At 47.8% G+C, this 57671-nt stretch carries 53 protein-coding genes, 13 tRNA genes and 1 rRNA gene (2 of these 67 cut by a window edge); 59 read left to right on the forward strand and 8 right to left on the reverse strand.

Going from position 1 to position 57671, the window contains the following annotated elements; translation table 11 throughout:
* The 14 genes from RGB73_RS03155 to RGB73_RS03220 all read left to right on the forward strand — a co-directional run.
* Positions 1-793 (forward strand): 23S ribosomal RNA (locus RGB73_RS03155); it begins 2177 nt to the left of the window's first position.
* Positions 794-849: 56 nt separating this feature from the next.
* Positions 850-925: transfer RNA gene (locus RGB73_RS03160), tRNA-Asn, on the forward strand.
* A 7-nt stretch (positions 926-932) separates the two neighbouring features.
* A tRNA-Ser gene (locus RGB73_RS03165) sits at positions 933-1023 on the forward strand.
* Positions 1024-1043: 20 nt separating this feature from the next.
* Positions 1044-1120: transfer RNA gene (locus tag RGB73_RS03170), tRNA-Met, on the forward strand.
* Positions 1121-1129: 9 nt separating this feature from the next.
* Positions 1130-1214: transfer RNA gene (locus tag RGB73_RS03175), tRNA-Leu, on the forward strand.
* Positions 1215-1224: 10 nt separating this feature from the next.
* Positions 1225-1298 (forward strand) — tRNA-Glu (locus RGB73_RS03180).
* 71 nt (positions 1299-1369) lie between these two features.
* A tRNA-Val gene (locus tag RGB73_RS03185) sits at positions 1370-1445 on the forward strand.
* A 50-nt stretch (positions 1446-1495) separates the two neighbouring features.
* A tRNA-Met gene (locus RGB73_RS03190) sits at positions 1496-1572 on the forward strand.
* Between the two features lie 99 nt (positions 1573-1671).
* Positions 1672-1748 (forward strand) — tRNA-Asp (locus tag RGB73_RS03195).
* A gap of 36 nt (positions 1749-1784) precedes the next feature.
* Positions 1785-1857: transfer RNA gene (locus RGB73_RS03200), tRNA-Phe, on the forward strand.
* A gap of 18 nt (positions 1858-1875) precedes the next feature.
* Positions 1876-1951 (forward strand) — tRNA-Thr (locus RGB73_RS03205).
* A gap of 4 nt (positions 1952-1955) precedes the next feature.
* Positions 1956-2030 (forward strand) — tRNA-Gln (locus RGB73_RS03210).
* Positions 2031-2034: 4 nt separating this feature from the next.
* Positions 2035-2110, forward strand: a tRNA-Lys gene (locus tag RGB73_RS03215).
* Positions 2111-2182: 72 nt separating this feature from the next.
* Positions 2183-2264, forward strand: a tRNA-Leu gene (locus tag RGB73_RS03220).
* 109 nt (positions 2265-2373) lie between these two features.
* Here the strand turns inward: RGB73_RS03220 and RGB73_RS03225 are convergent.
* The 4 genes from RGB73_RS03225 to RGB73_RS03240 all read right to left on the reverse strand — a co-directional run bounded on the left by RGB73_RS03225 (position 2374) and on the right by RGB73_RS03240 (position 5025).
* On the reverse strand, positions 2374-3573 hold the full coding sequence (locus RGB73_RS03225; protein ID WP_310769114.1) for a tyrosine-type recombinase/integrase: 1200 nt from the start codon (positions 3571-3573) through the stop codon (positions 2374-2376).
* A gap of 7 nt (positions 3574-3580) precedes the next feature.
* Complete coding sequence (locus RGB73_RS03230; protein WP_024983301.1) at positions 3581-3931, reverse strand: hypothetical protein; 351 nt, start codon at positions 3929-3931, stop codon at positions 3581-3583.
* The gene (locus RGB73_RS03235; RefSeq protein ID WP_310769118.1) at positions 3928-4560 is read right to left on the reverse strand and encodes an ImmA/IrrE family metallo-endopeptidase; all 633 of its coding nucleotides are present in this window, start codon (positions 4558-4560) and stop codon (positions 3928-3930) included. Before RGB73_RS03235 ends, RGB73_RS03230 begins: the two co-directional genes overlap by 4 nt.
* A gap of 84 nt (positions 4561-4644) precedes the next feature.
* Entirely contained in the window at positions 4645-5025 is a 381-nt protein-coding gene (locus RGB73_RS03240) for a helix-turn-helix domain-containing protein (RefSeq protein ID WP_051567337.1), read from the reverse strand.
* 142 nt (positions 5026-5167) lie between these two features.
* On the opposite strand from RGB73_RS03240, the gene RGB73_RS03245 reads away from it, so the two are divergent.
* The 6 genes from RGB73_RS03245 to recD2 all read left to right on the forward strand — a co-directional run bounded on the left by RGB73_RS03245 (position 5168) and on the right by recD2 (position 9600).
* A complete protein-coding gene (locus RGB73_RS03245; protein WP_024983298.1) occupies positions 5168-5407 on the forward strand; it encodes a helix-turn-helix transcriptional regulator in 240 nt (79 codons plus the stop codon).
* A gap of 29 nt (positions 5408-5436) precedes the next feature.
* Entirely contained in the window at positions 5437-5628 is a 192-nt protein-coding gene (locus tag RGB73_RS03250) for a helix-turn-helix domain-containing protein (protein ID WP_024983297.1), read from the forward strand.
* Positions 5629-5810: 182 nt separating this feature from the next.
* Positions 5811-5957 carry a hypothetical protein gene (locus RGB73_RS03255; RefSeq protein WP_310769124.1) on the forward strand — a complete coding sequence of 49 codons (147 nt, stop codon included), beginning with the start codon at positions 5811-5813 and terminating at the stop codon, positions 5955-5957.
* 138 nt (positions 5958-6095) lie between these two features.
* Positions 6096-6842 (forward strand): hypothetical protein, encoded by a 747-nt coding sequence (locus RGB73_RS03260; RefSeq protein ID WP_310769128.1) that lies wholly within the window; start codon positions 6096-6098, stop codon positions 6840-6842.
* 33 nt (positions 6843-6875) lie between these two features.
* Positions 6876-7049 carry a DUF6906 family protein gene (locus RGB73_RS30555; RefSeq protein WP_396136167.1) on the forward strand — a complete coding sequence of 58 codons (174 nt, stop codon included), beginning with the start codon at positions 6876-6878 and terminating at the stop codon, positions 7047-7049.
* A 292-nt stretch (positions 7050-7341) separates the two neighbouring features.
* A complete protein-coding gene (recD2, locus tag RGB73_RS03265; RefSeq protein ID WP_310769130.1) occupies positions 7342-9600 on the forward strand; it encodes an SF1B family DNA helicase RecD2 in 2259 nt (752 codons plus the stop codon).
* Positions 9601-9638: 38 nt separating this feature from the next.
* Here the strand turns inward: recD2 and RGB73_RS03270 are convergent, their stop codons facing one another.
* Together RGB73_RS03270 and RGB73_RS03275 are read right to left on the reverse strand one after the other, a co-directional pair.
* On the reverse strand, positions 9639-9854 hold the full coding sequence (locus RGB73_RS03270; RefSeq protein WP_310769132.1) for a hypothetical protein: 216 nt from the start codon (positions 9852-9854) through the stop codon (positions 9639-9641).
* Positions 9855-10425: 571 nt separating this feature from the next.
* Positions 10426-10626: a hypothetical protein gene (locus tag RGB73_RS03275; protein WP_310769134.1), complete on the reverse strand. Its 201-nt coding sequence runs from the start codon at positions 10624-10626 to the stop codon at positions 10426-10428.
* Between the two features lie 399 nt (positions 10627-11025).
* Here RGB73_RS03275 and RGB73_RS03280 point away from each other — a divergent pair, with 399 nt between their 5' ends.
* The 4 genes from RGB73_RS03280 to RGB73_RS03295 all read left to right on the forward strand — a co-directional run bounded on the left by RGB73_RS03280 (position 11026) and on the right by RGB73_RS03295 (position 16423).
* Positions 11026-13125, forward strand: a complete 2100-nt coding sequence (locus RGB73_RS03280) for a DUF5348 domain-containing protein (protein WP_310769136.1) — start codon at positions 11026-11028, stop codon at positions 13123-13125.
* 21 nt (positions 13126-13146) lie between these two features.
* Positions 13147-13581, forward strand: a complete 435-nt coding sequence (locus RGB73_RS03285) for a reverse transcriptase-like protein (protein ID WP_310769139.1) — start codon at positions 13147-13149, stop codon at positions 13579-13581.
* A 648-nt stretch (positions 13582-14229) separates the two neighbouring features.
* Entirely contained in the window at positions 14230-14817 is a 588-nt protein-coding gene (locus RGB73_RS03290; RefSeq protein ID WP_310769141.1) for a metal-dependent hydrolase, read from the forward strand.
* Between the two features lie 157 nt (positions 14818-14974).
* Positions 14975-16423 carry a transposase gene (locus tag RGB73_RS03295; protein ID WP_310764996.1) on the forward strand — a complete coding sequence of 483 codons (1449 nt, stop codon included), beginning with the start codon at positions 14975-14977 and terminating at the stop codon, positions 16421-16423.
* Positions 16424-16628: 205 nt separating this feature from the next.
* Here RGB73_RS03295 and RGB73_RS03300 read toward each other — a convergent pair whose 3' ends face one another.
* The gene (locus RGB73_RS03300) at positions 16629-17864 is read right to left on the reverse strand and encodes an IS110 family RNA-guided transposase (RefSeq protein WP_310769143.1); all 1236 of its coding nucleotides are present in this window, start codon (positions 17862-17864) and stop codon (positions 16629-16631) included.
* A 469-nt stretch (positions 17865-18333) separates the two neighbouring features.
* Here RGB73_RS03300 and RGB73_RS03305 point away from each other — a divergent pair, with 469 nt between their 5' ends.
* From RGB73_RS03305 to RGB73_RS03360, 12 genes are all read left to right on the forward strand, one after another.
* On the forward strand, positions 18334-18537 hold the full coding sequence (locus RGB73_RS03305; protein WP_310769145.1) for a hypothetical protein: 204 nt from the start codon (positions 18334-18336) through the stop codon (positions 18535-18537).
* Positions 18538-18674: 137 nt separating this feature from the next.
* Positions 18675-19061, forward strand: a complete 387-nt coding sequence (locus RGB73_RS03310; RefSeq protein ID WP_310769148.1) for a hypothetical protein — start codon at positions 18675-18677, stop codon at positions 19059-19061.
* Between the two features lie 288 nt (positions 19062-19349).
* The gene (locus tag RGB73_RS03315; RefSeq protein WP_310769150.1) at positions 19350-19988 is read left to right on the forward strand and encodes a hypothetical protein; all 639 of its coding nucleotides are present in this window, start codon (positions 19350-19352) and stop codon (positions 19986-19988) included.
* Complete coding sequence (locus tag RGB73_RS03320) at positions 19981-21849, forward strand: VirB4 family type IV secretion system protein (protein WP_310769152.1); 1869 nt, start codon at positions 19981-19983, stop codon at positions 21847-21849. Before RGB73_RS03315 ends, RGB73_RS03320 begins: the two co-directional genes overlap by 8 nt.
* A gap of 34 nt (positions 21850-21883) precedes the next feature.
* A complete protein-coding gene (locus RGB73_RS03325; RefSeq protein ID WP_310769154.1) occupies positions 21884-24382 on the forward strand; it encodes a GumC domain-containing protein in 2499 nt (832 codons plus the stop codon).
* Positions 24379-26487: a peptidoglycan DD-metalloendopeptidase family protein gene (locus RGB73_RS03330; protein WP_310769156.1), complete on the forward strand. Its 2109-nt coding sequence runs from the start codon at positions 24379-24381 to the stop codon at positions 26485-26487. Before RGB73_RS03325 ends, RGB73_RS03330 begins: the two co-directional genes overlap by 4 nt.
* Before the next feature lie 9 nt (positions 26488-26496).
* The gene (locus tag RGB73_RS03335; protein WP_310769158.1) at positions 26497-26925 is read left to right on the forward strand and encodes a hypothetical protein; all 429 of its coding nucleotides are present in this window, start codon (positions 26497-26499) and stop codon (positions 26923-26925) included.
* 10 nt (positions 26926-26935) lie between these two features.
* On the forward strand, positions 26936-28183 hold the full coding sequence (locus tag RGB73_RS03340; protein ID WP_310769160.1) for a hypothetical protein: 1248 nt from the start codon (positions 26936-26938) through the stop codon (positions 28181-28183).
* Between the two features lie 11 nt (positions 28184-28194).
* Positions 28195-28809, forward strand: a complete 615-nt coding sequence (locus tag RGB73_RS03345) for a hypothetical protein (RefSeq protein WP_310769162.1) — start codon at positions 28195-28197, stop codon at positions 28807-28809.
* Positions 28810-28834: 25 nt separating this feature from the next.
* Positions 28835-30172, forward strand: coding sequence for a CpaE/TadZ family protein (locus RGB73_RS03350; RefSeq protein WP_310769164.1), 1338 nt, complete (start codon positions 28835-28837; stop codon positions 30170-30172).
* Positions 30169-31074 (forward strand): S-layer homology domain-containing protein, encoded by a 906-nt coding sequence (locus RGB73_RS03355; protein WP_310769165.1) that lies wholly within the window; start codon positions 30169-30171, stop codon positions 31072-31074. Before RGB73_RS03350 ends, RGB73_RS03355 begins: the two co-directional genes overlap by 4 nt.
* Positions 31067-36118 carry a fibronectin type III domain-containing protein gene (locus tag RGB73_RS03360; protein WP_310769167.1) on the forward strand — a complete coding sequence of 1684 codons (5052 nt, stop codon included), beginning with the start codon at positions 31067-31069 and terminating at the stop codon, positions 36116-36118. The genes RGB73_RS03355 and RGB73_RS03360 overlap by 8 nt, the downstream gene beginning before the upstream one ends.
* Positions 36119-36532: 414 nt before the next feature.
* On the opposite strand, the gene RGB73_RS03365 is transcribed toward RGB73_RS03360, so the two are convergent.
* The gene (locus RGB73_RS03365; RefSeq protein ID WP_016738816.1) at positions 36533-36616 is read right to left on the reverse strand and encodes a putative holin-like toxin; all 84 of its coding nucleotides are present in this window, start codon (positions 36614-36616) and stop codon (positions 36533-36535) included.
* 236 nt (positions 36617-36852) lie between these two features.
* Here RGB73_RS03365 and RGB73_RS03370 point away from each other — a divergent pair, with 236 nt between their 5' ends.
* The 23 genes from RGB73_RS03370 to RGB73_RS03475 form a co-directional block, all read left to right on the forward strand.
* The gene (locus RGB73_RS03370) at positions 36853-37734 is read left to right on the forward strand and encodes a stalk domain-containing protein (RefSeq protein WP_310769169.1); all 882 of its coding nucleotides are present in this window, start codon (positions 36853-36855) and stop codon (positions 37732-37734) included.
* Positions 37735-37743: 9 nt separating this feature from the next.
* Entirely contained in the window at positions 37744-39321 is a 1578-nt protein-coding gene (locus tag RGB73_RS03375; RefSeq protein WP_310769171.1) for a hypothetical protein, read from the forward strand.
* 13 nt (positions 39322-39334) lie between these two features.
* Entirely contained in the window at positions 39335-41578 is a 2244-nt protein-coding gene (locus tag RGB73_RS03380; RefSeq protein ID WP_310769173.1) for a hypothetical protein, read from the forward strand.
* Complete coding sequence (locus RGB73_RS03385) at positions 41575-42015, forward strand: hypothetical protein (protein ID WP_310769175.1); 441 nt, start codon at positions 41575-41577, stop codon at positions 42013-42015. Before RGB73_RS03380 ends, RGB73_RS03385 begins: the two co-directional genes overlap by 4 nt.
* A gap of 71 nt (positions 42016-42086) precedes the next feature.
* Positions 42087-42899, forward strand: a complete 813-nt coding sequence (locus tag RGB73_RS03390; RefSeq protein ID WP_310769177.1) for an RcpC/CpaB family pilus assembly protein — start codon at positions 42087-42089, stop codon at positions 42897-42899.
* Between the two features lie 311 nt (positions 42900-43210).
* Positions 43211-44095 carry a CpaE/TadZ family protein gene (locus RGB73_RS03395; protein ID WP_310769179.1) on the forward strand — a complete coding sequence of 295 codons (885 nt, stop codon included), beginning with the start codon at positions 43211-43213 and terminating at the stop codon, positions 44093-44095.
* 12 nt (positions 44096-44107) lie between these two features.
* Positions 44108-45499 (forward strand): TadA family conjugal transfer-associated ATPase, encoded by a 1392-nt coding sequence (locus RGB73_RS03400; protein WP_310769181.1) that lies wholly within the window; start codon positions 44108-44110, stop codon positions 45497-45499.
* A 10-nt stretch (positions 45500-45509) separates the two neighbouring features.
* The gene (locus RGB73_RS03405) at positions 45510-46367 is read left to right on the forward strand and encodes a type II secretion system F family protein (RefSeq protein ID WP_310769183.1); all 858 of its coding nucleotides are present in this window, start codon (positions 45510-45512) and stop codon (positions 46365-46367) included.
* A gap of 3 nt (positions 46368-46370) precedes the next feature.
* Positions 46371-47243: a type II secretion system F family protein gene (locus tag RGB73_RS03410; protein WP_310769185.1), complete on the forward strand. Its 873-nt coding sequence runs from the start codon at positions 46371-46373 to the stop codon at positions 47241-47243.
* 88 nt (positions 47244-47331) lie between these two features.
* Positions 47332-47550 (forward strand): hypothetical protein, encoded by a 219-nt coding sequence (locus RGB73_RS03415; RefSeq protein WP_024984543.1) that lies wholly within the window; start codon positions 47332-47334, stop codon positions 47548-47550.
* 270 nt (positions 47551-47820) lie between these two features.
* A complete protein-coding gene (locus RGB73_RS03420; protein WP_310769189.1) occupies positions 47821-48222 on the forward strand; it encodes a hypothetical protein in 402 nt (133 codons plus the stop codon).
* A 13-nt stretch (positions 48223-48235) separates the two neighbouring features.
* Entirely contained in the window at positions 48236-48631 is a 396-nt protein-coding gene (locus tag RGB73_RS03425; protein ID WP_024984540.1) for a prepilin peptidase, read from the forward strand.
* Positions 48632-48647: 16 nt separating this feature from the next.
* Positions 48648-49466: a putative bifunctional diguanylate cyclase/phosphodiesterase gene (locus RGB73_RS03430; RefSeq protein WP_310769191.1), complete on the forward strand. Its 819-nt coding sequence runs from the start codon at positions 48648-48650 to the stop codon at positions 49464-49466.
* Positions 49467-49468: 2 nt separating this feature from the next.
* Positions 49469-49732 (forward strand): helix-turn-helix transcriptional regulator, encoded by a 264-nt coding sequence (locus tag RGB73_RS03435; RefSeq protein WP_310769193.1) that lies wholly within the window; start codon positions 49469-49471, stop codon positions 49730-49732.
* 56 nt (positions 49733-49788) lie between these two features.
* Entirely contained in the window at positions 49789-50037 is a 249-nt protein-coding gene (locus tag RGB73_RS30560) for a winged helix DNA-binding protein (RefSeq protein ID WP_396136194.1), read from the forward strand.
* Positions 50018-51481 carry a cell division protein FtsZ gene (locus tag RGB73_RS03440; protein ID WP_310769195.1) on the forward strand — a complete coding sequence of 488 codons (1464 nt, stop codon included), beginning with the start codon at positions 50018-50020 and terminating at the stop codon, positions 51479-51481. Before RGB73_RS30560 ends, RGB73_RS03440 begins: the two co-directional genes overlap by 20 nt.
* A 159-nt stretch (positions 51482-51640) precedes the next feature.
* Entirely contained in the window at positions 51641-52210 is a 570-nt protein-coding gene (locus tag RGB73_RS03445; RefSeq protein ID WP_310769197.1) for a hypothetical protein, read from the forward strand.
* Positions 52211-52818: 608 nt separating this feature from the next.
* Positions 52819-53553 carry a hypothetical protein gene (locus RGB73_RS03450; RefSeq protein WP_310769199.1) on the forward strand — a complete coding sequence of 245 codons (735 nt, stop codon included), beginning with the start codon at positions 52819-52821 and terminating at the stop codon, positions 53551-53553.
* Positions 53553-54053 (forward strand): hypothetical protein, encoded by a 501-nt coding sequence (locus tag RGB73_RS03455; RefSeq protein ID WP_310769201.1) that lies wholly within the window; start codon positions 53553-53555, stop codon positions 54051-54053. Before RGB73_RS03450 ends, RGB73_RS03455 begins: the two co-directional genes overlap by 1 nt.
* 13 nt (positions 54054-54066) lie before the next feature.
* Entirely contained in the window at positions 54067-54219 is a 153-nt protein-coding gene (locus tag RGB73_RS03460; RefSeq protein WP_310769203.1) for a hypothetical protein, read from the forward strand.
* 59 nt (positions 54220-54278) lie between these two features.
* On the forward strand, positions 54279-55145 hold the full coding sequence (locus tag RGB73_RS03465) for a hypothetical protein (RefSeq protein ID WP_310769205.1): 867 nt from the start codon (positions 54279-54281) through the stop codon (positions 55143-55145).
* On the forward strand, positions 55142-56257 hold the full coding sequence (locus RGB73_RS03470) for a DUF1173 family protein (protein ID WP_310769207.1): 1116 nt from the start codon (positions 55142-55144) through the stop codon (positions 56255-56257). Before RGB73_RS03465 ends, RGB73_RS03470 begins: the two co-directional genes overlap by 4 nt.
* 19 nt (positions 56258-56276) lie before the next feature.
* A protein-coding gene (locus RGB73_RS03475) for a type IV secretory system conjugative DNA transfer family protein (RefSeq protein WP_310769209.1) crosses the window boundary here: on the forward strand, positions 56277-57671 show its 5' portion. Its footprint extends 99 nt past the window's final position; only the first 1395 of its 1494 coding nucleotides appear in the window; its start codon is at positions 56277-56279; the stop codon falls past the right edge of the window.

The following is a 57671-nucleotide window of genomic DNA, read 5'->3' on the forward strand; positions in this document are numbered from 1 at the left end:
ATGTACAGGATAGGTGGGAAGCTGAGAAGCAGGGGCGCCAGCCTCTGTGGAGCTGTCGGTGGGATACCACCCTTGATGTACGGAGTTTCTAACTCGTCGCCCTGATCGGGCGAGAGGACCATGCCAGGTGGGCAGTTTGACTGGGGCGGTCGCCTCCCAAAAGGTAACGGAGGCGCCCAAAGGTTCCCTCAGAATGGTCGGAAATCATTCGTAGAGTGTAAAGGCAGAAGGGAGCTTGACTGCGAGACCTACAAGTCGAGCAGGGACGAAAGTCGGGCTTAGTGATCCGGTGGTTCCGCATGGAAGGGCCATCGCTCAACGGATAAAAGCTACCCTGGGGATAACAGGCTTATCTCCCCCAAGAGTCCACATCGACGGGGAGGTTTGGCACCTCGATGTCGGCTCATCGCATCCTGGGGCTGAAGTAGGTCCCAAGGGTTGGGCTGTTCGCCCATTAAAGCGGTACGCGAGCTGGGTTCAGAACGTCGTGAGACAGTTCGGTCCCTATCTGTCGCGGGCGCAGGAAGTTTGAGGAGAGCTGTCCTTAGTACGAGAGGACCGGGATGGACGCACCGCTGGTGCACCAGTTGTCACGCCAGTGGCACAGCTGGGTAGCTATGTGCGGACGGGATAAGCGCTGAAAGCATCTAAGCGTGAAGCCCCCTCCAAGATGAGACTTCCCACAGCGTTAAGCTGGTAAGACCCCTCATAGACGATGAGGTTGATAGGTTCGGTGTGGAAGCGCGGCAACGCGTGGAGCTGACGAATACTAATCGGTCGAGGGCTTATCCACACAATCCTTGCATACATGCGTATTCAGTTTTGAAGGAATAAATGATCCTTCAACGTTCCTCGGTAGCTCAGTTGGTAGAGCAATCGGCTGTTAACCGATCGGTCGGCGGTTCGAGTCCGTCCCGAGGAGCCATATATGCGGAGAGTTACCCAAGAGGCCGAAGGGGACGGTTTGCTAAACCGTTAGTATGCGCAAGCGTAGCGAGGGTTCGAATCCCTCACTCTCCGCCATATTTTTTCTATAGGAATTTGGCGGTGTAGCTCAGCTGGTTAGAGCGTTCGGTTCATACCCGAAAGGTCGGGGGTTCGATTCCCTCCGCCGCTACCATCCTAAGCTGCGGTCGTGGTGGAATTGGCAGACACACCATCTTGAGGGGGTGGCGGGGCGACCCGTGCGAGTTCGAGTCTCGCCGACCGCACCATACATAACAAGGCCCGTTGGTGAAGCGGTTTAACACAGCAGCCTTTCACGCTGTCATACAGGGGTTCGAATCCCCTACGGGTCACCTAATGTGAGGGTCCCCGCAAAGTATTCGGAATGTGCTTCAGAGCATAAACCTCACTTTGTGGGGGATATGGAGGCTTAGCTCAGCTGGGAGAGCATCTGCCTTACAAGCAGAGGGTCGGCGGTTCGATCCCGTCAGCCTCCACCACCAATTTAATTAGACATCAGGGTCAAATAGTTGACTATGATCGTCATCGTCGCGGGATGGAGCAGCTCGGTAGCTCGTCGGGCTCATAACCCGAAGGTCGCAGGTTCAAATCCTGCTCCCGCAACCAAATTTCTTCTTGCACTTATCTAGGCGAGGGAAAATAGCGTACCAGTACGGTGCAGTCAATTGTTCCTTGCAGAGACGTGCAAACTGAATATATGATCTTGGAGCTGTGGTGAAGTTGGAGTTCACGCTGGTCTGTCACACCGGAGGTCGCGGGTTCGAGTCCCGTCAGCTCCGCCATTTTTTTCTCAATGGCGTTTGAAATGAAATACGTAAGGCTCGGTAGCTCAGTCGGTAGAGCAGAGGACTGAAAATCCTCGTGTCGGCGGTTCGATTCCGTCCCGAGCCACCTTGCTTCAACTTTCGTGCCGGTATAGCTCAATTGGTAGAGCACCTGACTTGTAATCAGGGGGTTGTGGGTTCAAGTCCTATTGCCGGCACCATTGATGGGGTATAGCCAAGCGGTAAGGCAACGGACTTTGACTCCGTCATTCCTAGGTTCAAATCCTAGTACCCCAGCCATTGCGAGCCATTAGCTCAGTTGGTAGAGCATCTGACTTTTAATCAGAGGGTCGAAGGTTCGAGTCCTTCATGGCTCACCAGTTTTTACAACAGAAGATAGGAAATTTGCAGCACGGTAGAAATATCGTTGCCTTTTCTGTTTTATTGGCAGTGCGGGTGTGGCGGAATGGCAGACGCACCAGATTTAGGTTCTGGCGGGCAACCGTGGGGGTTCAAGTCCCTTCACCCGCACCATAGGCGTCAAACCCTTGAGAAATCAAGGTTTTTTTATTTTCGCCAGAAGTTGGTGTGGGAGAAAATAGTCCCCGAAAGTGTCGTTGGGGACGAAATGGGGACGAACACCTCAAATCGACTGTTTTTTGGGGTCGAACTGGTCGAATTTGTCCGCGAGGTCCCGACTCACTTGTTTGGTAACGTGTGCGTAGATATCTGCCGTCGTTTGGTGTTGCTTATGCCCCAGACGCTCCTGGATCGCTTTCAAAGATGCACCCTGATGGATGAGCAATGTAGCTGAGCTGTGTCGTAGATCGTGGAACCTGATGTATCGCAGCCCGTGACGCTTTACGAATTTACTCCACCACTCGGAAGGGTAGGTAAAGTATAGCGGCTTTCCGTAGCCGGCGTGAAATACATATTCACGGTCACCCCCCTCCCATCTGTCCCGGATTTTCATCTTTTCTTCTCGCCATTGTAAATGGTATCGGCGCATTTCCTCCATATACCAACCTGGCATCTGTACGATGCGATCCTCACCGTTTTTCGGCTCTTTTTCATATACCTTACCATCTGCTGTAAGTGGAATACTCTTTTTGATATGGATCGCATTTTCAGCGAAAAGTACCTGCGGCCACTCTAGTGCAATCAATTCACCGCGTCTAAATCCACCGATTATTGCCCCGAGGATGAGTAGTCGCCACATCAATGGCTCTTCATTCAGCGCTTTGATCACCTCTTGTGCCTCATCAGCTTCGTAGAATTGAGCTTTTTTCTTTTCTGCCTTTGGTTTCTTAATTTCCTTTATCGGATTAGATTTAATGAGTTTCCAACTTTCCGCTTGGGCGAATATATTCCGCATGACCGAGTAGATGTATTGAATGGTACGTCCAGATAGCATTTGGCCGCGGTCGTCTTTCCTTGATCCAGGATTGGAGAGACGATCCATAAGGGTGATGATGTGCATCGGTTTGATTTCATCAAGTCTTTTGTGCCCGAGTGCTGGCAGGATGTGATTCCGAATATGACCCAAGTACTCTTTTAAGGTTTTTGGGGCAAGCTGCTTTTCAGCGTACTTGGTTCTCCACTCTTCAATAAAGGCGGCGAAGGTCATCTTCTCAGGAGTGATGTACTCACCGGCCTCAACCTCAAGCTTGAATTTAAGCCACTCACTTTCCAGATACTCTCTAAGTTTCTTTTTTGTTTTCAATAACGCTGGATCTTCAACCTTAATGACTTTTCTTTCACGCAACCGTTCTCCATTAGGTCCATACCCCAATTCAACGGTTAAACGCCAAGAATTAGCGCCGCGCTTTTCAATACTTGCCATGTTTGGTTCACCTCCATGGATTCATCTGCAGGATTTCTTCGAGGTCTGCCACCTGCAACATCAGAAATTCGGCATCCCAATAATCTAGCATGTTTTCCGTCGCACGCCTACGGAGAGGGTCAAGCCGAATCCCGAACTTCCCTGGTTTATCTTCGCTCACGGTCAGATCTGCAAGCGTCACCGTTATCCCCATGCTGTCCGACGAGAAATCTTCCGCTCCCTGTCGTTGGAAGGGAGCAGCTATGGGAATATAGGCTATATCTTTGTTCCAATCAAGTTCCCCCTTCCGAAAATTGATGACGTACCAGAGCGGGGCCAGCTCCCCCTCGAAATAATCGTAAAAAACTGCAATTTTCATCGGATAACAACTCCTTTTCCTTTTTTCAGTTTTCGATCAATTGCAAGTCGGAACATTTCCTTTGCTTCATCACACCAGTTTGCCGGATCAGCTTTACGGTACATACTTAGGTTATAGGAAACGAGACGCTGGCTGTATTCTTCCTGGCTGATTCGATTTTTGATCTGTTTGAATCGACGTGTTGCGAGGTCAAGCGGAACCCGAAATTCGTGAGCCCAGTACATGGGGACATCTTTCTCGTATGTTGGAAAATCCAGTTCCAGCACCATAAAGAAGGGAATAGCGGCGTATAACTGGAACTGCGATGCTTGCGTTTCCTGCAAGTCCCGGAACGCCTTGGGGAGCATTTGTTGATCACCGACGTGGCGGAGCGGGTGACAAAGTTCATGAAAAAATTCGCTCTGAGCAGATGGCTCGTCCAAACGAGAGTCGAGAATGATCATAAAATCATTAGAGCCATCGTCAATCCAACGGGCATGAGATTTTGTCGGGAGATAGGATATTTCACCCCCATAAATGTTTGCAATCCGGTGAATATCAAGGTCTTCTGGCGTGAAGATGGAATGTGCGAGGTATTTTTCAGCAATCCATTCCTCAAGTGGAGTCATTTTGTAGAGCGACAAATCCACACAAACCCCTCCTAAACAAACATTTGTTCGTATTTATGGGTGAAAATAATAGCCCAAAGGGCTATGAAGCACTAGAATAAAGGATTATTTTTCCCGTTCCTTCGCTCGTCTTTCTTTCATCCTACGGAACAGTTCCAAACTCTCTTTCAAATACTCGGCTTCCTCTTCGGTAAGATCTTCCCCGCCAGTAATAAAGGCAAGGCCCATGCGTGCGTTTTTATCGTCCTTTTTGTCGGAAGGGGCAGGATCGTCAGTACGACCGAGGAGATAATCGACGGAAACCCCGAAGTAGTCGGCAATCTTTTCTAAGCGCTCACGTCTCGGAGTGTTATCATCAGACGATTCATAACGGCGGATCGTCGATTCCGGAATTTCTAAGGCTGCTGCAAGGGCCTCTTGTGTTAACCTTTTTTTTGACCGAAGTTCCTTAAGTCTATCTTTAAACCCCATTATTATCACGCTCATTTCTTGCCTCCATTCTACAAAATAACGTTCATAAAATAAACGCTCAATATTTGAACAAAAACCATTGACATGCTCATTTATCGAGCGTATATTATAATTGCAAGGTTCAAAAAATGAGCTTAACAAAGTGAGGTGAAAGGAAATGAAAAAACTCGCCCCTCGCCAGAATTTAATTAAGTCACGTAAAGATTGTGGGATGACCCAAGACGATCTGGCAGCTATGGCAAATCTTTCTCGTGCAATGCTTTCAAATATCGAGCGAGGGTATACATTACCGTCATTGCCAACTGCATATCGGATTGCAAAGGTTTTGAAACGTTCAATTGAGTATCTTTTTTTTGAAGATAACGCTCAAAAAATGAGCGAAGATAAATCCGCCTGATAGGTCAATCCATAAAGTAGGTGATACTCATGAATCAAGGAATACTGACCCCCGCTGAATGTGCGAAATACATCGGCGTCCACCGTGACACGATTTACGCGATGGTTCGCAAAAAGGAAATCCCGCATTTTCGGGTTCGCTCCCGCATTTTCTTCCGAGTTGAGAGCATCGACGCCTGGATGCGTGAACAGGAACAGAAAAACACCAAGTCTTCGGCCTAGTAACTCAACATCTTTTTGAATATTCTAGCTGTTTCTCTCTCTTAGTTCTATTCCTGCTTTTTCCTACTGCTGTTTTCATTAACTCCACTTTACGCGATTGTCATGCTGCACGGAGGAGTATGATGCCCGGTATTTGATCCAGATCTGTCACCCAACAACGGAATCTGAGGAGGGGGATCCATATGGAACGTTCCTTGGTAGAGGAGGCATTCATCGAGCTGCAAGATGCTCAGTCCAATTTGAAGGAAACAGGTACCTCGTCACCCTTTTTGCTTACGGAACCTGGATTAAAAAAAGCAGAATCCATATGCACAGATACCAAAAAGTAGTGGTTACTCAGGGGAAGTTAGTCTTCCCTATCGTTTTTCTTACAAGTTGAAACTGAGTAGTAACAAAAGGACACGATCATAAAGGCGCTTGTCCATTTGTTAGTGGTCAGATTCGGAAAAAAGTGAGGAGGGGTCGTTATGCAATACGTTGAGCTGATGGTTTTGAGCGGTCGGGAACACAACGTTTTGAATCTTCTCAAGAAGAAAATTGAAATGCTGGCTGAGTCCGATGATTCATACGCGTTCCTGAAGGATGTGGTTGTATGCCACTTCCGGAAGGGGGTCTCTCAGGTTTCTCACCGCGTCAAATATAGCTATGAGAAGGGGGTGAAAAGCTACCTGTTTATCGGTGCCGATCTGATGAATTGGACCACCGATCAACTGGAGAAGTTGTATTGCGTTTTAACAAGCGGCATCCCATTTGTGATCGGGTTGGTTCGGAAGTGGCAGCAGATTCAACAGCGGCTGTTTACTTCTCAGGAAGAGATGGAACGCATGGCTCGTAATCTCGGTACAGAATTGGAGCCGGAGATTCGCCTGGTGTTACCTGAAAAAGAGACTGACATTGTTCAGGCAGTTGAGATCCAGGCTGCAGTTGAAGAAGCCAAAGCTGAAAACGTGGTTCGTAAGCGCGTGTCTTTCAAGGAGATGGTGGAGCGCTTCAAACAAAAAGTGAGTTCCATTGGGCAGAGGATAGAGGAAAGGGAGATCGGTCGGAAATCCAAGCGGGTTCTTTCTCTTTCTTACGACTTTGTTCTTGATTTGATTAAGCGACACTTGCCCCAGGCGATCCAACCCAACGTGTTCATCCCGACAGAATGGCTAATCAAGTGGCTGCCGGTACTCATTGAAGAAGAGATGAAACATCAAGGCTCAGTGGCTTAACGGCGGAAGTGAGAAGAAGAAGGAGTTGAGACAGTGAAAAACGGTAAAAACCTGAAGCGAACGCAAAAACTCGTACTTCTTAGCCGCAACCTCAATCCGAAGGAATGGCTAATAAGCAAAAAGTTGCCCGATATGTGGCTGCTCGTTCATCGACGGACAAAACAAACATTAGCATTATCACTCAATAGTAGTTCAGATGCGAGTTAAATTGCCATGTAGACAACATTTCATCAGCTTGTTGGATATTCTCCTGACATTGTTTAATCTGTACAGCTTTTCGAGGTAAAAACAGTGGAGGGAAATAACAATGGATTCCTTTAAACCAGCGAAAATAATTGTTAGCATCCTTTGGCTTGTTACTGTGATCATTATGTTTTATTGGGGGGAGAGATGAGGACATGTTGTTTGATCCATAGTGTAAGCCTGTAACCCGAGTTGATTTCGTTACCAAACTTAAAACTACTATATCAAAAAAGTGACACAACGAGGAGGTGTAACATTGAGTGGGAAAACCGGAACATTAGTCCGTTATAAGTTTCGGCAACCGAACAACGACTTCATTGTTGCCATTCTTAAACAAGACGATGGCGAAGAAATTACCATCATCGGGACTATTTATGGGGTTGAGCCAAACGAGAAAATCACAGTATACGGCGATTGGTTCAAACATCCCCAGTTTGGCGATCAGTACCGTGTCGAGCGTTGGGAACGTCCGATTCCGAAAAGCAAGGAACAGGTAATTGCTTTCCTTTCATCGTCCTTGGTGAAAGGCTGCGGGGAGAAAAGAGCCAAGCAGATTGTTGATGTCCTGGGTGAGAACACATTAGATATTATCATGAAAGAAGGAGAAGCTTGCTTGCTGCCGATCCGTGGAATTGGTCAGCAAAAGGCATCTTCTATTGTCTCCAGTGTCCGGGCATCGTTTGAGGTTCAACAGATCATGATGGAGCTGTCACAGTACGGGATAAGTATAAGTATTGTCGTGAAAGCCTACAAAGAGTTTGGTTCCAACACACTGAACATTATCAAGCGGAATCCGTACGAGCTCACCAAACTGGATCTCATCGGTTTTCTTAAGGCGGACGAAATCGCAAAAAGAATAGGCATTATGCCCAACTCAATGTTCCGGATTGAATCCTGTGTGGATTATGTTCTGAAAAAGATGTGCTTCGATTTTGGCCATTGCTTCATTCCAGAAGCAGAGTTGATCGATGAGGTTCTGAAGGTTCTCAACCACAACACGGACGTATACATTACACGGGATGAGGTAGAACAGGGGATTTTTCAGCTGGAGGAAAACGGCCGCCTCATCATTGAGGAAGAGGGAGTCTATCCTCCTTTTTTGTATCGCTCCGAAAAGAGACTGGCCCAACTCCTGCTCAAATTTATGCGAAGCGGCAGTAACAACGTAAACATGGCTGCTATCGATACTGCCATCAAAGACTACCAGGTTCGTTCCAAAATCGTATTGGCGGAAGGACAACGTGAGGCGATCCGGAAGTTGTTCACGGAAAACCTGTTGATCTTAACCGGTGGTCCAGGATGCGGGAAAACCGCAAGCGTAAAAGCCGTCATTGATGTGTATCAACGGCTTAACCCAGTGGCAAGTATTGCTTTGGCTGCACCGACAGGACGGGCCAGCCGCAAACTGACGGAGGTAACCGGACTGGATGCGGCCACCATTCACAGACTCATTAACTTCCGACCAGGCGAAGAGCCAGAATTCAACGAGAGCAATCCGCTTGAAGCAGATTTACTTATCGTCGATGAAATATCCATGATGGACATACAGCTGGCCGATCTGTTGTTTAGAGCGATCAACCCGAACAAAACGAAAGTACTACTGGTAGGGGATCAGGATCAGCTCCCTTCCGTGAACCCAGGAAATGTACTAAAAGATATGTTGGACGCTGGCGTTCCGCACGTGCGGCTCACAGAAGTCTTTCGCCAGGCGCAAAACAGCCAGATTGTTACCAATGCTCACCGGATCAATAAAGGCGAGTCAATTGTCATTGATCCAGCGAAACAAGACTTTTACTTCATCCAGCGGGAAAAGCCGGAAGAGATCGCTGCTACGATTCGGAACAGCGTCGTGAGGTTTACGCAGCTTGGATACACCGCTGCAGATATTCTTGTCCTCAGTCCGATGAAAAAGGGGCCGATCGGAACAGAAGAGCTGAATCGTGTGCTTCAAGAAACCCTCAATCCCTCTGCCCCCCATAAAGAAGAAATAGCGGTCGGGAAAACAGTCTTTCGAGTCGGGGACAAAATCATTCAGACCAAAAACAACTACGCGAAAGAGGTTTTCAACGGCGATATCGGCACGATTGATCGGATTGATTACTTACTGGACAAAGAAGGACAAGTAACGGAAGAGAAAGGTCTGTACTGCACGATCAACGGCCAAGTGGTGACTTACACAAAGGAAGAATTACATGAGCTTCAACTGGCCTATAGTATCACCATACACAAGTCGCAGGGAGGGCAGGCTCCCATCGTCATCATACCGGTATCGACCAGTCATTACATCATGCTTGCGAGAAATCTCATTTACACCGGAATCACCCGAGCCGAATCCAAAGTAGTCTTGGTGGGAACCAAAAAAGCCTTGCAGATTGCGATTAAGAACAACAAGATTGTGGCACGTAATACGAGACTAACCAAACGAATCGTTGAGGACATTCAGCTATATGGACTGAACAAGGCAGCCCCGACTCTTCCTAATTGGGAGGAGAGAAGGGCTGTTGTTTTTTCCTAGTTTATAAAGCTTGGGATGCCATTCATTACAAGAGGGGGTTAACTTGGATACCGCCGGCCAGCATTGCCGAGCAACTCGAAGACGTGGCGGTACTGCCTGATGGGGAGGTCAGGGAATACAAAGGCTATTTCCCCAGCGGCCAGTTCAAGACGATCATCCTGTTCGAGGACAAACGGAATCTCCAGAGCGGCCAGGGCCTCACGAAGGTAGCTGACCTCCGACCAGGGTACCGGATAGTAAAACGACTTTTCCATATGATCACGCTCCTTGTGGTGAGCGTAGCATACCGGGTTGGGACAAAAAAAGGTTTTACACAATCAATTATGTTAAGAGGGGGACAAATGATGAACATGCAATTGTCTGTCACCAAAGGGGAAACCAGCGACTAGGGGAACTTCTGGACAAAGCACAGAGACGTGAGGAACAGTGGATAGGCGCTTACAACAAAGCCATAGCACGTGAGAAAAAGCTGGTCGAGGCGTTGCAGATCATAAAGGAGAGAAGCACTGATTACTGTGCTGTTGGTGTCGCCAACGACACGCTGAAAGAGTTGGAGTTGATTTAACAAAAGAGAAAAAGAGGACAGGAATATTAAAACAGAGTGTTATAAGTCTCTCCAAATTTTTGCCAAGCCTTCACAAAAGCATAGGCGAGTACACATAGACCAAGGAAAATGATACCCAAACAGCCGTACCTCATGTAACAACCTCTTTCGGAGAAAAATTTTAGAGACCAACTAGTTACTATACTACAACAGATGGACAAGTTGTTTAAGTTGAAAATACGGAGCTGGTGCCCCCTTTATCGGGAACACCAGCCGATGGGTTAGTCTTGTTTTGACTCGCCATCTGTACCAAACAAATGCCTCAAGACGATCTGGGTCACGTCAGATACCCGCTCGAAGACGAATGCGACCCCTGTCTCATGAGGCTGAACATGGTAACGAGTCACACCGAACTGCGACAGTTCCTGACTGATCCGCAGAGCGTCAGAGAGACTTACAAAAAAGTACAGACGCTTGGTCATAGTATCACCCCCTTCCGGGCTAAAAGTAGCAGAAGGGGGTTGGGACAAAAAAGATAAAGCCCCTGTACAGGGAGCCGAATATAGGTTCGCTACTAAATAATATCATGTCTATCCGCAAGGGGGAACGGAAGATCAGCATACAACTGATTTTCCTGCAAAAATAAATCACAAAGAGACACAATAAAGGTTGGGGATAGATTTGAAACGGCCCCCCGTTCTGCCGACCGCAAAAATTCACGACGATCAAAACCACTCAAGTCCGAATGGTGGCTCAATAGACTGCCGTTAGTCAAGGCTTTGTCTTAGTTGAAGGTGTTTGGGGACAAAACCTTTATGAAGTAAAAGAAAGGAGGAAAGAAAGAAGGGACTAGATAGCGCTAGTCCCTTTTGAATCCCGATATGAACACAAATAAATTATACCAATTTTACGTGTATTTGGTCAACCATTCCCCTGTTCGTATTCATGATGTTGCAGATGTGTTTGCAGTTCACAGAGCTACCGTTTGGAGGAATATACGGAAACTTGAAATTGCCAATCTGATCCAGACACAACGGACATGTGAAGGGGTCAAAATCGAAAAGGTGGGTGAGTGGCGGCAGGATGCTACCCAGGTTAAAGTCGTCCCAAGAAAAGCGCGGGACAGTAATGTTGCATTAAAGACGGTTCGTAAAGAAAAAAATAGGGTTCAGGAGGTGGGGGGCAGAGGAGACGCCAGAACGGAACAGGTCGTTCCCAATGTTGCAATGGGAATGGAAAGCGATGTTGCATTTGTCCCCAGCTGCAATTGCATGGATAAAGCAGGTAATGTTGCATTCCAAGAACCGGCAGCCGCTAATGGAGTATATATAAAAAAGTATATATTACCCCAGTTGGTTACGCGCGCGTGTGTGAATCCTGCAACATTGGTCAATCAGCAGTCGGGGACCACGGCTCTAAAACCAATTGATTGTGACAAGGGGGAAATCACTGCGATCTCTCTCGCGAGTGTATTGATTTTGCCTACGAGAGTTTCCACTGATCAAGTACGAGCTGCTGCAACATGGATACGAGAATGGATAGACCTCCCGGTATATCTCCGTCATCTTGGGATTACGGTTCAAAGAGAAAACCGATCGGGTGAACATCCTTGCTTGTGCCCGCTCCATGGGGATACCGAACCAAGTATGTATGCCAACAGGGAAAAAGGCATCTGGTACTGCCATGCCTGCTCCATTTCTGGCGATGCTGCGGAAATGGTTCGACACATGTACGGAATGCGCTTTGGAGACTCGGTACGGAAGGTGCTAAAGGACGTCCGTCAGCTATTGCTGAAAGGTGATACCCGAGTGCTTTTAGCAAAACCAGGGGAGGCTTATCGCGCTTGGCTTGATTGGGGGAAATCCAGACGAGTCCGTGGTCAAACTTCGCGCAAGCAGGAGAAGGCCACTGTTTCAAACAGGCTCCTTAAGATGCAACGACGGGAACAGGCCCATCAGTACGCTTTCGATCTTTGTCTTTCTCAGGTTGCCCAGGACTATTTACGAGACCGGGGATTGGATACCGATAGCATCCGAACGTATGGCATTGGATGGGATCAGAAGACCAACAGTATCGTATTCTCCAACCGAGACGCAGTAACAGGGGACGTGCTTGGGTTTACGTACCGATCCATTGTCCCCGCTTCCAAAAAACGATACCGCAATACGCCTGACGACAGCCTCTTTCAAAAAGGGGCTGTTTTGTTTGGCCTTTATGAAGTGCTGAAAGAGGCAAAACGCAGCAAGACACTCTATTTAGTAGAGGGGGGATTTGATGCAATCTTAATGCGCCAAGAGCTTCGGGTACCAGCTGCGGCCATGCAAGCTTCACATCTATCAATAGAACAAGCGTGCCTGATAGAACGGGTTGTTGGGAAAGATGTGAAGATTTACGTTGTCCGAGATAATGACGAGGCGGGCGGAAAAGGGATTGAACTGACCAAAAAAACGTTACAGAGTAAGGGTTTCGATTATGAGGTGTTGAGACCGAAGAATGTTTTTAAGGATATTGCCGAGCAACTTCAAACTGAAAAACAAGAGAGGATGAGGAAAATGGGCAAAATCAATACCATGAAAGAATTGCTGGGGAAACTCCCATTATCGGTAACTGTTCAGAAGGTGAATCAAATCCTCGAAAATATAGAGCCGAGCGTTTTATCTGCTGATGAGCGATTGGAATATCATCTGCTGAACAGAGTAACAGAACACTTGGAAGCAGCTTTGTATGATCTTAGCTATTTGAACAAGAAGGTTACCGCTCAGGGACGTTTGTACAAAAACAGCAGCGGCAGATATGCCATCAATGAGGATCATTACTTCACTTGCGGAGAGACCATCGAAATATTGGTGAACGAAGAAGAGGACGGCGGATACTGGGTACGAACCAGGATTGAACATAATGGGGAAGACTATTACGCGGTAGATCGGCCAAAGATCAGTCTCCAAGACACGATGGCGAGAGTTCGATATCTGCAAGGATGAAAAAAGGATGGTGCAGACAAGATGTATACAGGTTGCTTTGACATTACCCGAAACAAGAAGAATTTGTATGCTATTGCGTGGTTAATTTCTCCAGAAGGAGAAAGGGTGTGGCAATTTCAAGAGCGTGTTGAAGGGCTTGATCGGAACGAGGCGTACTATCATGCGCTCCAGGTGTTGCTTGAAGAAATACTCGCCCGTGGCATTACAGCGGTAAAGTTACTCGGTACAAATTCCCTTGTTATGAAACAGGCAAGTGGCCAATGGCAGGCCAAAAAAGCACGTCTGTTCAACTATTGTGTAAAGGTAAGAAGCATGCTTGCAAATCTTCAACATTTTCGGTTTGAGCGGTTGGATCGAGAGCAGCAGGAAGAGGAACAGGGGATGTCATTCGATTCTGTTACCCGTGTAGGAGGGGGAAATGAGGCGGAACAATTTGTCATGGTGAGTTTCTGGTAAATTGGTACTTGAAAACATTCCCATGATGATTTATGCTATGTATTGACAATATGAAAGTGCTTGAATTATACGCACATTCCGAATCGCTTGGAAAAGCGATATTTTTATTCCTTTCGTCGCTTAAAATACCCATTTTTGTATGATGATTGGGGGTTTTGTGGTTGAAATTAATACCCGTTACCTTACGTGACTTTCCGTATCTACAGCCGGTGGAGTGGACGTTCAAGAAAAAGGGGTATCGAGGAAAGGTTACATTTCGCCGTGATACCCAAGCTTACGTTTTTGAGATTGAATCTCCAAAAAAGTATCGTTCATTGGATGACGGAAAGGAATTCACATCACTTGAGGAAGCAAGAAAAGCGGCAGAATCCAAAATTGACATGTTCGATACCGTATTTGGTCGGTTACTAGCATTGAAGTAAGAGGCCCTGTTGCAAAGGGCTTTTTGTTTTGGGCACGTTTTGTGAAAGGAGGATTAAATTGGTTGGGAGTTCTGTTTGAAATCAACAACCATGTGCAACGATTGCTTTCGGAGCGAGCCAAGTTGAAACGAGAGTTGCGTACATGTCCTCCCGAACGAGTGGCGATTCTACGAGAAAAGTTAGATGACATCAATAAACAGTTACTCAACCTGAAGGAGAGCCTTCCATGCTAGGACGCACACATATGACTGTTGCGGTTGCTGCGTACTGTACGTACAATCTACCGCGTCAATGGGATGAATTGCCGCTGTGGGCCATGGGACTGGGAACAGCGATTTTTTCGTCGTTACTACCTGATATAACGGAGCCAAGAAGTCGAATGGGTGGGATGTTGATGCCCTTCATTCCTTCCTGGCTCCGTCCGATTGTGTTTTTGGTTTTAGGAGGGATGCTGGTCTATTACGGATGGGTGAATCGAGAACCGTTATTCATGGCTATTGGGGTTGTTCTGCTTTTGCTGGTGCTTGTAAAAAACCGGGAAAGCCCTACACATGGCTTTGTGGGGATCGGAGTTGTCGTAGCATGTGCATGGTTGTATCAACCGAACTTGTGGATGCCGGCCCTCATTGGGTACGGTTCCCATCTTGCCTTGGATTTTATATCTGAGAAGATCGCGTTGTTTTCTCCGTTGAGCTCAAGGCGCTTCGGAGTAACGCTTTTTCAAACAGGTTCAACCGCTGAACGGCTGCTTGTCCAATGGGGGGCCACTGTCTACACAGCGTGGATTATTATTCAGTCATATCTCCCTGGTTAGGAGCGCTACATTTTGAATGCCTGGTATCCAAACGGTACCGGGCTTTTTCTATTAGTGAGAGGCTTAGAAGTCCGGTGAAAAAGTCCGCGTAAGCAGGCCTTTATCACGGGTTTGTCGAATTTATATCGTAACACGATGATCGAAAGAGTGATTGAACATGAAAGCCTATAAGTCATCGGCTATCCAGCCTCAGATGTTCCAATTTGTGGATATGGATGAACTCGTACCGAAAAAGCACATCTTGCGCCAACTGAACGAAGCGCTTGATTTTTCCATCGTCCATGATTGGGTGGCGCCGCTGTATACGGAACGTACCGGACGCCCGGCGGCTGACCCGGAGCGGATGGTTCGACTCATGCTGCTTTCGTATTTGTTCAACCATTCCGAACGGGAATTGTATCAACTGTTGCCCATGCATGGGGGCTACTTGTGGTTTTGCGGACTGGATTTCGAATCCGTCTTGCGCCCGGATCCATCCAGGCCGTCCCTGCCGGATCGGACGACCTTGGTGAAGACCCGGAAATTGTGGCGAAAACACGGTATTTTCGACACGCTCATGAAACATGTCGTCGATCAGTGCATCGCCGCCGGACTGGTCCAACCCGATGTAGATGCGGGAGTCGACGGTTCCCAAGTACGCGCCAACGCTTCTATCCACAGCTTGAAAGAAATCACTCTGGCACCTGTGGAGTCGATTGAAGACTACCTGGCTCGCATGGCCCGGCAAGACGAGCAACCCGAAGGTGACGCCGCTGATTCCGATGATGACAGACGGCCGCCCGCACCGCCCACGCGAACAGAACGGCGTCTGGAAGACGAAGCGACACATGAAGATTTTCATGGCAAAAGGTTCTCGAACAAGACCTACCGCAGCGTGACGGACCCGGATGCTCGCTTGTACAAAAAGAGCAACGGTCAGGAAGCGCATTTGCGGTATTTGGTGCATCATGTGACGGATGTCAAATCCGGCGTCATTCTGTCTACGCAAGCGAGCATCGCGTCCGGAACGGCTGAACGCGAGACGAGCTTGCAACAGCTGGCCGCGATCCGTTTTGCCCATCCGCAAATCCGGATTCGCACGCTTTCTGCCGATAAAGCCTACGGTACGACAGATTATCTGCAAGCGCTGTTCGAGCAAGGGATTATTCCTCTGGTTTCGCTTCGCAACCTGGCACTGGAAGATGTACCGACTTGGAAACGCCAAACGAACGATCCGAAGAAACAACGCAAGCGTCTGGCCAAAATCCGAGAAATCCAAATCCGCAACAAAGCCAAACAAATTCAGCTCAAGGGTTCTTACCGTCATCTGCAAAAGTTACGGACGCGGTGCGAGCATGTGTTTGCCGAAAGCAAAGTCGCGCATGGCCTGGGTCGCGCGCGGAGCCGCGGCCTGGATTGCATGCAGGAGCAGGCACTGCTCACGGCAATCGTTCAAAATCTGAAAAAACTATGCCGGTTTAAGAAGAAACGACCCCAAACCGGTATTTCGGCATGTCCAAAACCGAAATCCGTGATGATGGAGGCGGTGTCGGACCTGCTCATTTCGGCGTTGGTTGGGTTGTTTTCCTCTTTTTTCATGCCGAAGAGACGGATACAACTGACTTAAATCACCGGACTTTTAGCAATACATGCTTGAAGCCTAGCGGTGGAATGTCAAGGGGTTGATCAATGAAAATTGGAAGGAAACTTAAGAAAAATCTGTTTTGAGCCTAAAAAAGGCAATACGAAACCTGACCCAGCCAATAGACGGAATTTTCAGACGACTGTTTGGGCGGGTCTAATGGAAGTGGAGTAAAAATCAGGAATCTGGTTTAATTCCTCCTCTCCGGTGGTGTGTACAGTTTCTTGGTCTTCAGTAGCATGAAGACCAACCGTACCAATTTGCGTGCGGTAAGGACGAGTGCTCGTTTGTGCTGGTGTTTCGTAACTTCGTTAAATTTCTTGTGGTAGAACGCTTCGTATTCCGAATCGTATTTGCGAACTTTATCTGCTGCTTCAACTAAGTAGTAGCGCAGATACTTGTTGCCGGTCATCACGCGCTCGGTATCTTCAGCTTCAAAATCTCCGGACTGGTACTTGTTCCAGACCAGACCGGCGAATTTGGCCAATGCGTTGTGATCGTCAAATCGGCTAATATCACCGATCTCGGCCAGGATTCCGGCTGCATACACGGCTCCGATGCCTTTGACGGATGTCAGTGTCTGCTGAAAGCCTTTCATGATCTTGTCGATCTGTTTATCCAGTTTCTTGACCTCAGCCTCCATGTTCTTAATGACGCTGAGGGTGACGGACAGCGAGATATTGACCGGATCACTCATGGCTTTATCCAACCGATACGAAGAGCGGGCCAGCTTTTTCAACAGTTCCGCGATTTCTTGCGGATTGGCGAAACGTTTTTTGCCCTTCTCCTGAAGAAATTCAATCAGCTCTTCCATGGGCATCTCCGCGATGCGTTCGGGATCCAGCTCTTGGATCACAGCCAGACTGGTGGCGCCGAAAGTGTCCGAGAACGGATTGTCGATCCGCATCCCGCTGAACTTCAGAAACACCTGATTCAGGAAATACGCTTTTTCACGCTTGATACTGTGGATGAGGTGAAAGCGCGTGCGAGTCAGACGCTGCAAGGCTTGGTATTGGACTACTTCATTCATATCGTGAGGCAGTCGTCCGAAACGCAGATGGTCTGCAATCACCCAGGCATCGATGCGGTCGGTTTTGGGAAGGGTATCATAGCCCTTCTTGAACCGAGCCACTTTACGAGCATTCAAGACGTAAACCTGAGCCTGAACGTTGGGTTCATAGGGAGCGAGTTGGTCTTTTAAGTAGTGGGCCAGGTGCCATCCAAGATTGGATGTCGCCTCCATCCCGATGCGAAGCGTTTGGCACTTGACTTCCGCCGCCGTATCCAGCATCCGACGAATGAGGGTATCGGCCCCGTGTCGGTCGTTGGTGACGGAGAAAGAGGCCAGCTTCCGGCCGTCCCCCGCCATGAATTGTACATGGTGGGAACGCAAGCTTACGTCTATACCGATCAGCATTTGGGACATGGGATTCACCTCCTCAGGGTGCTTGTACACAAAATCAAGCCGGACTCGGACCTGGGTGCCCGTGGAAACCACCTGCTGCAGCCTCGTCATCAGCACTCACCCATGGGGAAGACAATTGCGGGGTGCTACTCCCCCATCCCGCATGAGGGCGCAACTAGCGGTCAGAATCTGAGCGGTGGATCCGGGTAGCAGGCTTTTGAAGCAGTACCTTGCGGTCTGCACGGAGGGAAAGAAGTCTCCCGAGATCAAGCTTGTCGATCCCATTGTTCCACGGACAGTTCCGAGTTGTAAAGCGGCGTTCGCTTGCCATGCGACCTCTCGCATTCGAACGCTGCATGTATTCAGTTGTGGAAAAGCGCATGACAAAGAAACAGCAATGGCAAATCCATTCTGCGATTAGAGCACAAATTGTGAATCAGTTTTTTGAGATTTCCCCGACTTCCCCATCCAAAGAAGGGGGATAAAACGGGTGAAGCAAAAACAAGCGGATGAGGAAGCCAGGGGCTTCTCAAACGGTGGGCTCTTCGAATCGTCCGGATCGATCCGAAGAGATGGAGGACAGAGGCTTCGCCTCCCGACTTCCGTTCCTCGCCCTTCGGGCTGCGGTACGGGTTCGGCTACATCATCCACCACCGCCGCTGAGTTGATGATCATCATCTGGAAATTCATCTAAGCTGTTTCCGGTTGTCCGGATCAACTGGAAATTCGCTTGAGATGAGCTTCTAAACTGATTATACGAGGGAGGGAGGAGATTTTGCGCAGCTGGCCTCGACGTTTTCCCAATTGCTGAAAAAGGAAAGGAGATTTAGGATGAGCCGAACTATCCGAGCAGTTAAGATCCTGATGCTCGTTGCCATTTTGTTCTCGTCACTGTTTGTCCCGATTACACAGTCTCAAGTAGCGTACGCAAATGTAAACAGCAAGCCAAATTTTGACCCATTTGGACTTGCCGAAGGAAATCCCGAAAATGATTTTAGCCAGTTGATCAACAAAATCTTCAACTGGGTGATTGGGATATCATTGTCTGCATCCGTCATTTCCGGTGCATTGCTGGGGTTTTTTCTAAATTTCATTGCCTTCGGGCAAAACGCCAGACAGACGGCCAAAACATGGGGGTTTGGCATTATCATTGGACTGCTGTTGATTGCAAGCCTGGTTACGTTAGCCAAGGTGATCTACAACATGCTTTTGACATAATAAGGACGGTGTGAGTCATGCGTGCCCGAGTACCGAAAGGGATAAAGAATGACATCCCCCTCTTTGTTTTGTCTAACACACAATGGATCATTTGCATTGTGTCGTTTACCGGATTGCTTGCCTCCGTTTCCATTGGATTCTACGAAATTGCCCCCTTGTTTCCCATCGCGGGGGGATATCTCATGTTTCGGAAAATCAAAGGGGAATCTCCATGGACGGTGTGGTGGCGGCGCTTCTTGTTCAGGTTGAGACCGAAAAAGGTGTTTCGAAGGGAAAGGAGAGGATACATTGGACTCCAGAAAGAGCATTAGTTGGCCGGAGTATCTGGAACTAGAAGATGTCCAGGATGGCCTTGCGGTTCTTACAAACGGCCGTTACCGAAAGTATTTGGAGATTTTCCCGATACCCTTAACGCATTGCTCGGAAAAAGAACTGCGGAATGTCTACTTGGGTTGGCAGGATTTCTTACGGACATTGGAGATTGAGATTGCTTTGTATATCCAAAGTCGCCAGGTTGATCTGGAAGAAGTGATGAAAAGACAAAGGGAAAATCGAATCAATTTTGTCCGTGCTTATAACGCTTCCGGTACAACAACAGAGGCGTTTTTGATGGAGCAAGAACAATTCAATCGGGAGTTACTTGCATCGAGGAACCTACCGGTTCGCCGTAATTTTCTTGTGTTTCCGTTAGATGACCCAACTCGCTCTCCGGAAAAAGCCAATGACTTTCTCAGTGATCGCATCGAGGAGTCTTTGGGGCGTATCCAACGATTTGTTCGACGGTACAAACGTCTGGAGACTCCGGATGTATACGACATTCTCCATGCCTGGTGCAATAAGAAACAGTCCAAGTACATCTCGGGTGTTGATCTCTACGAAAAGGGATTTCACAGCTTGTTTGTGAGAGGGGTGCCCGCGTTTGCTTAACTTTAAAACAAAAGTCAAGTTCACTTGGTCGGCCAAGAAGGAGAAGGATGATGAATATCGTCCGATCCATGATTTTATTGAAGTGTTGGCTCCAAACTTTGCTGATCTCTCACCTGCTACGTACATTCAGGTAGGAGAGAGGTATATCCAATCGTTTTTTGTAGACGGGTGGCCGTCTGAAATTGACTTTGGATATCTGCACCCACTTGTGAGTTTCCCTGGGGATATTGATTTCATCCAATATATCGCCCCTGTTGACAAAGACAGGATTTTGTCCTGGCTAACGACCCGTATTGAAGGAATTGAATCTAAACTCATTGATCGTGCCAAGCAAGCGTCCAGCCGTGGTGTACTCTCCAAGCAGGAGGAGTTGGCCATGCTCCAGCAATTACGGTCTGATATTGATAACAATCGAGATCGCATTATCTACTTCGATAACTTTATTATTCTGGCGGCCAACAACCAGGAGGACCTCGAAAAAAAGGCAGACCGCCTCATGTCAAAGTTTGGCGGGACCAAGGATTGCCTGAAGCCAGCAGACCATGAGCATGACCTGATGTTCAAAGCAGTCAGTCCTCTGGCCATCAAGCGAAAAGAAGCGTGGAAGGAGATGAATTTGGCTGCGGGAACCAACCTGTATCCCTTTACCGTATCGGATTGGCCGCATGAGGATGGCCCGATCCTGGGACTAAATTACGACGTTGGTTCCCCAGTCCTTTTCGACGGGTTTAACAAAGAGCACGTGAATAACTTTGGGATCTCACTAATTGGTGTTTCGGGAACAGGGAAAACCGCCATGCTTCAAAAGATCATTGCCGGAGAGGTTCCGTATGGCGTTTACCATGCGGTGATTGACCAGGAAGGAGACCTGAAAAAAACCATTGAAACCTTGGGAGGCATTTATTTGCCAATTAGCCGTTACTCCGATTTGCGGTTTAACCCGGCAGACATTGAACTGGAACATCACAAAGAGCGCGGTTTGATTGTTGATTTGCAGGGCAAGGTCGAGGATATGGTCAATCTGTCGGCGGCGATGGCGGGACTGACAGACAGTGCGGAACACAAAGTCATTGCGGCCTATATTGACCGGGCTTGGAGAAAAGCTTACGAATCATGTGGAATTAGCGAAGATCCAAGAAGTTTATATCACGATGCCTATTTTGACCCGGAATCTGGGCAATTCGTAACAAGGAAAAAAAAGACACCACCGCAGTTTAGCACCTTTTATCATGAGTTTTGCTTGCTTGCCGAGGGGATCAATGATTTGCAAGGGACTGTTCTTACCCTGGAACGCTTTACCGAAAAGGGAACGCTTGGCATCTTTGATTGTCAAACCAATGTGGAACTTGGGGATGCTCCCTGTGCCGGATTCGGACTCAGGGATTTGCATAATTCGGAGTTACTGCCCATTGCCAATATCGTTGTACTATCCTACTTGGAAAACCGTTTCTTAAAAAAGCGTGACTTGGACGATGGTTCCCTGTTTCGAGTTGATGCGGATGAGTGCCAGGAACTGTTCAAAAACCTTTACTCTGCCAAGGCGCTTGAAACGTATTTTCGGCGGTTCCGCAAGAGAAAAGGCGGCCCGATTGCGGCCACGCAAAACTTTCAAAAGTTTTATGAGAATGAGCATGGCAGAGCCGTGATCCAGAACAGTGATACCAAAATCATTTTTGCCCAGCACGAAGGCGACCTGCAAAAATGTGCCGAATTGTTCAAGCTCACCGAAGGAGAACTGGAGTTTTTAAGCATGGGACTCGCTCATCATGCCATCATTAAGCAGCCCAAATACAGTGTTCGCGTAGTGACGCAGTTTTCTCCCTGGGAACAAGAGATTTTCTTCCCAGAGCATGGGGGGTGAGCAAACATTGTGGAGACGGGTCGTAATCCTAACCGTGGCCATCGTCATGTTTACCGGTGTTGGCCTGACGACATTCGGTGTGTATCAAGCAGATGCTGGCAAGGGTGGGGCGGTAGGAAGTTGGATCGGAAATCTTTTCAAAGACGGTTGGTTTGGAAAAATTTCAGATAAGGCAACGAAAGTGGGGGAAAAAGCGAAGAAGGTTTATGACAAGGCAAAATGGGGAGCGATCCTCACCGGTATTGGTGTTTCAGCGTATGATATTGCCTTTAATGACGCCAACTTCCTGGGGAGTAGTGTTGGGTTTGTGGTTCAGAGGGTAGCAGCATGGTTAGAACTATTGATTCCGCCGCCAGAGCAGCAAATTTTTAACTTTGAGATAGTGAAGTCGGAAGACGGGGCGGAAGAGGTACGATTTAAGGACAAAGACCGGTTTGCCTACTACCGGTTTGATGAAAATACATGGCAAACCATTAAGTACATCTACTATTACATGATGGGAATCTTTTGGGCGGGTGCTGTCATTATCGTAGGGTATCAGGCCAACTACCTGATGTTCCCAAGCGGGGTTCAGGATCGCATTACTGCCCGAAGTATTATCTCCACCATGATCCTTTCAGCATTGGCGATCCTGTTTATCCCCTTTCTCGTGGGGATCTATTCCGATATCGCCATGCTATTTGTCGCCCTGTTCGCCAATTTGGTCGATCCGGAAATTGTCGTGCAGGGGTTACTGAATTACACCATTGATGACAAATTAACAGAAGCCATGCTGAAATTGATCTCCCTCGCTCAGCACGGGATGATCTTTTTTATTTACTTCATGCAGAAGGTTGTCATCATGGGGTTATTGGTGTTGTTCCCGATCATTGCGATGCTGCAAAATTTCCCCTCCAAACGTCACCTGTTTGGTTTGTGGAATCGGGAAATGCTGACCAACCTGTTCACGCAGCCGGTTCATGCTTTGCTGTACTGTTTTGCCTTCAACCTCATGCAGGATGCTCCTGATGTGGAGAAGATTGCCTATTCAGTAGTATTATTGCTTGCGATCATTCCAGCTGGGGCTTTTGTGCGGGAAGTATTTCAAGGTGGTGGATTTGCTCAAGAGGGAGCAGGCTGGATGCGGAAGATGGCCTATCTGACGCTTTCGGGTCTTGGAATTGCGGGTGTCATGAACACAGGGAAGTTAGCCATGCAAAGCTTTCACGGGATGCGTGACGCTTATCAACAAAGCGGCTTGGCTCAACCCGGTGAAAGTCTAAGGCAATCCATTGGAAATACCCTGCGGCGTGGATTCCAGTTTAGTGCAGGCGCTTTTGGAGGATTAGCGGGAATGGCATTGGCCGGTGCGCCCGGTATGTTAGCGGGTACAAAAGTGGGTACCAGAGTTTCCGGGTATGCAGCCAACCAAATCACCGCGGCAGCGTCATCACCTGAAGTACGTAAGGGTCTCCACAGCGTAGCATCTCGGCTTCCGTTTTTGGACCATGATCATCATCGCCAAAAGGCAGCAGCCTACCAGCAGATGGTGGAATTACCACAAAAGTGGGCAGAAGCCCGTCAGCGTGAAGAAGAAGCGGCATTTGCTCTCCGTCAGGTGGACAGCCAGATTAGCCCAGTTTTTGCAGCGAAGCAAGATCACCTGCAGGCCAAACGTAACCTCGATACCGTGTATCAACAAATGGAGCCGGAAGAACGTGTAAAAGCAAGAAACCTGTTACAGCAGCATGAAGAGGCGTATCATCGTTCACGGCCGCAGCTGATTCATGCAAACCAGACCGTTCAGGATGCCAAGCGAACGTATGAAAGGGCGTTGGCTGATTACCAAGCCATCAAACCAAATACACCGGAAAAGAACATGGCCCGCCAGCAGGTGGAACAAGCCTACAAGCAGTTACAGCAAGCGAAACAGGCCGTGAATCCTGTGTATCGTAGTCAAGATGTTCAAGCACTCACAAAAGCGGGATATCGCCCGGGTTCTTCCCTTGCGCAATATTTGGAAGTAGGTTATCAAGTGAACCAGGCTGCACAGAGAGTACAGCGAGCAGAATCTCATGCAGGTGCACGTTACGAGGAACTGGAGCGGACCTATCAAGGCGCAACGGAAAATTATCAACAAGCTTTGGCTGGAAGGATGAACGTGGAGGGGCAGAAAATGCATCTTGAAAAAGTTACCGGGAAGGTGATTCCTTTGCCGTCTTCCGGACCATCCGTTCCTGTGAGGAAGTACCGCATTGAACCGGTATTTACCCCAGCGCCGCAGCAAGCCGCTCTCCGGTCCGTATCTCAAGGGAAACGTTCAGCCCAAAGTTCATCGGGTACGGTATTTCGGCCGACCTTTCAACAAACGTTTGAACCCGTTGAACCCGCATGGTTCGCTGATCCGGTTACCGAAAAACAAGCCTACACACTAGAAAAATTGGGGGTTCCAGCAAGTACAGTAAAGAACAAGGGGGAGGCACACTTGATTATCAGCAGTTTCAAAAAAGGTGAAGAGGGATTGGAACTCCAAAGGAGATTCCGTAGCGAATGATGGAACGATTGAAAAAGGTGGGCCTGCTCATGGCCCGCCTTCTTTTTCGTTATGTCAAACGAATGGTGTTCTCTCTCATTTTGAGCATGATCCCCCTGATTGTCATTGTGCTGCTCGTGACGTTAACCCTAGATTCGATGTTCAATCTCACAGGAGGGATGCTGAACTTCACCGGAAGAGATGACTTTGATCCCAAAATCGGTCAGGAAATAAAAGCGGCGTACGTGAAGAAAGCAGCCACATGGAAAGAAGGATTGACAGAAGAAGAGATCGCCCAAATCTACCAGCATGACCATCAGCTTTCATGGGGCATTCTGGCTGCGATCGACAAACTGGCCTACAACTTCGATGATCTTTCGCAAATGGAAAAGTATCTGAACCAAACCTACGAACTGGTTAAGCCGGAATTTCGTTTTCGAAAGGCTTGCGAAGGCCGAATCCTGCTTGATTTTGCTCATACCTATATCGGGACCTATCAGTATCATTACCAAACCGTTTACGAAAAGCAGCCGGACGGCACTCAAAAATGTCGTGACGTGTTGGCACGTGTAGACACGGACTTCACATATGAAAAACTGAAACAGGCACTTCGACACTATGGCTTGGAAGATAACCAGAATGTTGACATCGTTATTTTTCAAGCCTATGGGTTTGATCGGGACTTGAAAGATCCCCGCGTGAAGTACCTGCTGCCACCGGAAATGCAACAAGTGATTGCCCGATCGCCGATTGGTTCTGCCCCCAGAAATGAGTTGGGAGAAATCGACTTGTACGCTCTCCTGCCGGAACGAACGCCAAAGGATTATATTGAATCCTTGAATGTGAAGGTTCAAGTGTACGACAATTCGTGGCGTATCAATAAGGGCAGGACACCACTTGGTACACTGCCCCGAAGAGGAAGCGAAACACGGTTCGGAACAATAGCGGTTTCCAAAGATAACCCTTACGGTCTTCAACTCGGCATGAAAGTGTATATTCCGAGGTACGGTTACGCCGTTGTGGAGGAATTCTCAGATAACATCAATGATGACATCCTAACAGATCGTTTTGTCGATGAGGTGGCCAAGTTTTTATTCTTGTCCTATGATCTCCTCACTTCCTGGTTAGACGACATCACCAATCGAACCAAAAAAGAGGAAGTCGTCTATCTCTTCATGGGTGGAGAAGATACAGACGAGGAGAAGTTGGTCAAAGCTCAAGCTGCTCTGAGCAGTGCATTCACGGTTTATTATCAATCGATCCCCATCTATATTCTCAACCCAGACTTTCAAATTGAGACACCAAACTTCGAAGTGAAGGGAAAGACGTTTTGGGATGGCAGCACATGGCCCATTACCAGCTGTTTTTGTTACCGAGAACTAGATGGCAAACGAGAATTCCACGATGGGGTTGATTGGGGGGTTCCCGAACATGTTCCAGTCCTGGCGATTAACTCAGGGATCGTGCAGATTGCGAGAAACTCGGTCTCGGCCGGAAATTATGTAGCATTAAAACTGGATACACAAGTCCATGAAAATAATCGTACACAGGACATTGTTGTTCGTTATCTGCACCTTAGTAATTACGTGGTATCTCCTGGGCAGAGAGTGCAGCAGGGGGAAGTGATTGGGTATGTTGGCAGTACAGGGAGAAGTACCGGCGCTCACCTACATATGGATGTCACCATTGGAGGAAAACGTCGGGACCCACTCAAGTGGATAGACTTCATGAAAGCAGACGGTCTTCTGGATGTTTACGGGGAACAACCCAGTTTCGAGGGGGGCGAGATTTCCAATCCGGATACAGAAAAGATGGAGTATATGGGCGAGTTTGAGATCACTGCTTACACGGCCGGCAAAGAATCAACCGGAAAGGAGCCTGGAGACCCCGGGTATGGGATCACAGCTTCTGGGAAACCGGTGCGTCCCGATCATACGATCGCTGCCGATTGGACGGTTATGCCAGCGGGTAGCATTGTGAAGATCGAGGGATTGGCGCCCTATTACGTGGTCGAAGATGCGGGTAGTGACATCAAAGGAAATCGAATCGATATCTATATGCCCGAGCTAGAAGATGCCTTGCAGTTTGGAAGACAAAAACGTCGGGTCTGGATCATTAAACACTAGGAGGGACGTATGAAAAAGTGGGGATGGTGTCTCATTATTGTTTGGTTGTTGTTTAGTTCGGTCGCTTATGCCGAACAAGAGCAACAACCCCAAAACGACGTGGCCAATCGCATTTTATCTGGATTGGAGGAAAGTCAAAAAGGGACGTTTATCATTAAGGAGTCGTCCTCTTTGGAAAACGATGCGTTCCTTGATTGGTTGGAGAAAAAAACGGAAGTGATTCGATCATGGCTAACAGAACTATCTTTGAAACTATCGGTGAAGTTTCTCTTAATGGCGGGACCGTTTCTCATTTTTGGATCGGTGCTGCTGTTTTTTTTAGGACTAAAAAAAATACTGGCATGGATTTGGGCCTTTTTAGCCTTTGTCGCACTAGGGTTGTTTTTAACAATCCATGGCGTCCCATTATTACGCAAATTCGTTGAATTCCTCCAGTGAGGTGATGGTCTTGAAAATTGTTTTTGCCACAGGGGATGAAGCGCTGGATGATTATGTGAGCAAAAAGGATGGCATTTTGGAAGTCGGCAGGGCATTGTATGCGGAACAGCTTGTCACCATGGTTCCTTCATTGAAACCGGACGTCGTATTGTTTTCGGAAACCATTCCGACTTCCCGTTTTGATCAGAAAGCGGGACATGTGGGGGCGGAGGCAAACATTCTCAAAATAATGGAGTCGATTGTCGAGGAAGGGATTCGTGTTGTAATGATCCTTAATGAACGCCCGCCAGGTCATCCCTTTTTGGAAAGACTGATTGGATTGGGAATCTATGATTTGATCATAGGGGATACCATCAAGGTGGATCAGGTGATTGCCGCCCTTCACCACCCCGGAACTCGCAAGCAAGTGAAACACCTTCTTCGTCAGGAAGAGGAGCTTACCTCAGAGGATACCTACCGGGCAAAAGAGATTAAGCTGGTAGCAACTGAAGAGGAAAAGCAGGAGGGTTCTCAACCGCCAATTGGCCAACGGGTATTCCGGATTGCCAAGTCCGTGACGGACGTAAGAGAAAAGCTGCGAGAGAAATGGGAAGCCCGTGGGATGGAAAACAAACCAGTTCCCGAAACAACAACTGTGGTCCAGAAATCGGTTATAGAGGTTCGCAAGAAAGAACCGGAAGCGACTCCAGAAAAGGTCATCGTGCTGTATTCACCCGAATCGACTGGAAAAACGTATGTTGGCGTGAATACGGCCATTGCCGCAGCCAAAAGATTGCGTGTTCCCGTTCTGTACAAGGATTGTACGACGACATGCAAGACGAAACTTTGGTTTAACGCGCCAACGTTTCCGTTTACGCTATCCGACATCCCCCTTACGGTTGCAGGGAGGGATGCTAAACCTTCTGCCAAGATTGGCGTACTGATTGTGGAAACAGCCAAAAAGGATGATATCCCACCAGGGGCTGTTGTGTACGTAATCGTAGACTCTGATTACGCCCGGCAAGTGATCATCAGTAAGTCGCTGGATGGAATCCAACCTGCCGGCTTGATTTGGAATATGGCCTATGAGGAAGCTTGTCACCCCCAAGACATGATTCCTCTTCTCCTTGCGTTGACGCTCCCCTATGATCGTGAGGCCTATCGGGACATTGCAAACGGCATCCCTCGAGCGTTTTCAGATGAAGCACTATGCGATCGATTGGTCAAGATCGTTCAAATGGACCCACTCCATCAGTACATGAGAAGTGGTATCGGATGAGAATGCACGACATGCGTGTATGGCAGAAACGGGACTATCGTTTGTTCTACGGGATGATGGCAACCGCTGTCATCTGTTTTCTTTCTCACTTTTATATAGGGAAGTTTCTTTTATTCCTGGCTGCACCTCTGTATGTTGGAGCCATCGTTCTTGTTTTTTACGGGGTAGGCAAACGGAACGTGATCAAGCAAGGATACTATCGAGAAGCCAAGCGGATGGGCCTGGAGAGAACATTTGTGATCCCCTACAACGAGTCCGACGACGAAATTTGGTTTGAAATTCATTTGATGGAACCAGTTGAAAAGCGAAAAAGTACACCTGTTCGGATATTGAGGCAGTACACCCGTGATTTGCAACGGTTGTACGACTTTGCCAAAACGTATCCGAAAAAAAGGGTGGTGTTCGTCGGAACGACCCATCCAACGTTAACGGTTATAGCCATGAAGGAAGCCAAACGACTAGGTCTTGATTATGAGATAGCTCCAAGCATTCATGACCAATCGGCTCCGATGACAAAAAGAGAGTGGAGAGGTGTACTACGGAAGATGTATGGCGGCGATCAAAAGATACGAGCACCGGCGAAAGAGGAGTGGCGCACGTTAATTGTTCGTGTTGAAAATCCTTGAGACAACAAACGAAAGGAAGGTAATTATGCTCGCGACTCAAGCACAACGCATTTTTTCTACAGTTCCCCTGAAGAATCAAGACGCAACGGTTGTTTCACCCAATCAACTGCTGGCCCATGTGCAAGAAACTCCAAATGCCATCGTGTATCTTCTCTGGCCAGAAGATAAGGTTCTATTGCCCCTTCTGAGGGATCATGCAACGGTGTATGTCCTTGGGAATCTTAAGAGCGAACAATACGTCGAAGAAATGAAGGAAGCATTGCGGAATGGTGCCCATGACTTTCTTGATCGTATTGATCACATTTCCACCGCTTTACATGAAACAAAGAAAACAGAAACGGATACAAAGCCTGTTGAACACGTCATTCGCTTGGTACCAAGAACAAGACCATCTTCTTCGGTTCCCCGGAGCAGAGAACTGTCAATGTTTTCGGAACCGATTGACCATGAAGAGCAGCAAAGGAAGGAAGAAAAACCAGAGTTCCATTCTCCCATTGATAAGCAACCTGAGACTGTATCCGTCAACTTTACACGTCTGGATGAACTTCACATCCGACCCATCGGAGGACGACAAATGTTTGTGGTCACCTCAACAAAGGGGGGGATCGGAAAAACCACCATCGCCATGAACGTGGCCCGGCTGTTGCATGACCATGCAAACGGTCGGGTCATTCTAGTTGACTTGATGCATCCACACGGTAATGTGGCAACCCGAATGCGGATCAAAACGGAGGTGAATCTGAAAACGTGGGAGCCGTACTTCGAAAACAACGCGCTTGTAACGGATCAAGTAGTTCTCACCAAACTGGTGGTCAAGCACCCTAACGGCCTGTATGTACTGCCAGGTGTGAATGTGGGCCAATCTTGCTCTCCCGAACTTGTCGGCTACATTTTGACTCAACTTAGCCGCACTTTTGACTACGTGGTGATTGATATCGGGCCAGAGCGGCAAGATCTTCTCAGTGTGGCCATGTCGATGGCGAACAGGACCCTGTTGGTCGTTGACTACGATTTGGCAACCATTAAGGATTCACAGGAATATCTGGATCTCTGGAGCAGACGGCAACTATCCCTGGAAAAAGTCAGTGTGTTGGTCAACTTTGAGCCGATGAAGAAAGACCGGAATACTCTTACGAGGGAAAAATGCAAAGCCTACCTCAACGGGTTGTCCATCATCGGGTTTCTGCCGGAGGCGGCCGGTATGCGGGCGATTCACAATGAGGGGAAGGTGCTGGTGCAAGAAGATAAATCTCATCCCTTTTCTGTTGCCCTCATCGCAGTTATGGAGTCGCTCGTATCCGGATTTGCGGTCAAGGAGAAACGTGGGTTTTTTGCAAGGTTGTTTGGAGGGAAAAAATCATGAAGAAGTGTTTCGCAGTAATTTTGGCGCTTTCCTTAGTGGGAAGCGCCCATTCTTTTGCGTTTGCGGAAAAAAAGGCGACGGTGACCATCCCTGGAGACGCAAGCAGTTATGAAATCGTGGATAAGGAGGGGAATAGTGTCAAGTTGCAGTTTACGTACCAACCCGAAGAAATCATCGTGGTGGTAACGGTTCCCGATGTGCCAAAAGATCCCGAAGTCATCAAGATTCCTCTCAATAAGAAAGGGGGTGAGAAGGATAGTGGAGGCGATAAAGCAGGCAGTGGCAGCACAGGAGGTTTGGGTTCAGATTCGATCAAAGTCACTATGCCCGTCTTCAAAGACATTGTGGATCATTGGGCGAGGGATGACATTCAGTTTATGGCGGCGCTGGGTTTACTCAAGGGTTATCCTGACGGAACATTCAAACCGGAGAAGTCGATTAGCAAAGCAGAGTTTGCTGCCTTACTTTCGAGGGCTATTCAGCTCTCCGAAAAGGACAAGTACGATCAACCCGTTTCCCTTCAAGATGTGACGCCAAGAGATTGGTTTTACTCCTACGTTCAATACTTGGAGGGGCGCGGCAACATCGTTCCGTCAAAAATGTATCCTCAACGAAAGCTATATGCAAATCACCCGATCTACCGAGAAGAGGTTGCCGTCTGGATGGCCAAGGAGGTGGAACAGCCGCCCAGAGAAAAACTCCCCGTCTTTGCTGATGTATCGAAAATGTTATACCCAGAGGAAGTCAACAAGGTATCGGGAGCTGGGCTGATCAAAGGGTATCCGGACGGTACTTTCCGCCCCTTTAACAATACGACAAGAGCCCAGGCCGCAACGATGGTTTTAAGGCTGTTACAACTAAAAGGGATGGTCAAGGAAGAGAGGAGTGAAACACGTGGGTAAGCAAAGAAAACGTTTCTGGCCGACACTTCTTGCGCTTGCAATCTTGCTCACGCAAATAGGAGTCACTTTTCCTGCCCCAGCGAAAGCGGCTGAAGGTTTCGTGATCCGAAGTGATTCCATGACGGTAGACGCAACAGGGATTTACGCTTCGCAAACCAAAAACGTGACACTTCCTGCAGTGGAGGTAATTAACGCAACCGCGACAACCGATAACGGGACGGTCACTGTCTCAAGAAATAACAATCAGGTGACGTTATCGTTATCGGGAGGCAATCCAACGTCATTTACTAACGGAACGGTTACCCTGACGGACAATGGGAACACAAGCAATTCTGGAACGGCCAGTAAAGTGATCGCTGGTCTTTATGATGTTACTTCGAAGACATCCACGAACGGAACGGTTTCTACAACTGTCTCTGGTGATACATTGACAGCAAACTGGTCGGGTGGAAGTTCCTATCAGGTACGCGTGCCACCATATACGCAAACGATTACGACAACGGAGTATCAAAACTACTCTCATTATGCTACTTATGCATCCTTGAACGGATGTGATGAAAAAAATAATTGCTCATATACTTATATTTTTTACTCGTATGATAGCAATTGTAATCTAAAGAGTGAGTCATTCACCGTTACACAAGGTCCAGGTCATGCAACAGGCACTTTCGGTTCAATAACATGCAGCAAGCCCATCACAACGACAAAGACAGCAGACGTATACAACTATGAAAGTCGATGGGACTATTCCGCAACGATTGGTTATCGGACAGCAACTTATGTGTACAATACTGTCATTCAATATGACTTCAAAGATTACGCACCGCAAGCTCCTACACTCACTGCTCCGCAAGATCTTTCTGACGGAGGGACAATAACATTTAGCAAACCATCAGACGATTATACGCCACAAAACGAATTACTCGTGAGTTTGGAATGGCAGCAAGAAGGAAGTTCAACATGGAACCCTGTGTTTACGGACAAAAAGATTACTGATTCAATCTTTACGTTGTCCGGTAGTAAAGTGATCTATCATTGGGATGGCGCCGGCGTAAACGGGATGGTTAAACTTCGTTTGGTAACAAAAGATGGGTATAACCAACCTGTTTACTCCTACGTGAATGGAGATCCGGACACGATGTTCCGGATGTCTCACAAGCCTGAGATTACGCAGGTTAGCCCGATCAGTGGTTCCCAAGCAAACACAGTCACACCGAAGTACACGTGGAATTACTCGCAGGACGAGGGAGAAGGACAGAAAGGATTTTACTTGCAAGTGAGAAAAGTAGGGGAAACCACCCTAAGCCTGGACACTGGATTCGTAGACTCTACGTCGAACGAGTATCAACATCCAACAAGCAGTCCGCTTGAATGGGGAACTACCTACGAGTGGCGGATTCAACCTCTATCTGAAACCGGTGTATTAGGAGACTGGACAGGGTGGCAGGCGTTTGGAGCAAACAGTATTCCAGTATTGGAGAGTGTCACTACTGTCTCCACGGATACACTTCATGTAAAAACCAAGCCTACTCCGGATACAACAGGGTATAAGTTTTACAGATTCGGAACGGAAATTCATGATGGAACAGAACTGGAGATTGATGATACGGGGCTCCCAAGCAACACGGAGCAATTTTACAACGTTCGAGCGTATAATGCTGTTGCCCAATCGCCGCTATCTGCTTCGAAGTCTGCATACACACTGGCGGCTACTCCAGAATTTGAGTCGGTTGAAACTACAGCAACGTCCATTACTGTGAAGTTAAAGCAGGTGAACCCCCAGTACACTTATCATGAAGTGGAGTATCGAAAGAAAGGCGAGACAACTTGGCTCCCGTTGGGAAGTGGAGCAAGTCTACTATACATTCAGAATGGTGTTGAAAAGGATACCACTTATGAGATTCGGGTGAGAGCCTTTAACGGCATGACTGATCCGAATGGAACGCCAACGAAATATATCCAAACAGAAGCTACCACAAAAGTCGATCCACCGACAGGTGCAGTCTTTAGCGATATTACCGAAGACTCATTCACCGTCACAATTGATCCGAATGGGAACTCTGCCACTACGAAATACCGTTTTTGGATCGAGGGTGTAACCGATAAAACAGCCTACGGTACGGCGCTTTCTTATACATTCACCGGACTTCCAGAAGGAAACAGAACGTACACGGTAGTGGGTCAAGCACTCGGAATTAACAGCGAATCTTCCCCGATTCCACTTGGAACGGTCACAACGAAAGCGTATCCGATTCGTGCGGAAGACATTACTTTGACTGCTGAACAAGGTAAGATCAAGGGTAGCTTTTTAACCGGTAAGAACGCCGCGGGGACGAAGTACGAGATTTCCGATAGTGCTACGGGTGAAGTGCTTGCCTTTAGCGATACCAACACCACATTCGAACTGAGCGCACCAAATCCGAACGAGAAGCATGTCATCACGATACGAGCCCAGGACAAGATGCTGAATGTTACGGAGCCGGTAACAAAAGAAATTTACTCGCTCGCCAATCCCGTATCTTCTCCCGACCTGACGGTTGTGGGTCCGAATGAAGTAAAAGTAAGCTTTGATCTCAATGGCAATCCTGCAGATACAGAGGTTCGGATTCAAAGCGTAAAAGGAGACACGTATGACTCGGGCTGGATAACGGGAAGCGAGGCTCAGATTCTTGATCTTACCCCCAACACGCAGCAGCAATATGCGATCACGGCTCGGAACAAAGATGGCGTAGAAACGACTGCCATTACCAGCCCAGCCAAGTACACACTCGCCAATCCGATTATCACGGCTCAGTATGAACCAGGTTATACCAATATCAAGATAACCTTGTTGGCTAACAATCCGCCGGGAACCATGTACAAGATCATCAACAAGACGACAGGGGAAGTGAGAGACTGGTCGTCGGATGTAACATGGGACAATAACCCTCTCACAAATGAGTCGGAAAACGAGTACGAAGCACTTGCAAGGAATGGAGATGGCATCGAAACGGTTGTTACCAAGCTGGGAAGTATGAAAACACTGAAAGCGCTCGGTGAGTTTGTGGAAATTCCTCGCGAACCAGCGGACGGAGCCTTTGATCCCACTACACAGGACGGGAAGACAATCACGCATAATGGAAAAACCGTCATTCTTGTAAAAGGCAGTGAGCTGCCACTCTCGCTCCATGACCTCAAAAATATTGTGGAGTGGAAATATAGCATTAATGACGGCCCGTGGTCCGAATGGAAATCTGTTTCGGACAACAAAATCGAGCAGAAGTTCCCTGTGGACACGCCAGGATTGTACAAACTAAGCATCAACTTCAAAAACCAATTTGGAAATGATGCGGGGAATGTAACTAAGTGGTATCTGGCTGACTGGATCGCGCCTCAGTTGAGTATCGCCTACGATAAGATTTCAAAGGAAGACAATCCGAAGTTTGGGATGACCTATTCCGATAACCTTGATCTCAGCTACGGCATCTGGTACCAAGTGGACGAACAACCGTGGCAATCTCTGACGGGGAATGAAGTTACCGGAGCATTACCGCGTGATAACAAATTCAAGAAAGGGTTTGTTCGAATCTCCGATGTCGTGGGAAACGTCAAGGAAGTTCCGTATGAAATCCTGTCACTCAATGATCAATACTTTAGCATTGAACCCCGCGAGGGCGGATACAAAGTGACGTTTAACGTGGAGGCAAAAACCGGACAACGTTATCACGTGAAAACGACAAACCTGGTTGATGATGATTTCCAAGTGAACGAGAGCAGCACCACAAACATCATTGACGTGCCTGGATTAACTGGGTCGAAATACGAGGCTACTTTGGGAATCCGTATACCGGGTGAATCCTTCTGGTTTGACCAAATGAAATATCCGGTGGTTCTAGGATTGGATATGCCTACATTGGCTTCTCAAGACAGTACCACCAATAGTATCCGGATAACCGTCAATCCGGTCGATGGTGCGCAAACGTATAAGGTGCAACGGAGCGATTTAGCAAACGAAGGCACATTTGCTGGTTTGGAATTTGTTGACTATGAAGTGCAACCGGCAAGTCCATACCTGTACGAATTCTGGGCCGAAGGCGGCGGGTTAAAGAGTGTAAAGAACACGATCACCTTATGGACAAAGCCGGCCAATCCGTCATTAGTGCCCAAAAGATACGCAGATGGCACGTTGAAGTTTGATGTCAACCTGAACGGGAACCCCGAAGATGTTGTGGTAGAGGTGATTCGTGCAGGGGGCACTCCAAAGGTAACCGGTACGGTAGTGGAAGACAGTGGAGTAGAAGGTGACGTGGAATACACGTATCAAGTCCGTGTGAAGTCCCAGAATAACGAGTATTCAGAATGGGTCACCCAAACTTTCCGCCCGGGTGACTATGTTGTTCCGCCAGCTGTTCCGCCCGGGCCAACTCCAGAAGAAGAATTCAACAAGAAAGCCGATAGTGTGTTGGCAGCGATCCAATACCAGGTTGGCACGGTGGCTCAACAAGCCTGGGTGGATGCATGGGTGAAGAATGCCGAAGGACTTCAAGTGACAGGAAATGTTAACGGGATCACCCAAACACTGGGTTCTTCACCCGTTCGTTTTGATGGTCTGGAAATTGGCAAGGAATACGTCCTCCAGATAACGGTTAGTGACGGAACCAGATCGAAAGAAACCCAAATCCGATTCTCGACAGAAATGACTGAGGAACAAATATTCAATCGGGCCGCAGAGCAGCTTGTGGGGCAATTTATCTTCACGTCCGATGGGGAAATTAACTCCGGAAAGGCATGGATTGAGATAGAAGCGCCACAAAGCTCGTATACAGTTGTAGCAATTGTCGAGGGGGTATCGAAAAATATCGCTGGCACAAAGGTTCGATTTGACAACTTGGAGGACAACACAACCTATACGGTATACTTCGAAATAAGCAACGGCACGTATACCTACAGGAGTGAGCGACAAGTAGCAACTCCGAACCGGACAGCTCCTGAAGTGATAAACATATCGAAGAGCGGCGATCATTTGCAGATTGAAGTTCTCACCCATTCTGAGCTGAAGAAGTAATGGACAGCGGCCCTTGTCAGAAAACGGCAAGGGCATTCTTTTTTTGAATGCCGTATGAAATAAAAAATGGTTGCTGAACTTGGCGGGATATGGTAATGTAAGTATTGACAATAAGCAAGTGCGTAAATTATGATTTCAGTTTTGTTTGTATTCTCGATGAGGAATGCTCTCAGTAGTAACAGCATTGATCGCATAAGCAGGTCACTCGGTTTGTCAAGGTCCAAAGGGCAACACCTTCTAATTGTGCACGAGTTATGATATGCTAATTACAACAGTAATTGTACACACTAAAAAAGACCAACAGCGCTGCAACGCTGCCGGTCTTGCACAATAGACGTTCCCCACAAGGGGGCGGCTCAGTGCAATATGTTTGATCGGAAATAGATCACCCAGCTTGCTAGGCTCAAGGGCGGTCTATTTCTTTTTGAGGTAAGTCAGCAAAGCGAGGATGAACATGCCGAACATGAACATCAGCGTCAATGCTTGATAAACCTCCATCAGCCTCACCCCCTTTCATGAGGGGATGAGCCAACCACCCTTGAGGAGCCATGCTATTGTACAATGAAGATTATACCATGGATTGAGATTTTGAGTACCAGCCTCTGGCAAAACGCCAGGGGCTTTTCATTTTTATAGAAAGAGTTTTCGCAACTTCCAGAGGAGGGAAAAGTATGAAATAATATAACGCTAGGAAGAAACCGGGAGAAAACAAGAAAAATTGAGGTGATTTTATTATGAAAGGAAATCGTTTTGTAAAATTTCTCCTTGGAGCAGTTCTTATGACCGCTGCCATCAGTCCGGTCACAGTTCGCGCGGACAGTAAGGACATTCAGGTAAAGGTGGACAATGTCTCTGTCCATTTCCCAGACGCAAAGCCTTTCATTGATCCATCTACCAGTCGGACGATGATCCCGGTTCGCTTTGTCAGTGAAAAACTGGGCGCCTCAGTAGACTGGGATGGAGCAAAACAAACCGTCATTATGAACAAGGACGGAAAGCAAATCTCGCTCAAGATCGGGGAAAAGAAGGCAGTCGTGGCCGGTCAAGAGATCACTTTTGATGCAGCTGCGACGCTGCAAAACAATCGTACGTTTGTTCCGCTGCGTTTCATAAGCGAAACATATGGTGCAAAAGTTGAATGGTTGGCTTCGGAACGACTTGTGAACATCACGACAGGTACGAATAACTTCACCAATCCTACAAATGGTACAAAACCATCGAATGGAATCGGTACAGGCACCAATCCAACTCCTAGCACTGGAACCAACCCATCGACTGGTACAGGCGGATCAGGAACCCCTTTTAAGCCACCCATTCGCGAAGGACAAGCTGAAAATGTGGAAGCGATGAAGAGAGCCGTCCAGACATTCAAAGTTGAGGATGGGGTATTGAAGGGCGTTGTACCAAACGACATAAAAGGATACATGCTGATTGAGTTTAATGGGGAGAACCCAAATGTTCCAATTGTCAAAACTCAGTATTTGAAACCTGGAACCCCCTTTGAACTCAAGATTAATGACACCAAAGGTGTTATTGAATTGCATGGACAAAATGGAACTGCCTTTGGCTTGGTTGGGATCGAATATCCCTCCATGGAAATCATTGGAGGAAGGTAGGGACTGCAAGTGAATAAAGTAAAATTTCTTACAGCCATTATTATGGCTGTTTGTTTTTGTTTTACAACTGATTATGGAGCTGCAATTGCTGATGTTACGTTTCCACACAAGCTCGGTGATGAAGTGGAATTTTATGGAGACTTTTCTCCTTCTCCTTCGGCCCGTCAAGAGATACACAAAGCTGATGTACTACAGTGGGAATATCACGTCTACGATGACAAAACCAAGCAGACAGTCGAACAAACTGCGATCACATCCTTTGACTTGAAAGAAAATGCCGGGGAGGATTTTAAAGGATTTACGGGATACTCCATGATCTACTTGCCAGACGATCCAAATGAACGAACCAATAAGATCAAGACGATGGCCACGAAATATCGAGGAAATCCAGAATTTGTTTCAAGAAAAGTAGAAGAGTACATCGAGCAAATTCAGAAAGGGACCCTCCCAGATCCGATTTACCAAACATATGGATATGATGAGAGTGGGACGTTTAAAACGTACAATTGGCTGTCAGCTGGTCACTTTGCTTATCTGGTTGGAGGTACAGACTCATTAGATAGGTTTGGGGATCGTTGTGTCGAATTCATTGGAAAACCTTGTGGGACCACTGAGCAAATCACCGCCAAGGGTTTTCCAGCCCCCGAAGTACCAAACGTTGGTCGGGCTATGAGGATCATTACGGATTTCCCTAAATTCACCGGAACGAGTATCCAGCAAAATGGGAATACCACAAGCAATGTCATGAGCAACATCCCTTTTGGTGTCCAAGTTTCATTTGTTGCATACAGCGGCTGGGAAACCGGTGCAAATGCCTATTTGTATCTGAATGGTCAGCCAATCCCAGTCTCAAATGATTCGAATCCCTATAGGATACCCTTTGCGGTACCTCAATCTCTAGGCAAAGACGGAGAGTTTGGCTTCAAGTATTCTTTTTACCGTGATTTGACCAATTACAAACAGTACTTAAAGCAAGGAAAGAATACCTTGCTTATTTCTGTTTCAGATAGTTTTGAGCGATATTCCCAAAAAGTTATCGATTTTACCTACGGTGGCGTTTCTGGTTGTCAGCCTCCGTTGTTGAAGAAAAAAGATGCTGTTTACCCAATTAGTTTTGGAGAGGGTCCGAATGGACAAAGTGCTGTGGGTTCGGGAGGATTTCTTTCCTGGGTTGTAACGTACAACGCAAATAATTGTACAGCAGCTGAGTACATTGGATTCGATGAAACAGGGACATTGAATACTCCGATTAAGGAGGCAGACGGTCAGTATGCCATTGTTCTTAGGGAGTGGGAGTTTATGGTTTACAAAAGGGTGGATGGAGTTGACATAAAAAATCAATCCAGCGATCCACTTGCGGTGTACGTTGAAGAGAATGGCAAAACGTATACGATCCCTGGAAAAAGCCAAGTGAAAGTGCCGGGTGTTCGTGGCGACGTAACATTACGGTTCCTTTCTCCCTATGTTCAAAACGGATTTTGGAGTAAAGTAACTGAGAAAGTGGACGGATTTCCGGCTACGTATACAATCCCTGATGATCTGAAAAAAGCAGTACAGATGTTGGTGAATTTTCACACTGGTCAATAGGGGGAGGAATGTGATGAAAAAACTACGAATATGGCTGAATGTATTGGTGGTGCTGGTTCTTTCTATTGCAGCGGTACCTATCCAATGGGCATCTTCTTCAAACCAACCACCAATCATTAACCTGTTATCAATTAATGGGCAAAACGCACCAACCGTCTACGCAGATATTGGTCAGGTAAGCTATGCATTGATCGTATCCAGCTACTCTGCGAATCAAAAGGCTTTGGTTACGTTAACCGTCGAAAATACGGAAACGAATGAATTGACAACAATCTTCAAGGATCAGTGGTTGGAAAACAAGTCAAACACCGGCACGATGGAATTACAAAAAGGTTCCTATCTAGTTACGTTGTATGCGGTCGATGAAATTGGTCAGGCTGCTGAACCGTATTCAGTAACCGTAATTGTTGGGGCAGATACGGATCTTGCAATCAGAAGTGCTGACCCCAATCCCATTCTGATAAAAGAAGACAAAGAAACGAAGAACGTTACGGTTACTCTTTCTAACAACACGCCCAGTTCCAAAACAACAACGGTCGGCTGGCGGTGGGAAGGGGAATCGGTCTTACGAGATGAGCAGAGTGTTACTTTGCCTGGAATGTACCAGAATCTCGGTAAAGTCACAATAACCTTTCCGATCTCTTTGGATATGCAGGAGCAAACCAAAAGGACAATTGAGTTTGTGCTAAATCCCGATCATGACCCTTTGGAACAAAATTATGATAATAATCATATTGCTGTCCCAGTCCAGTACGATTTTCCGGATTTAAGCATCGACGGGCCGAGGTTAGTGTCTTTTACGGAAGACGAGATGACGATTGAATATTCGTTCGAACAGCTTGATCTTCCTGGAAGAACGGAGACATTGGTTACGTCTCTTGAATACGGAATTGGAGAAGCGCAAAGGATTGGTGTGCACACAGGTATTTTATTGGCAGTTGGTGAAAGAAAAACCTTTACGGTGACCATGCCAAGAAATGAAGCAACGTATGGACATATAAATCCTCAGGGCAATGCTCCTGCTCAAGAAAACGAATGGAAGAACAACTATAAGGAAAGTAAGTTTGATTTTTCCAGCCGTTTGAATCTGTACGTCAAATCAGTCAAAGGCGGGGTTTATCGTAAGGGTGAAAATGTGACGACAATCGTGCAGGTTGGAAACATACCCGATAGCGTCATGCCTGAAGCCGTTGATCTCGTTCTGCGTTTTGATGGAAAAGAAGTTGGCCGACAATCCGTTCATTTAAATCCGGGTGAAGAACGGGAGGTTCCTTTCGAGTGGAAGACGCCTGTAACCGGAAAATCTGAAAGAGCAACATACAAACTGGAGGCTGAGATTCACCCCAAGCCGCGAAAATTTGACGAAATAACGTACGAGGACAATATCAGGTCAGCCAATGTGGTTTTGCTACCTGAAGAAGTGGTCGGGGCAGTTTGTCGGAAGGAAGAAAACCAGACGACAGCGGTTTCCGGGACCTATGAATATTATTGCAATTGTACACCTGTTGGTTGCAGCATTTGCATCGGGAAGTATTATGAGTCCATTGTCGTGACACCGGAGTACCAAACGGCGACCGTAAAAGCAGGGATGGGTTTTGCCTACAAGCTGAAAACCGAGTACCACAACTCCAATCCGCACAATGGAAGAAAACATGATTTCTCTCGGATCATGGCGGAATTCGATTCAGAGGAGCATCAGGGGGATACGGTTATCCTGCCGGCAGTCGAGTTGGTTCCTCAAAACCCACCACCCGAATCATCGAACATCTGGCAATTTCCACGGGCCAAGATTGAACGGGGACAGAAGGACATAGAGGCCATCGAATACGTTTACACACTTGATCCTTTGGCAGTCGATGAAAGTCAGCACGTAGATGGGCAAAACAAGTATTACACCAGCTTTTATCAAAAGGATGGCACGTATCCGTTTGCGGTGAAGGGGGAAGGGGCTGGAGTGACCTTTACTACTCATACGGATATTGAAGGCAATACGACGGCAACGCCTGTCTCACCACGTCTTTCTACATGCATCGACGAGCAATACAATATCCTTGGGAGCCCGCATGATGATTACATTTATCGACGAGTTGATCCAAACAATCCATATCCCCACAATATTCAGCCCGGATGGGATTGGAAAGGATACGAATGGTACTTTGATGAACTGGCTCCCTGGTACAACAGCAATGGAAAGGACGATTCCAGCGGGCTTGATGTTACGGAATTCTCCGTCTATCCACAAGAGGCCGGGAGGTGATCACTTTGACAGGGATACCCAAGATGGTAGCCTTTTTTATTTGCTTGGCTTTTGTGATTGCGTACTTTCAAGACGTAACCATCGTTGTATTCGGTAAGGAAGACTTTCGAAGTGCGGCGATTGCGGCGGCACGGCAGGCCATTATCAAACATCAGGACTGGGCCGCTCTTCGAGTAGGTGATCCTCCTTATCTGATGAAGGAGGGGTTGGAGGATACCATAAGCCGGGTACTCCAAAACAACCTGAACGTAGGCACAAAGGAATTACATGTGCGGATGAGTACACAAACGTCGCCCGCGCTTCTTTCTCTTGCCATAGATGCTGACTATAGCAGCTCCCTTCTCAAACTGCTGAAGGAGAACAATATTTTGGTAAACGTCCCGGTTCAGACGACGGAGAGCATTGAATCGAAGTATGACATGAAAAATTACGAATAAAAGGTGGTGAATGGGCGCGCGACAAGCGCCTTTTTCTTATGCAAAGAACAGTGAGGATTGTCATCCTTCTTATGCTTACTGCTTTGGTTGGAGGGGGTGTTTACTTCGGATATACAGAGTATGAAAAACGACAAAATGCATTGGTTCCGGTATTGACTGTCTCACAAGAGATTCCTCCCCGCACCATGATTACCCAAAAGATGTTTGACGATGGGGTGATCAAGGTGAGTATGCACCCAGCGAAGATTGTTCCGCCAAATGTGTTCCGAAAACCGGAAGACGTCCTGAACAAGTTTACAGCCACCAACTATACGGTGCCTCCGAACAGCTATTTGTACGTCGGCAAGGTATTGACGGCGGAGGAAATGAAAGATGGCGCGGCAATGCTCCTCAACGAAGGGGAGAAGATGATTGCGATCAACACCAATTTGCGCTCTTCCTTAGCGGCCCAGATTACGGAAGGGAGTTACATCGACCTGTGGCTGTCAGCGGTGGCCAAAGAGGATAAAAAGCCAGTGATTGGCCCGTTCCTGGACAAAGTGAGGGTGATCGGGACATATGCAACCAGTTCTCAAAAGTCACGGCCAACGACAGATACCGTTACCAAAAACAGCAGCGATGAGCAGCAGCCGGTGACCATCGGGGCAAATGTCGTGCCACAAACGATACTTCTCGCGGTCAATAATGAGCAGATCGCTTTGATCCAACTGGCTGAAAAACTCGGAACCATTCAAGTAGTGGGAGTGAGTTACAAGGACTATGGCAAAACAACTTCAGCTACGGATAACGGGCTTTGGTCAGTCAAGAGGATGCGGGAATGGATGACGGCAGAATTGAGTAAAACATTTCAAGTTCTCGAATCTACAAAGGGGGATGCCCAATGATTATAAACGCAAGCAGCTATGAGCAGATTACGAAGCTCGCGCGTTCTTCTGGAATCGTGTGCGAAGAACGGTATGATCTTGGAGATGCACAATCACCTGTCATTTTGTCAGATACAACCGACCCGACCGGTGAAGTGGCGAATACGTTGGCGAGCCAGGGGGTTCCTGTTCTTTATTTGGCGTACGATCCTCCCGTCAATTTGTCTCCCTCTATCTCCATTATGAAGGGGGAGGAAGTAAGGTGGGAGCAAATTGACGCCTGGATTCAGTCCTCCCTGCAAAGGCAAGAGCAAAAACAGCACATTGCCCATTTGAACGTGAAACGAACGATTGGGTTTTTTGGAATCCAACCGGGGGTAGGGGCTGGTTCGATTGCCCGGGCCTTGTCTTTTTATTCGGCCATGAATGGGAAGAAAACGCTGTACATCGACATGGACATCCGATTTCCCAAGGCTCCGTATCTGATCGGGTATAAAGATTCGCGATACACGTTGGAAGGACTGCTCGAAGCCCTACAAAGCAAAGAGCGGCCCAATATGGAACCTTACTTTTTGCATAAGTCCAAGATGGGGCAAGTCTCCAAACAACTGGCGGAACACTTCAAGAAGCTGCCGGATTTGTTGTACGTGCTGTCTCCGTCGGCAGACCTTGGGTTCGAGTATTTTCCAACCTTGGGGACGGACCTCAACGAGATTACCGACTACATGAAAAAAATCGTGGAAGGTGCCAAACCATTCTTTGAAAACATCATTTTTTCCATGGGAAGCGACCCGGATGAGCCGTTACACTTGGCTATACTCAGGGCTTGCGATCAACGTGTCTTTGTAACAGATACCAGTCCATCTACAGTTCGGCTGTTTCCACAACGAATCAAACTGCTGGAGAACACCGGTGTTCCAACGGACGGTGCCCAGGTGATTCTCAACAAGCTTCCTGAAAAGATGGACATTGACGTATTCGAGGAGTTCCTGCAGCGCAGCGTCACCTATACTGTTCCGTATGATCCGCAGATGATTACCGAGGTTCACAAATTAAACTTGCTTGGTGGAAAGTCGTTTGAGTCAGCCATCGGTGAAATCGCTGAAGGGTTATTGGGGCTAGAGAAGGAAACGAAAAGACGGGAAGCCGGTTCAAAAAAGACAGGGCGTGTCAGCCTTCTTTCACAATTTTCCCTGTTTCGAGAAAAAACCGTGTGAGGAGGGTCAGCGATGCAAAATGAAAAAATCCTGTTAAATAGAGGACGTGTAAACCTGCAACAACTGCAAAGCCAGCAGGCAGCTACGAAGTCTTCTCGGCCAGACGAAGAACAAAGTGTGGAACACACCAGTTCCGACTACGAATTGGTGCGAAATGAAGTGCGAAACTTTCTCATGAACGAACATAACAAACTTGTCCAGGATGCGCTGTTCAATAAAAAACGAAAGCCGGAGGTAGAGCGGACTATCCGCAACTACCTGCAGATCGAACGAAAGTTTGTGGCTGGCATGAGCATCGATGATGTCGTTCTCCGAATTTGGAAAGACATTTTTTCATTGGGGCCGCTGGATGATGCGTTGGAGGACAACTCCATCACGGAGATCATGATTAACGGGTACGATCAGCCGTGGGTAAAGCAAAACGGAAAAGACCGCCCAGCAGGGGATCTGATTCAATTTGACAATCAGAAGCACCTGGAGACCATCATTGTCACCAAAATCCTGAATTCATGCGGGAAGTCGGTATCGGATAAGAATCCGATTGTGGATGCGCGGATCGGTGAATGCCGAGTAAATGTGGTATGGCAACCCATCAGTCAAATGAAAGGGCCCATCTTGACCATCCGAAAGTTTCCTCCGATCACGTTGACGGAAACGGAATTTTTGGAAAAAGGAACAGCGTCGCCCGAGATGTTTGAGTTTATCAAACTAATTGTTCAAGGGGGCTGCTCCATTTGCATGGGCGGGAGTACCGGGTCCGGAAAAACCACAACCTTTAAGCTGATGGCAGGCTTCATCAAAAAAGGCGAACGAGTCGTTGTCATTGAAGACACCGCCGAAATGCGATTGGAAAAGTTGTATCCCTATGAGGAAGGCTATCACTTTATTTCGGAAGAGTGTCGGATCATGGAAGATGAGTCGTTGGACATTGTGATCCAAAAGTTGGTCGTTACCAGTTTGCGTCAGACACCAAAGCGGTTGATCATCGGGGAGATTCGCAAAGAGAAGGATCTCTTGGCGGCGATTGAGGCTGCCTTGATTGGGCACCCGTTGTGGTTTACCATGCATGGCCTCAGTGCTTCAGAATTGGCAGAACGGATTAGTATGCTTTTGGCACGGTTTATGACCAAACAGGACGCCAATCGGCTGTTATCCAAGTCGCTTAACATTATCATGATGCAGAAGCATTTTGCTGAAGATGACCGCCGCCGCGTGTTTGAAATCGTGGAGATTGTTGGCGTTGACAAAGACGGAGAATTGATCCTCAACCCGATCTTCGAGTATGACTGGGATCATAAAAAGTTTGTTCGCAGCAACCCCATTTCTGAACGTCTGGTCAAAATGTTCCAACATGCAGAAATTCCAAGAACGAGATACGAAAAGTATCTCCAACCCGCTGGATGAGGTGGCAACGATGAGCATGGCGATTTTGTTAGCTGTAGGAGCCACGTTATTTTGCTTCCTTCTCTTGCTATGGTTTGAGTCCGGGAAAAGAGAGACGATCAAGTGGATTGAACTGCACAAGCCAGCAAAAAGAGAGCGCAATAGTTTTTTTGCCGAGGGAGAAAGGCTGGGGGTTTCGGTTCAGAAACAAGTCATATGGTGGGGACTTGCTTTCGGAATCGGAGTTGGCTTGTCTTTTCTTTTTCTCAACCCATTTATTCCAATACTCGTTTTGGTCGCCAATTACTTCTCAATCAAGATGTTTTACTTAAATAAAGAACGCCATATTCGGGATCTGGCGAAAGAGCAGTTGGGACCGGCGCTTCAAAATTTGGGCGCCGCTTTTCGCATTCAAAAAAACTGGAAACGTGCGTTGGAGACCACGATTCCGAGCCTGGACGAGCCGTTGAAAAGCGAGTTCATGCGTGTGTACCAGCTCCACAGCAGTGATGTTTTGATTGGGGAAGCCCTACAGGAGATGATGGAACGGCTCAAAGTACCCGAAATGAACTTGTTTGTGAAGATGGCCGAGATCAGTCAATCGGTTGGCGACAGCGCAGCCGAAGGCGTATTGGTTGCGGGTGCCTTCTTTCAAACCAAGCGATTGGCAAGAATGGAGCTGGCCAATGCCATGCTAAGTGCTGTTCGAGAGAATCGTTGGCTGTCCTATTTGTTCATTGCTGCAGTGGCATTTTTCCGGTTCTTTCAGCCAGAAATATTTGCAGTGTACACAAAAAGTTTGGTTGGACAGTGTCTGTTGACTGTGTATCTGGGGATTGCTCTTTTTGTCCCCATCGTGAGTTATTTCATCATCCGAAAAGAGGTGTGATCGTTGATCTTTCTTGTGTTTGGGGGAGGGCTGTTGGCCTTCCTCCTTTTTCTCATCCTGTTTTACCTGTTTCAACCTTCGTCAACCTATCGGGCATCGATCCTTTTGGAGGAAGTCAAACCCGATCAAACATGGCACCGGTCATTCGAGTTTCTTTTTCCTCTGACCAACAAGTACTTGCGGCGAACCAGAGCTGCGATTGAGCAAGAACTACTGGATGCTGATTCGAGGAAGACACCTGAGCAGATTGTCGTTGAACAATTTGTGTACATGGTCGGTGTGTTGTTGCTGTTTCTTATTGTTCACTTGTTCGTGAAATCTTGGTTCATACTCGTTCTGGGTATCCTTTTAGCCGTATACTTTTTCTTCGAGCCGAGGAGAGAGCTAAAAAACAAAGCGAAGAAATTGCGGGAAGAGATACGGAAGGAAACGCCCAACTTTGCATTGACGGTAAGACTGTTGCTCAAGGGGCAGAAAACCCCAGCAGATGCGCTGCGAATTGCTTGCGAACACGGAACAGGTAGTGGGCTGAGAGCGTATGCGGAAGTACTCAAACAAGACTTGGAGTTTCTGTCACCGCAGGAGGCAGTTCAAAAATTTGCCAGAAGTACAAAGGTGCCGGAATTGATTGAATTCAGTACAGCTCTTTCTCAATACATGACAGTAGGGCCCGGTAAAGATGGTCAGGAAATCTTGGGGCAAATGGAATCGACGTTTCGGGAGTTGGACAAAAAAATCATGGAGCGCGAAAAGCAAGTACGTCCTGCCAAGGTCAAGGCGATGAATATGATCATTGCCTTGGACGGTATCCTGTTTATTGCCACCCTGATGGCGTTGTATTTGGTGAGTATGCTGTCCAAAGGGCCGGCCTTTTAAGGGGGGCGAGCAGTTTGAGAGATCCCCCTATGGAGTAGATGCAATCTCTAAGAAATCAAGCCAAAAAAATATGTAGGAGAGGATTACGATGTGGAAAAAAATGATTCAAAAAGGAAAAGTCCTGTTTAAACCGCTCCGCAACGATCGTGGTACGGTGCTGATGGAAAAGAAAATTCTGTTGGTCGTCATTGTCGTAGGTGTTTTTGGATTCAGTTCCCTTGGCTATACGTTCTTAAAAGACTATTGGAGCCAAACATCCGACAACATCAAAAACAACAGCCAAATCAACGAAGAAGTAAGCTGGTAAAAGGAGGCCGGGCAGAAATGCCCGGTTTTTCTATTTATGAAATCAATTCCGAAAGGAGAGGGAGCGAATGCGAAGGTTTCTCCGCCAGTGGTGCCTTGATGAATCGGGTACGGTCTTGATGGAAAAGAAAGTGATTTTGGTGGTCTCTGCAGTGATGATCTTTGGTTTGGCCTCCATGGCCTTACCTTGGATCAACTCGTATTTTTCCGACTATACCACCAGTGTACGACATGCCGGGAAAGTACATGAATTTCGGAGCGTGATCCTCCAATGAAAAAACTACGAAATCAAAATGGGTTTATCAGTATTGAGTATTTGATCATCTTCTCCCTGATTTTTCCGTTCTTCATCCTTATGGGTGATTTTGTTCAATGGGGAGGAAAATGGCTCAATGCTCAGGTTTGTATCAATGACACGGCTCAAAAGATGGGGGAGCATGGCGGGCTGTTGGATGGTACTATCCCCTATTTGCAACAGCGGTTTGCTGATGCCGGACTGGACCCTGCTGAATGGGATTTGACAGTTACAGCTGGTCCGTTAGCAAAAGGGGAGGAAGGCGTGATTGCCGTTTCGTCCACCTACACATTTCAGTCTTTGAAGATCATCGGAATCACGGCTCAAGTTCCCTTACGGGCATCTGCCACGTTTACATCACAAGTCTGGATGAGGTGAGGACGTGATACTCATGGGGTTCTCTCTCATTGTTCTGTTGATCGCCACTTTCACGGATTGGAAATGGCGGATCATCCCGGATTGGTTGACGTATCCGTCTATGGTGGTTTCGCTCCTGTTCCATTACTTTCATGACCAATTGGGGCATTCCGTATTTGGTGGTCTTTTTGTGTTATCCATGCTGCTGGGACTTTCATTTTTCGTACAAGACGGTATTGGGGGAGGGGACATGAAACTCCTTACCTTCTTGGGATTTGCACTTGGGTTCCCGCTCGTAAATGGGGTGATATTATTGTCTTTTTTGTCGGGGCTCGTTTTTTCTAAAGTGATGAATCAAGTTCATGTACCGTTTGCACCGTTTATCACGTTTTCATTCATGATCCTGCTGCCGACGATTTCGGTGGGGTAATAAGGAGGAGGTGTCGATGGATCTGCCGGTAATCCAGCACGCCAAAGAAATATGCGAACAAGAATTACGAAAAGCGTTGGCAGCGGGAAAGCAGGGAGGGATTGAGATTTTTTACCAACCATTTGTTCACGTTGGGACAGGTCAGGTTATTGGAGCGGAAGCTCTCACACGATGGGTACACCCATTGTTAGGGGAGATTTCGCCACGAATTTTTGTTCCCCTAGCTGAATCGAATGGTCTGGTTGCCGAATTGGACCGATTCGTATTAACAGTTGCTTGCAGACAGGCGAAGAGGTGGCTAAATACTTATGGGCCAATACGAATCGCTATCAACATTTCCCCGCTTTCCTTCCAACATGCCGACTTTGTTGCGGTTATCTTGAATGTTTTGCAAGAAACTCGGTTGCCCCCAGAGTGTTTGGAGATTGAACTGACGGAGAACATTGCGCTTCGACAAGAACATACCCTTTCGACATTCGCCAGGTTGAAAGGGATTGGAATAAAGATCGCAATTGACGATTTTGGTACAGGATACTCTTCGCTAAATTACCTGCGCATGTTTCCAGTTGACACATTGAAAATCGACCAAGTATTTGTGCAAGATGTGGAAAACAGCCAGCAGGAAGTTCCGATTACTTCAGCCATCATTCGTCTCGCTCACGAATTGAATCTGCAGCTTGTAGCCGAGGGAGTTGAATCGGAAGAACAGAAGAATTATCTCATGCAGAAAGATTGTTTTGTCATGCAGGGCTTTTTGTTCAGTAAACCGCTGCCTGCCGATCAGTTTGAACAATTCTTACAAGCCGATGTGCATTCTGGATTAAGGAGGTGTTGACGATGACAGAAAACCAGTTGCTAGACAAATTGATGAACGGAGTTTCCGAAAAATATGGCCTAACTCCCCAAGAATCAAAAGTGCTGGCCATGCTGCTGCAAGGATACTCCATCCCGCAAGTTGCGGTTCATTTGGAGGTTTCTCCTTATACAGCGGAAAAACACAGCCAAACCGTGCTGAGAAAGCTAAACATTATGTACAAGCGAGAATTACCATATTGGCTTTTAAAAGAAGTGGAGGCATCTAAAGGAAGGGTGATTATATGACCCGATTGTACGATTCGAGGCACTATGCCTTGTTTTCTAACCGACTGACTGAACCCATGAAAGAAGTTCTGTGTATCATCGGAGAGAGTGGAGAGATCAATAAACAATCGATCATTGACACGAGCAGATACAGCAAAACAGTCGTCCATGCTTGTGTTGAAGCGTTGTATTTTTCAGGACTTCTCAAGTTGAGGACACCAAGACGAGAAACGCTCTACTCACTCTCCGAGGAAGGACAAGCGTTTGTAGATTATTTGTTGCTGACTTCAAACGAGGGGGGATACTATGAGCCTGATGAACAGTAAGGAATTGGAGTTCATGACAAGCAACGGCCTCATCCAAGATGTGTCCTTGCGATTTGGTGTGATAGGCGCCGGTCAAAAGGGGAACAAGGATGCGGATATCTTTGCTGGTTATCGCTTTGCGGATGGGACACAATGTTACCCAACGTTGGCAATCAACTTTGCACAGGCGGATATGATTCACCTGAAAAACATCCCGGAAAAGGATCGCATTCACTTTGACGGAATGAAAGGAGCTGCCCGTACTCCTTCTCTTGTGGTCGAGTTATTCGATCCGACGTTGAATCCCAAGGCGAATGAATTGAGAAACCAATTGGCTTCCGCTATGGAAAAGAAATTTGCAAATGTGGAGCATCTGATCATTTCACTTGGCGCCGGGGGTGGGGTGGGAACCGGTTGGGGCTCTCTTACCCTCAATTTGATCAAGGAAGGATTCTTTCCGGTTCCGATTACCTTACTCATTTCGCTACCGATTGACGATCCTGATGAAATCGCAAATGCCTTGCTGCTGTTAAAGGAGATTCAGGATTTTCTCAAGATACAGGAAGAGTTATTTGAATACTCTGACACAAAGCCGTTAGCCAGCGTGATTTTAACCGACAACAAAAAGATTTACCATGATTTTGAATTGAAGAAGGGATCGCGGACACTCCAACATACGAACCTGTCCTGGAAAGACGAGGGGAATAATGCGGTCATTAGTACCATCCACGAAGCCAATCTCATCCCGGCCAATTTTGGAAGCGACAACGTAACCTATGACCCTTCAGACTTCATCAAGCTGATGCAGCTCTCCGGCAAGCTTCTTACGATAGCGAAAGCGCGGTTGGAACCGGATTTTACCATCGAAAAACTGGAAGCAAAGATGAGATCGAGTATCGAGAAGGGATACTTTGCTTGCGGGCACCAGTACCAAACGGCGACGATGTACGGCGGTTTTATTTTGCGACCGTCCAATGCGGACTTTTTCAAGGATGTCATCACGGAACGGACGATCAAGAAAGTGATCAGTGACTACAATCCGATTACGCAAATGAGAGGTAAGTTTGGCGACCCGATCTGGAATGAAAATTACGCGGTCATCTACACTTTTTTTGCTGGGATGGGGATGCCAAGCCGTTTCGCCGAGCTGGCGACAGAACTTCAACAGATCAAGGAAAAACAAGTGCAGGTTCAACAAGAATCGGAACTGGATGTTGATGTGTCTGCCGCTATCAAAAATGTGAAACAGTCAACGTTCAACCCCTATCAGCCGAAAACGAACAAATTCGGAGGGGGTGGTTTTGGGGGAGGATTTCAGTCAGTGTTCAGTCGATCACAGTCAGCCGTCACCAAAGACGATGAGAATCAGAAGGAGAAGAAAGAGGAGCAGCCGAACCGCTTTGGCCAACGATCAGGAAACCGTTTCGATGCGCTGCGGAAGATTCGTCTGCATGAAAACCAGTAATAGCATCCAACGGTATCCCTACGGATACTGTCGGTATCCTATACCAATTGCAACAGAGAGCCGAGAATACAGCATTTTAGGGTGAACGGTATGTATGCCGATAGTATCCCAACGGATGGTGACGGTATTCTCTGCCCAATTTATTGATAAGGTGGTTTTATGTGGGAACGTACAGGGGTGGAACAAGCCTATGAACTTCTCCTGCAAGCGCAGTATCAGCTAAAGGAATGGATGAAAGAAAGGAATCCTGTGGAAAATCCATGCTCTTTTCAACCGTTGTTGGAACCATTGGAAGACCATTGTTTTCGGTTGGTCTATCCGGAATTGGCTCCTGTGTTCAGTCGATTGAAGAACCACGCACCAGGGTTGCGAGAGCAGATCAAGAAGGAGTGGTTGGTAGGAACAGAAGACGCCTTACGAGCATTCTGGCAGCCGGACCGCGGGAAGGCTTGGAACGGTTTTAACACGCGGGATGGCGTAGGAAGTTACTACTTCCAGGAGCCGGTGGCAGTCTGGATACGGAATTATTATCCTGCCAATCTTCTCATCGACCTGGATAACCATGTGTACAAGTGGATGATTGATGCGTTGGTAAACGCCTATTTCATCCCCGACGATAACAAAAGTCGGGTGTCTCTTTTGTTTGACTATGAACCAAATACCGATCATCCCCACACGGAAATGTACGTGCTGCCCAGACGAAAATTAATGGAGTTCTTGACGGTGTAAAACCCGAAAAACAGTGGGTGTATACGTATGGAATCAAAGCGCCCTTTCATATGGAATCAAAAAAATCTACAGAAATTTCCACGCGACGTTAGCGGCTATCCTATGGAATCAAAATTAGAATCCATACGATACAGAGGGTGAAAACAGGGGTTCGTTAGAATCATTTGATTCCCTATGTTTGAACGGTGCTATTTAAGGAAAGCAAAATTCAGGTGCCAGGTGTTGTGAAGATTCTTTGGTTCCATATCTACCTTTCGGGGGTTTACTACGGGGAAGGAGCAAAAAGACAGATTCCATATGAAAAAAGTGTCCTGATCCCATGTCGTTCTAAGGGTTTTGGAGATTCGGGGTCGGGGTTGTGCAATCAAAGGGCAATTCCGGTGGGATTAGGGGCTAAGGCCGGAGGCTGAAGCCCCTAATCTGGCCATGTGACCAGCAGCCGGGAGAGGTCAAAATGCCGGGGGAAGAACTGCAATTCCACGGGGGTGGATAGAGGGAATGTTGGTTGTCTGAAAGTTGATTGGTAAACGGAAACGGGCGAGCAAGTGAGAGAGTGCCCAGCACTCGACGGTTGCGAGCCGTACAGCAACGAAAAAGGGGGAACGCTTGTGAGAACACCAGAGATCACGTCAAATGACATTGCGCTGTTTCGGATGATATGGGCCTATCGTGGTTGCACCTCAGATGTGTTACGAGAACGGATTTTCGATGGCCGAAGATACGGGTATACACGAATCGCAACGTTACAAGAGCGCGGTTACATTGCCAAACGAGCAATCTACAACCGGGAGTGGCCGAGGGGATACTGCTGGTATCTACTGAAAAAAGGACTGGAAGTGTTGGCTGATGTAGAGGGGTGGAGCCTGGAACGGTTGGAGATTGAGATTCGCCGATGGGAAGAATGGCGAAATGACAGCAAAGTAGCGCAATGGAACCGCCTATGGATTATGAACGTCGCGGTAGCGTGCGAAAAAGCCGGATGGGTATGGATACCGAAGTATGAATTTGTCGGGTGGGGCCGCCAAGAACGAGAACAATCTCGTATTGGCGGCATCCTCATTTGGGAAGAGCAAAAGTATGGCTTATTCGTGATCGAACCGCAGGGAGGGAGATTGCCGATCTACCGGGCGAAAGAAGAATCCCGTCGGGTGCGAGGCGTTGTAGACGGCGTAATCGTTCTCAGCCGAAATGGGTGGTGCATGGAACAGTGGGGCCTTCCTGATTATTGGGAGTACGTTCTTCCCTACGATGAAGGAATGGCCATTTTGAGCCTTGGTGCAGGATGGGAAGCAGCCATGAGAACAGCAGGGGGGAACGTCTGGAAAGCGGAGGGAGCAAAGTGATGGGAGAAGGAAGAGTGTCGTTCCTCGTAATGATCATTGCAGGGTTTGTTTTCGCGAACGCCCTCCCCATGGACTGGATTCCTCTCTTGCTCTGGTTGGGGATTCTGTGGATATTGTGGATAACATTGTGGATTTGGAAGAAACAGGAGACTCATTCCGGCTGGTGGATGGGGACGGCCTATTGGATTCTGATGGGATGGAAAGGGGATGAGGTTCGAAATTACTTGTACCAGGTGGCCTTGGAGTATTGGAACGGGGATGGGGCGATGAACTGGTTGTTAATCACGTTAGCGGTGACCGTCTTATATGCCGTGGTCGGCATCAAGATGTGTCACCGCTTTGCGGTTGCCCTTCCCAAATGGGTAACGTCGTCCATGGGGACGTTGACCCGCTCGGTAAAGAAGGCCATGGGCCAAGATTGGGAGCTAATCGAATTCCAGCTGGGGGTAGATCGTACAAGCGAGATCACAAGCGAACCATTTCGTCCAGGAGGGGAATAAGGGGGGGAGAATCATGCTTATTCGGGAAAAAGTGGAGTATCGGAGGGTGGAAGAGTTAAGGGAACATCCACTCAATCAGATGCTCAATTCCCCATTGGGTTCCATGGAGGCTGCTCTGCTTGAGAACAGCATCGACGAAATGGGGATTCAGGGCCTTTATGGGTAACGGGGGAAAACGTCATAATCTCCGGTCATGAGCGGTGGAAGATCGCAAAACAGAAGGGAATGGGAGAGGTACCGGTACGAGTCGTGGAATCTGTCACGGAAGAAGAAATGCTGTACCTGCTTGTCATGGCCAATGATGCACGCCGCGGGGATGAGAAAGATCCAATGCGAAAAGCCCGCAAGATTAAGGTCTTGTACGACTATTGGGGAATCACGGCGGGGAGGCCCAAAAAGGGACACGATGACCACAATGCGAGAAAAACAAGACATGACGTAGCAAATCTAGTAGGGGAGGGAGAAAGAACAGCAAGACGATTGCTCAGACTCTTGGACTTGATTACAGAACTGCAAGAGCTGGTTTCCCGTGGCGTCATTGGCGTGGTGGCTGGGAACGAACTGGCTGCCTTGTCGGAAAAAGAGCAACGCCAGCTGTACGAGGCCATTACCCGTTCCAATGTCAAAGAGGTACGATCCCAAGAAATCCAGGCCATACGCAGCGAACTGGAATATCTCCGGGAGCGCCGGTCGCAGCAGGTGGATCTGCAGGAAGAACAATTGGATTTGCTGGACATGAAAGAAGACGTATTGGCAGAAATGGAGGAGCAAGATGCAGCTGATGGTGGACAGAAGAATGAGTTGCCGGAAGAGGACAGGGAATGGCACACCGAACTGGAGAAGGAGATCCCCAAGACGGCGATTGATGCCGTTGCCCCCACGTTGGAAGCATCCAGTGCCCGAAACTTGCGGCGCCGCTTGTTGATCAAAAAACTGAACAAGGCGGAAAAGCTGATTGAACGACTGGAACAAGATCTCCTCCCGTTTTTTGATAACCTGATGGACGCCGTGGTGCGGGAACGCGTCCATGATATAGTAGGGCAGTTGATGCGCGTATCTGAAAGACTGGACGAGGCGGTGTCGGGAAGGTGATTTTTGTAAACGGCCAGTTGATAACCGAAGATGTGTATCGCTCCGGTACAGATTACGATCAAACCGTTTTGAAACAATGGCATGAACAAAAGCCGCGGATACAATGCGCGTGTCAGGCATATGCCATGCGAGCGGAGATGCACGTGCGAAAAACGCCTCATGGACGCTATACGTTGGTCAACAATCCCGAAAACTCCGACAAACATACACCTGCTTGTCCTTACTACGGGGAGGTAGAACGGTCCCGAACAGGGGAGAGGCGCCCGGTCGAAAAGGTTGACGATCGCTTGGTTGTCCATATCAAGTTGTTCCCGGAAACAGGGACACAAACAGAGAAAAGCCGGGAGACGGGGAATCAAACCGGGGTTAAAACTGAAGAACAAACGCATCGACATCGCTTGTTTCCTTCATTCGTCTTCGACTGGTACAAGCTGGCTGTTGAGCAGATGCAGGGAATGGGCAAGAAGATGACTCCAGCTTCCGTCCTGTACCACATGTGGCATTGCATGTCCCATCACCGGATCTGGATTGGGACGGAAGATTTTTATTGGTTTGGGTACGTCCCAAACGAGCGTTTTCGGCTCCCAAAACGGCGAAAGGTGGTGCTAGGCTGGCTGCGGGAGCGGGAAGAAGTGATCGGGGGAGAGCGGTGGGGGATTGAGGGCATGAAGTCGTGTTTGATTCGTGTTCTTGTTCCCGAAAACCATATTCCCCGCTACCGAGTGGATGGCAAGCTGGTAGTGCTCCGCGTCAATTTCGACCATCAGGAACCACGTTCTATTGCTCCAGCTGTGGGATGGCATATCACGGAAGAGGGCTGGTGGCTGCACAGTGGCGCTGAGCGGGAATTGCTCATGCTGTTGCGGGAACGAAAGCATACGATCCTTCGTCCGATTGAGCCGTCAGAGGAATGGTTGGGGTATCAGCCGGATTTTGTTCTGCCGGAGCGAAGTCCTCCTGTGTATGTAGATGTGTTGGATGAACCGGATGAGCTCTTGGAAGATCGGTCACCTCAAAAGAGGAAAAAGCAGGCGGAGATTTACCGAGCAGCGGCACGAAACCGGGTGATTCGCTATGTGCAGTGGCAGTCCGGTGATCCGGTGGAACTTTGATGGGGAAAGGAGGGATCACATGATCGTCACCTATGGCGGATTGGATGCGTTTTTGCACACCCTGGTTGTGGGACCAACCGGGAGCGGGAAAACAAGTTACTTGCTCTCTCCCATGGCCATGCAAATCTTGGAGTCGTATAAGCGTGGAAACCGTGTCGGGATGCTGATTTTGGAGCCAAGCGGCGACTTTGTGGAGGATATTTACCAAGGGTGCCTTGCCTACGGTATCCCGGTTTGGCGAATCGATCCAACGTGGGACGGAAGCGATGGTTTAAACCCGCTTTTGGGCGAACCTCAAGTCGTCGCGGAAATGACGAGGACCGTATTGAAAAGGCTTTTTGGCAAACAAGAAGCCTTTTTTGCATTGGTGCAGGAAATGGCTGCACGAAATGCGGTCTTGCTTTTGAAGCGTCTGTACGGAGACGATGCCGATCTGCTGCATATTGTCCGCGCGCTCCGAAATCTCAAAACGCTGAAGGAACACATCACGGATTATGAACGAAAATACAGGAGAGATGACCTTGTGGAGTTTTTTCAGGTTGAGGTTTTCGACAGTGAAAACTTCACCAAAATCTCTACGGGCCTTCGGATGCAGCTGGAAGACTTGGTTGGGAACGAGCTGGTGTTGAAACTGCTGACGAAAAAGAAGGACGAGAGTGTCCGGTTTGAGGATCATTTGGCAAACGGAGGGGTGGTTCTCATTAACTCCGCGTTGGGAGAGTTGGGGAATCTCAGCAGCATTTTCGGCCAGTTTGCCATTATGACATTTCAAAACGCTGTTTTTCGTCGGCCGGGGAACCAATGGACGAGGCGCCCACATTACACCTTCATTGACGAGCTGCCGGAATATCTCAATCCGGATTTTCGCCGACTATTGACGTTGGGGCGGAAATATCGAAACGCGTGTACGATCGCCATCCAGAATATTTCCCAGCTGAAGGTAGACGGATATCCCGGCTTGGAGGATACCATCATGACCAACTGCCGGAACAAATTGATTTTCGCCTGTGAACACGAAGCGGATGCAAAAAAGTTCAGCGCCTTGTTTGGGACGGAAAAGCGCGTTAATCAGACCAAAATGTACGACACCCATATGGGAATAAAAGCAATCACGGCGGACAAAGTGACCCAGACGGAAAAGGAAGTACCGCGGTTTACTCCGACACAGCTCATGGAATTGCCTGCCTATCACTTTGTCGCCAGGCTCGTAAAGAACGGGCAGCTGCAGGTACCCAAACTCGTGAAGGGGGAACTGGTTCGAATACCAGAAGGGAAGGAGGAAGAAGAAAAACGGAAGCCATTCGCGTGGTTAGAAACAGTGAAGAGAAAACGAAAGGAGGAGATGATCTCGACAGATGTTCCGAGCGAATCAGAGGAGGAAAAAGCAGCAGTATCACAAGAAGCGGGAGATCAG

This window comes from Brevibacillus brevis (genome assembly GCF_031583145.1).
Lineage (GTDB): Bacteria > Bacillota > Bacilli > Brevibacillales > Brevibacillaceae > Brevibacillus > Brevibacillus brevis_E.

Bases quoted from the DNA above. Each gene is read 5' to 3' on its own strand.
- RGB73_RS03350 (WP_310769164.1), top strand. From the start codon at position 28,835: ATGCTCGCGACTCAAGCACAACGCATTTTTTCTACAGTTCCCCTGAAG.
- RGB73_RS03295 (WP_310764996.1), top strand. From the start codon at position 14,975: ATGAAAGCCTATAAGTCATCGGCTATCCAGCCTCAGATGTTCCAATTT.
- RGB73_RS03345 (WP_310769162.1), top strand. From the start codon at position 28,195: ATGCGTGTATGGCAGAAACGGGACTATCGTTTGTTCTACGGGATGATG.
- RGB73_RS03460 (WP_310769203.1), top strand. From the start codon at position 54,067: ATGCTTATTCGGGAAAAAGTGGAGTATCGGAGGGTGGAAGAGTTAAGG.
- RGB73_RS03415 (WP_024984543.1), top strand. From the start codon at position 47,332: ATGTGGAAAAAAATGATTCAAAAAGGAAAAGTCCTGTTTAAACCGCTC.
- RGB73_RS03280 (WP_310769136.1), top strand. From the start codon at position 11,026: ATGAACACAAATAAATTATACCAATTTTACGTGTATTTGGTCAACCAT.
- RGB73_RS03430 (WP_310769191.1), top strand. From the start codon at position 48,648: ATGGATCTGCCGGTAATCCAGCACGCCAAAGAAATATGCGAACAAGAA.
- RGB73_RS03230 (WP_024983301.1), bottom strand. From the start codon at position 3,931: ATGAAAATTGCAGTTTTTTACGATTATTTCGAGGGGGAGCTGGCCCCG.
- RGB73_RS03275 (WP_310769134.1), bottom strand. From the start codon at position 10,626: ATGACCAAGCGTCTGTACTTTTTTGTAAGTCTCTCTGACGCTCTGCGG.
- RGB73_RS03300 (WP_310769143.1), bottom strand. From the start codon at position 17,864: ATGTCCCAAATGCTGATCGGTATAGACGTAAGCTTGCGTTCCCACCAT.
- RGB73_RS03335 (WP_310769158.1), top strand. From the start codon at position 26,497: ATGAAAAAGTGGGGATGGTGTCTCATTATTGTTTGGTTGTTGTTTAGT.
- RGB73_RS03435 (WP_310769193.1), top strand. From the start codon at position 49,469: ATGACAGAAAACCAGTTGCTAGACAAATTGATGAACGGAGTTTCCGAA.
- RGB73_RS03370 (WP_310769169.1), top strand. From the start codon at position 36,853: ATGAAAGGAAATCGTTTTGTAAAATTTCTCCTTGGAGCAGTTCTTATG.
- RGB73_RS03445 (WP_310769197.1), top strand. From the start codon at position 51,641: ATGTGGGAACGTACAGGGGTGGAACAAGCCTATGAACTTCTCCTGCAA.
- RGB73_RS03440 (WP_310769195.1), top strand. From the start codon at position 50,018: ATGAGCCTGATGAACAGTAAGGAATTGGAGTTCATGACAAGCAACGGC.
- RGB73_RS03225 (WP_310769114.1), bottom strand. From the start codon at position 3,573: ATGGCAAGTATTGAAAAGCGCGGCGCTAATTCTTGGCGTTTAACCGTT.
- RGB73_RS03255 (WP_310769124.1), top strand. From the start codon at position 5,811: ATGGAACGTTCCTTGGTAGAGGAGGCATTCATCGAGCTGCAAGATGCT.
- RGB73_RS03250 (WP_024983297.1), top strand. From the start codon at position 5,437: ATGAATCAAGGAATACTGACCCCCGCTGAATGTGCGAAATACATCGGC.
- RGB73_RS03365 (WP_016738816.1), bottom strand. From the start codon at position 36,616: ATGGAGGTTTATCAAGCATTGACGCTGATGTTCATGTTCGGCATGTTC.
- RGB73_RS03290 (WP_310769141.1), top strand. From the start codon at position 14,230: ATGCTAGGACGCACACATATGACTGTTGCGGTTGCTGCGTACTGTACG.
- RGB73_RS03285 (WP_310769139.1), top strand. From the start codon at position 13,147: ATGTATACAGGTTGCTTTGACATTACCCGAAACAAGAAGAATTTGTAT.
- RGB73_RS03420 (WP_310769189.1), top strand. From the start codon at position 47,821: ATGAAAAAACTACGAAATCAAAATGGGTTTATCAGTATTGAGTATTTG.
- RGB73_RS03245 (WP_024983298.1), top strand. From the start codon at position 5,168: ATGAAAAAACTCGCCCCTCGCCAGAATTTAATTAAGTCACGTAAAGAT.
- RGB73_RS03390 (WP_310769177.1), top strand. From the start codon at position 42,087: ATGCTTACTGCTTTGGTTGGAGGGGGTGTTTACTTCGGATATACAGAG.
- RGB73_RS03380 (WP_310769173.1), top strand. From the start codon at position 39,335: ATGAAAAAACTACGAATATGGCTGAATGTATTGGTGGTGCTGGTTCTT.
- RGB73_RS03260 (WP_310769128.1), top strand. From the start codon at position 6,096: ATGCAATACGTTGAGCTGATGGTTTTGAGCGGTCGGGAACACAACGTT.
- RGB73_RS03455 (WP_310769201.1), top strand. From the start codon at position 53,553: ATGGGAGAAGGAAGAGTGTCGTTCCTCGTAATGATCATTGCAGGGTTT.
- RGB73_RS03240 (WP_051567337.1), bottom strand. From the start codon at position 5,025: ATGAGCGTGATAATAATGGGGTTTAAAGATAGACTTAAGGAACTTCGG.
- RGB73_RS03405 (WP_310769183.1), top strand. From the start codon at position 45,510: ATGAGCATGGCGATTTTGTTAGCTGTAGGAGCCACGTTATTTTGCTTC.
- RGB73_RS03330 (WP_310769156.1), top strand. From the start codon at position 24,379: ATGATGGAACGATTGAAAAAGGTGGGCCTGCTCATGGCCCGCCTTCTT.
- RGB73_RS03310 (WP_310769148.1), top strand. From the start codon at position 18,675: ATGAGCCGAACTATCCGAGCAGTTAAGATCCTGATGCTCGTTGCCATT.
- RGB73_RS30560 (WP_396136194.1), top strand. From the start codon at position 49,789: ATGAAAGAAGTTCTGTGTATCATCGGAGAGAGTGGAGAGATCAATAAA.
- RGB73_RS03465 (WP_310769205.1), top strand. From the start codon at position 54,279: ATGGGAGAGGTACCGGTACGAGTCGTGGAATCTGTCACGGAAGAAGAA.
- RGB73_RS03425 (WP_024984540.1), top strand. From the start codon at position 48,236: ATGGGGTTCTCTCTCATTGTTCTGTTGATCGCCACTTTCACGGATTGG.
- RGB73_RS03400 (WP_310769181.1), top strand. From the start codon at position 44,108: ATGCAAAATGAAAAAATCCTGTTAAATAGAGGACGTGTAAACCTGCAA.
- RGB73_RS03355 (WP_310769165.1), top strand. From the start codon at position 30,169: ATGAAGAAGTGTTTCGCAGTAATTTTGGCGCTTTCCTTAGTGGGAAGC.
- RGB73_RS03270 (WP_310769132.1), bottom strand. From the start codon at position 9,854: ATGGAAAAGTCGTTTTACTATCCGGTACCCTGGTCGGAGGTCAGCTAC.